This window comes from Protofrankia sp. Cr2 (assembly GCF_963555885.1).
GTDB lineage: Bacteria > Actinomycetota > Actinomycetes > Frankiales > Frankiaceae > Protofrankia.
Genome location: NZ_CAUVXG010000007.1, coordinates 59699 through 117369 on the forward strand (window position 1 = coordinate 59699; position 57671 = coordinate 117369).

Consider the following 57671-nt stretch of genomic DNA (forward strand, 5'->3'; position numbering starts at 1 on the left):
GCGCCGACCGACCAACCGGACGAATCACCGTGTTGTTCGGCAACACCGCGGCCGGCAGCGCACCGGAGTACACCGCGACCGACCGGTTTCCCTCGGCGTCGAACGCGACCGCGTCACCGTAGCTGATCGGCAACGCGGCGCCGCGTATCGACAGGTACTGCGCGCCCGTGCCGTTACGGGTGAACCGGACATTCTCGGCAGGAAAGGCGGTCAAGTCCCCGAAGTGAATGAAGTTGGCGTGCCAGCCGGCGCCCCGATCAATTCTCTTGATCTGAAGCGGGCCGCTAACGTAGTTGTCTTCGGCAATGACGATGGAGTCCGTTCCTACTTCCTGTACATAGGCCACGTGACCGCTCGAACTAGCGCCGTCTACTCCTGGATCCCACTGGGCCACCGAACCGACTGCCGGCGTCTTGTCGACCCGCACCCCGCCAGCACGAGCATTGTCGTCCCAGGCTCCAGCGTTCCCAAGCAGGTAGTCTGGCTCGGGCACACCGTTCCGCGACAACCGCCATGCGACATAGTTCGTGCAGTTGTGCGGTCCAACGAACTGCTTCCAAGCGGCCTGCCCCTGATAGCCGGTGGTATCGCAGCTGAAGTCGGTGTCGGATGCCGAGCAGATCGTCGCGCTTACAGCATTTGCGGCATTTGCAGCAGTGGTAAATACCGCAGCACCAACGGTCAGGATTCCCGCCGTAACTACGACGGCGAGCGCTGCGAGCCCCACACGTTTCTTGCTATTCATGTTCCCCCCGAAAAATTGCGGATGTTTCTGAATTTGGAACAACTGCCGTACCTTTATCCATACCTGACCGGACGAGTTCGCACGGCCATTTCTTGAGTCGAGTCTTAATCGATCAACAGGCCCACTGCACTCCGTACCGCAGTCCCTGGCGGAGACCGAAGAACTCCGCCTGGACCTCGCCGATCGAGTCGACGTCCAGCAGATCTCCGTTCGGTGTGAACTCGTCCGCTATTCTCGGATGAACACCATTCAGCCGCCACAGCTTGTCGGGCTGCCGTCCGCCATCGAACCTGACCTTGAGGCTGAAGTGATCAAAACGGCGCAGCGGGGTCAGGAGATAATACGGTCGGAGTCGCTCCCGAGGGTATGCGGTGAACTCCACCGAATACTCGTGGCGCTCGCCTAGTTTGAGCGGCCGCGGCAGGCGAATGATGAACCGAGCGTAGTCATGGCCCGGGCGGCGGGATTCGGTGATTTCACCGCCATGGACCATCTCAGCGTGGATCTCGTGTTCGGCGTCACCACGAGCTATTTCACGCCGTACACTCAGCGAAGCCGTGATCTCGTCCAACTCGTCGACGGTCGCCACGATAAGGCGCTCCTCGACCAGTTTGGGAATTTCAAGATCGAAACGGAATGTCGACTTCAACGACTCCACATACCACCCGTCGGGCACGTACTCGTTATAGGCCTCCAGTGGAAGATCGTCCGCACAGCCGAGTCGTTCAGCGAGCACCCGGAAACCCTCGTCCATCCGGCGGCGTGCTGTGCGGGGGTCACGGTCGAACTGGGCTGCGAGCCAGGCCATCCGTTCGTGGAGAAACTTCTGATCTGTCGCCTCATGTAGTGCCAACGCCGCGAGGACGGCCCGGCGAAGGTCGGAAGGTAGCCGGCTGCAGCGCTCGGTGAGACCCAGGACCAACTTCCGCCGCACAACCGACGGACGATCATCCTGGGCAATGCTGCAAGCCAGTCGGAGACGCGGCCCCACACGGGTGTGAACGTCATCGGCAAGGAGACCCCGTCCACGCCGAAGCTCACGTAGCTCCATGATCGCCTGATCAATGTCGTTCATCTCCGTATAGCCCCCCATCAGCCGCGTCGTCACGACCGTCGCAGTAAAAGAGGATTGCAGACCCAGTCGTCGTTGGCTAGGCGTATTTGCCAGATCAAGCTGACATCTTGCCCGGGAAAATGCCAAAAGAATGACACGGGACCGCTCGTCAATCGACACGCTTACCGTACCGCGTCCAAAAGACAACGATCTGACTATCGTAAAACAACTATGGAGGTCGGCGATCGGACTTCATGATCGGGTATCTGGCCGTGTTCGTGGCCCGCTCCGTCCTTACCCTTCACGGCCCACGCTGGAGTCGCGGTCACTCGGAGTCCATCGGATCTCCCCCCTTGCGATCAGGATCATCGGCGGGGATCCCGGGAGACCTGTTTGCCTCACCGGGTCCACGGCACCGCGGGTCCCGGCCGCGACTCGGGGTGCTGTGGACCAGTGAACGACCGACTGGACATGCGGGACAGGCGACGGCGAATGCCCGTACAAGTCCGCACAGCCGCGCGTGAGATCAACTAGAAGGCCAAAGGCGGCGCAATCATGGTTTTTCGTGTCGCCGGAGGCCGAGACCCCCTGGGCGCTATGGGGCTCAGCGACTCCTGCGGCACGGCAGCTGGTACGGCTTCCCCGGGATGTACTGCTGCCACTCGGCAGAAGTGATCGGATCTCCGACGGTCGAGCAGATCGAGGCGGCGACACGGTCCGGGTCGGTCGCCCACAGCCGGATGGTGTGGTCCTCGCTGCCGGCCGCCAGCATCCCGTTGGAATTGAATGCCACCGAATAGATCGCCGCTGCGGGCGAGGTCAACGTGGCCAGATGCTGCGGCCGCCCAGGGCGGGTCGTATCCCAGAGCCACACCGTCTTGTCCGAACTTCCGGCGGCGAGAGTACGGCCGTCCGGGCTGAACGCCACGGAATACACGTAGTTACTCGGCCCGGCCAGCGTGGCCAGATGCAGCGGATGCCCAGGCTCGGTCACGTTCCACAACCAGACTGTCTTATCCGCGCTACCCGCGGCGAGGGTACGCCCATCCGGACTGAAAGTGATCGAATACACGTAACTGGCCGGTCCAGTCAGCGGCAGGCCCAGAACGGCCGGGTGCTGCGGGTCGGTGACGTCCCAGAGCCGAACAGTCTGATCGACGCTGCCGGCGGCGAGGGTGCGCCCGTTCGGGCTGAACGCCACCGAGTACACGAAGTTGCCAGGCCCGGTAAGCGTGACGAGGTGCCGTGGATGCGATGGCTGACTGATGTCCCACAACCACACGGTGCTGTCATTGCCACCCGCGGCGACGATGCGTCCGTCGGGGCTGAATGCGATCGATTGAGAGGTCTGGGTGGGGCCGGTCAGCGGCGGACCGAGCAGCACCAGCTGCTGCGGATCGCTGGTATTCCACAGATGCACGGTGCCGTCACTCCCACCGACGGCTACGATGTGCCCATCCGGTGCAACCGCCAGTGACCCCGAGAACGGGCCGTGCTCAGGCGGACCCGTCACCGGCTGACCGCGTAGCAACGGCCGGACCGGGTCACTGATGTCCCACAAGCCGAGGGAGTTGGCGGCGCTGCTGCCGGCCACGGCCAAAGAGTGGCCGTCCGGGGTGAATCCCACGTTAACCACATCGGTAGGACTGATAATTACAGGACCGGGTACGGCCCACACTCGCGCCACGCCGTCCGCGGCGGCTGTCGCAATGGTGTGGTCGGTGCGGAACACGATTGCCGTCACCGGCCCCGGATGGCGCAGGACGGTTGACAGGCGCCGGGTGGCGAGATCCCAGACCTTGACCGTGTCGTCGGAACTGCCCGCGGCGAGAAATCGGCCGTCCGGGCTGAACGCCACAGCATTCACCCATCCGGTCGCGTCCGCCAGCGGCGGGCCCAGCGGCGTCGGAATACGGGGAGTCGTGATATTCCACGTCCACACTGTCCGGTCGGCGCTACCGGCCGCGAGAGTGCGCCCGTCAGGACTGAAAGCCACGGTGAACACTGTCTTCGTCGGACCGGTGAGCGGCTCGCCCAGTGGAATCGGCTGTACGGGTTTGGTGACATCCCACAGCCGTACAGTTTTATCGGCACTGCCCGCGGCGAGAGTATGCCCGTCAGGACTGAACGCCACCGATTGGACGTAGCCGCGCATTCCAGTCACTTCCGCGATGAGCGGCACCGGCTGGCCACGGTTGTCGAGGTTGCTCACGTCCCAGAGCCGGATGGTGTTGTCCGCGCTGCCCGCGGCGAGCGTGCGCCCATCCGGGCTGAACGCCACCGAGTAAACCGTGTTGGTGGGACTTCCGGTTGGCAGCGGGCCCAGCGGCCGCGGCCTGTCGGGATCGGCCACATCCCACAGGCGCAGCGTCTTGTCACCACTACCCGAGACGAGAATGCGCCCATCCGGGCTGAACGCGATGGAGTAGACGGTGTCCGTATGGCCGGTCAACGGCGCCCCGAGTGGGACCGGTCGGCCTGGCGCTGCCAGGCTCCACAAGCGTATGGTCCGGTCGGCGCCGGCTGCCGCCATCAGTGTCCCGTCACGGGCGACCGCGATCGTCTGCATCACCCCGGGAAAGCCGAGTATCCGGGTCACCGGTGGGGTGGCGGACGAGTCGAGAAGGCTGGCGCGGGCCTCTTCCGTCGGCGCGATCCGAAAGGCGGCGAGCGACAGTTGCATGGCCAGATCCGGGTCGCTGTCACGTATCCGATTCGCCTTGATCGAAACCTCGCGGGAGATGGCGAGGTCACGTTGGCTGTTGGCTTCCGCCCGCTGCTGGACGGAGTATCCGGTCAGTACACCGGCGAGGACGAGCAACACGCTCAATGCGGCAAGCAACTTGTATAACCGGTGTGTACGGCGTCGTTCGAGCCGCCGTTCCGCCATTTCTTGCCGGCTGCTCGCGTCCAGAAATTCGCGCTCCAGTGGATTGAGGTCGGCATAGTGCCGTGGATCAGCCGCCCACTCGCCGGCGACGGCCAGTCGCGTCCCGCGGTAAAGCGCGGTGGAGTCGCGGCCGAGATCATCCCAGGACTGAGCGGCAAAGGTCAACTGCCGGTGCGTCTGGAGGCCGGCCCGGTCGGAGTTCAACCAGTCGCGTAACCGCGGCCAGGCGTGCAGCAGGGCATCATGAGTGATCTCAACCGTGTCCGCGTCGACCGTGAGCAGACGCCGTTCAATAAACCCGTCGAGGACGAGCTGCACGAGCCCGGCGGTGTCACTGTCGGTTCGATCATCGAGGAGTTCAGGGGTCCGGACCCGGCGGCGAATGTCGACAGTGCTGTCATCAATATGGATAAGGCGAAGGAAGATCTTACGGGTGATGTCCTGCTGCGGTTTGTCGAAGGACGTGTAGACGTCTTCGGCCGTGTCGGCGACAGCGCCCCGGATGCCACCGATCGCCTGATAGTCCGCAATGGTCAGGGTACCCCGTGACCCACGCTGCCAGGTGGAGAGCAACGCGTGCGACAGCAGCGGGAGCGCTCCCGGATCGTGCGCGGCGGTGGCGTCACGGGATGACGTGGCCAGATCACGAAGAAGCAGTTCGACAAGGCCTTCTTCGATTTCGATCTTCGCCTTGTGGGCAGGCTCGACTATGGCACGACGAAGTTCGGTCTCCGACATCGGCCCAACGGCGAGCTGAGCGTCCTGCAACGCCGCGGTCAGGGTCGGAAAACGCATGGCATGTGGGTAGAAATCGGCGCGCATACCCAACACGACGAGCGCCGGGGCAAGCGCGCCGTGATCATCCGGAGTCCCGCTATCGGCATCACCAGGGTCGATTTCGGCGCCCGCCGCATGTAGCGCCGAAATAAATATCCGCTGCTCTGCCTCGTCCCCACATTCGATGAACATCTGCTCGAACTGGTCGACTACCACGAGCGCCCGCAGGTCCGTGGCCGGGCCGATGCCCCCGGATGTCACGGCATTCACCGCTTGGCGGAGAAGCTCCCTGGAGTGTTTCGGATCTCGCCGGATGTCGGCGATCGCCTTCTCTTCCGATATGCCGGCGATGACTGCAAGGTGCCGAGCGAAATCATCAATCGGACGCGTACCAGGAGTAAAAAGTATGCGTGTCCACTGTTCTGAACCCGCCACCAGCTCGCCAGCCTGGATGACGGGGATAAGACCGGCGCGCAGCAGCGAGGACTTCCCGGATCCCGATGGGCCCACCACCATGAGCAGCCCGGATCCGGGCCGCTCGGTGAGCCGCGCCACGAGCGTCTCGGTCAGCGTCTCCCGGCCGTAGAACCATTCCGCGTCTTCCGGCTGAAAACTTGCCAACCCACGGTACGGAACGGGAGCCCCTGCCGGCCGTCTCCCCGGCGCTCGCCGGACCCGGTTGAGGGCATTCACCCACTCCGTGACCTCAACCGGGTCGGTCACACCACAGACCCGCAGAATGTCGGACAGCAGCGTCGGTGGTTTCACACCCGGTAAATGACGCCCGCTGAAATAGCCACCAACCGTACCGACGGGAACATCGACAGCCTTGGCCACGTCCCGAACCGTCAGCCCGGCACGCTCCTTGACGGCGGAAAGCGTCCGGGCGAAGTCCTGTCGAGTCACAATCACGGTCGGGTCCGGCTTGTCGCCGTCCTCGAAAGCCTCGTTGGACACAGTCCATCCCGTCCGTTCGTGCGGAGCGTTCCCACTGGTCGGGCTGCTCAGGCGGCCATCCGGATCTGGACATCACGCGCCCGGTCGGCAATGACCTCGCTGACCGGAAGCGACTGGGACGGTCACCGGCGAGCCTGGCGCATGATCTCCTGATCGGCAATGTCCGGACCGACACCGAGGGCGTACGGGTCATCAAGGAGCTGTTCGATACGACGGCGACGGAAGAAGGCGACGATCGCGCCACGCCGCCGGCCCCACCGGGGGGATGCGGGCCGCTGTCGCAGGACCATCCCAGTCAGCCCGCGATTCCCGGTCAGCCTGCGATGCGGCGCAGCACGTTGCGATCGGTGTGCTCGACCACGCCATCCAGCCGGGCATGGGTGATCAACGTCTTCTCGCTGTAGGCGAAGACGCCGTCGGCCTGCACCGTCACCGTGACCTCGAAGCCGGTCGTGCGGGCGGCCTTCGCCAGGTAGAGGTTGGACAGGATGCCGTAGGTCTCCGACTCCACCTCCGCCCGCATGGTGAAGGTGGTCGCGTCCGGCGCCGCAGTGCCGCCGGCCAGCACACTCTGGCCGCGGGGCACGGTGAAGCACCGCATCACCTGGCCGGCAACGGCATCCCACAGCCAGTAGCCGAGCTCGGTGTGGAAGGGGTTCTCCTGCCCGGCGCGCCACGCGGCGGTGCGGTAGTCCAGGCCGTACAGCACCTGTGGGCCGTTCTCCACCGGGCCAAACGGCTTGAGCGACATGCGCTCGCGGAACGGTGTCTCGACGATGCGGCCCTCGGCGTTCGAGAAGGCCACGTCCAGACCTTCGTCGCCCTCCCACTCCCCGGCCAGCGCCGCCAACGGCCCGAACTCGGTGGCCTGCACGCTCTCCACTCGGAACCCCTCTTCACCCGGCTCGAACCTCCCGGACCGTCACAGCCCGGCAGCCAGGACGTTACCGGTCGACTCCGGTAATGCGGGCGGATCCGGCAGATTTCGGCCCGTGAGACTGGCGGCATCCGGGCGCATAGTCCCGCTACCGAACGGCTGGACGGGGAGCGATGTGGCGAGGTACGCGCCCCAGCCCCGCGGCGCCGCGTCCCTATTGCCGGTCGCTCTAAGCGCTACGGAAGCGCATACGCGCTACTATGGCGCAGTGGCGACGATTCAGATCAGGAACATCCCCGACGAGGTGTACCTGACGTACAAGCAGCGCGCGCTGCGCGCCCGACAGTCCCTGCAGGACTACCTGCTGGGCAAGCTGGTCCATGACGCCCAGCAACCGACGCTCGAGGATGTCCTGAACCACGCACAGGCCAGCGCGGCGGCGTCAGTGACCACCCATGACATCCTCACCGAACTGGACCGTGGCCGGTCCACCCGTTGATCGTCATCGACGCCAGCGCTCTCGTCAAGATCCTTATCGAGAAAAGCTCATCGGCCGAGGCGGTACGCGAACGGCTCCGTGGTGAAACCCTCAGCGCTCCGAGCCTTGTCGATGCCGAAGTCCTCTCGGTCCTGCGCGGATTGACCCTCGGCGGCAAGCTACCCGAACAGCAAGCGCGTACCGCCCTGTCGTTACTCGCCAGGATTCCCATCCAACGCGCACCATTACCCGCGCAGCTCGCGCGGGTGTGGCAACTGCGTGCCAATTACAGCGCATACGACGCTTTCTACGTCGCTCTTGCGGAGTTTCTGGACTGCGCCCTGGTCACCAGTGATGCCCGCATCTCCCGTGGCTCCGGCACCAACTGCCCCATCGAACTGTTCCCGTAGCCGCAGCAACGCGTACATCCAGGACAGCGTCCTTGCGCATGCCGTTCCAGGTTGGATGATCAGGTAGGCCGACTCGTCACAGGAGATGATCCTGACTGGTGGGGACAAACGGTGCTTCCTGCCTGGCCAGGTAGTGGAAGTTGGGCGGCGGGCCGACTGTGCGTTCCAGCGTCTTGATAACCTCGCGGGGGTTGTCATGCGGACCCGAGATATAGAACGGCTTACCGTCCTTACCGAAGGTGATGGCTGACGGCCCTTCCCACGCACCGAGGTGGTCGGCGGCCGGTGCGAAGTCGGCGTGGGGCTCGAAGCCGAGGCCGCGGGCGTACTCGACGGCGCCGAACACAATGTGCCGAGCGAGCTCGATCGGCGCGTCCTGCCATCCGTGCGGGTAGGCGACGTAGTAGTCCGGCAGGAACTGCCGCAGATCCAGTTCGTTCTTGATTTCGGGGCCACGGACGTTCTTGACACCCAGGCAGTAGGCGTCAGCCAGATAGCCACACACCGATACCTTGTCCCAACGATGCCTGCGGGCGACCAGCACACTCACCAGCCCGCCGAGGTCTTCCTGCGATGCTGCTTCCGCTTTGTCGTCCGCCCAGCCCCGTGACTGGTCAACAGAGAGTCCCGCGCTCCAACCAACGTTGATCCAGCAACCGGCGACTTCCGGTTCACCCGCTACGGCATCGCGCTCCGCAGCGACGACTCGTACCAGGGAGGCCACGACCGAGGGCGGCACGCCAAGGGCGCGGGCGATCGCCTTCGGAGGCTTCCCCTCACTGCGCAATCGACGTACCTGATCGAGTAGCTCTACATCACCCATGGGAGCGGTATTTTACCAAAGCCGCTTCGGCTGGCTCGGCTGGCTCGAACTCCAGCAGTTCGCGAGCCTGTTGGCAGACCCTGCAGAGTCTGCTCGATCGGCCCGATCGGCCCGATCGGCCCGATCGGCGGATCCTGACATCATGAGGGCCGACATCCTGGGTCGTGATCTTCTCGCGTCCCGCACCCCGTCCGAGCTCGCCACCTATCTCGGGGCGACAGGATGGCGGCGTATCGGCGAGTATGCGGGCGCGCGGGTGTGGACGATCCGGTCTGACGGCGACGAATTCGAAGCCCTGCTGCCCGTGGACGGCAGCGTCCGCGACTACGGTGCGCGGATCGCCGACCTCCTGGAGGTTCTGTCGACCGTCGAGGGACGGGCGGAGCTCGACATCTGGCGGGACCTGTCCACGGTAGACATGGACGTGCAGTACATCCGCACCTTTCCGGACACTCCGTCGGGCACCACTCCCATCGACGACGGCGTTGCCGCGTTCGAAGGCGCGCGAAACCTCCTCGCGGCGGTCGCGGTCGCCGTCGCCACGGACATGGCGCAGGCTGTCCAATCGGGCCGGAAACCCGCGGCGGTCAGCCGGTTTATGCGCGGAGTCCGGATAGGCCCGACCTCCGTCGGCAGTTTCGTCCTGTCCGTTCTGACCCCCGTCCCACCACCGCTTGTACCCGAGCAGCCCCTACTGCCAGCTGCCGAGAACAAAGACGATGCCGAGGCCGAGGCCGATGGTGCAGCCGAAGGCGACGAGCCGGCGTCAACCGTGCTGGAGTCAACCGTGCTGGAGTCAACGCAGCCCTTCGAACGTCGTGTGTCGCTCGGGTTGTATCGAGCCGTCCTGACCGCTCACGAAGCGTCGACCCGGGTGCTTGCCGGTGAAGATCTCCACGTCTTCGACGCCGGTGTTCAGCGGGGAGTGAGCGCCAACCTGTGCGAGGCGCTGGCCGGAATGGGCGGACAGGCCGGCAATCCCTTTGAGATGACTTTCGGCTGGGCGTTGGCCCGACCCGTGCGACGCACGACACCGCCGCTGGTGTTCACCCGCGACATGATTCCGGTGCTCGGCGGCGCCGCTCGCAGATTCCGCGGGAACACCGGCGGGCAGAACACCCGGATCATCGGCACCGTCGTGCGGCTACACAGAGAACAGCGGACCGGAGCCGGTCAGGTCACGATCGCCGGGCACAACGAAGCCGACCCCGCCGGCATACGACGCATCCGGATGGAGCTCGCCGCCGAGGACTACGACCGGGCACTGCACGCACACAGCCGCCAACTGCCAGCGGTGGCCGAGGGAGACCTCGTGTCCGTCGGCAACCGCTGGCGACTACGCAACGTGCGTCGCTTCGACGTCGCCGACAACCCCACCGAGACGCCCTGAAAAAATCGACGAGGCGGGGGATCGCGCGGTGACTGCGAGGTCGACCGACCACTTCGTCATGTCCGCAGTGATTCTCGCGGACGCTCACCTCCCGGCGATGGCCGCCGAGCTGGCTCAGCTCCGTATCGACCTCAAGCGACGCCCGGGCGATACTCTGCACTGGCAGAATCTCAAGGGACATTCCCCGCGTCTTCACGTCGCGCGGACGGTCGGGGCGCTCCCATGGCTCACGATCTCCACCGTCGTAGTATGCAAGAGACATCTCTCTGACGTTCTGCCAAGCGAAGAGTACGCGTACCTTTACACGCTGAGGTTCTTGCTGGAGCGACTGTCGTGGCTCGCTCAGGCGCGTGGCGCGACTCTGGACTACACGGTCGCGCATATCGTGCGGTTCGAGACCACCAAGCTGCGGCGATACGAAGCGGCGCTACAGGCGGACCCCGACTGTCGGATCGCCTGGGGGCGCTCGACAGCCACGGTGGTCGCATCGATCAACCGAGCCGCGTGGAGGGGCTCCAGCTCGCAGACATGGCCGTCCGTGCATATCCACGGTACGCGCGGGAGGCGCCGAGGTCGAGAGCCCTGCGCGAGCTCGCAGATTCCGCGGGAACACCGGCGGGCAGAACACGCGGATCATCGGCACCGTCGTGCGGCTACACAGAACGGCGGACCGGAGCGGGCCAGGTCACGATCGCCGGGCACAGCGAAGCCGACCCCGCCGACATACGACGCATCCGGATGGAGCTCGCAGCCGAGGACTACGACCGGTCGCTGCAAGCACACAGCCGCCAACTGCCAGCGGTGGCCGAGTGATGCCGCCGGATGGGTTTCGCCCGAGGTGCACGATCGCTGGCCTGACATGCCGTGGCGCTCAGCGTCAGGATTTCGCAATCTCGCCGTTCACGCCTACGTCGAGATCGAGTGGTCAATTGTCTGGAGAATAGCGACGGCGTCGCTTCCGCCGCTGCGGGACCAGCTGACGGCTCTGGTGAAGGCCGAGTTTCCACTCGTAGTGGATCAGCTCGAACGGAAGAACTGAATGCGGACGGTAACACCGCCGCACGCTGATCGGCGGGCTGTGCGCCTGTCGCTGAAGGCGACGCGCGAGTCGATTATGGATCCCGCCGTGATATCCGCGATCCGAGACGAAATCTGGTCTCAGGACGAAGGTGAGACCAGATGAAAGCTCCCGGATCAGCGCCGCACGCGCTCGAGGGTGACCTGCGATGCCATGATTCGCCGCCTCGTTGGTAGCTGGTGTGGCGCCGCCGAACCCTTGGAGCTGAAAGATCAGCTGGCCAGCCTGATCAGCAACCAGACAGCCCGGCGCACAGACCCGGAATTGGAGATCATCCCTTGGCGTGGCACTCATGCCGAGGATCTATGCCGCTACGCACAGTAATGCCTATGACGAACCGCCCATGCCGGAGCTGAACTCGGAAGCACTGGACTTCCGAGTGGCTTCCGAGTCGTTCGCCTCCATCCGCGTGCTTCGCCGCGCCAACCCGGGGACGCTACGGCTCGTCGCCCCGCATCAGAGGCGCACCGTCTCGACGGTAGGCAGCATCCTGCTGTTCGGTCATGATCGCGAACGGGACTTCCCCTCCACGCCTGCGTGCGCACCGAATCGTCAACGCGCCCACGAAACCTCGGTCGTTGCTGGCCTCCCCAGCAGACCTCCACCATGCCAGAGCAATAATAGCGCTATGAGGATGATCCCAGACGAACCATCACACACTCCCAGTCGGGCAGAGCGGGAAATCTTCAATCGGATTCGTTCGATTGAAGATGGGCGGTGGAGTGTCGCGCTGCACAGCCTCAGCCTGCCCGAACACGCGCGGAAGCGCGTCGCCGAGATCGACTTTCTCCTGGTCGGCCCGTCGGGAATCCTGGTACTCGAGGTCAAAGGCGGGGCTGTTGCCCAGCACCGTGGGGCCTGGGAGACGGTCGACCTCCGGGGGCGCTCCCACAGACTGAACGAGAGTCCCTTCCGTCAGGCCCAAACCGCGATGTTCGCACTCGAACGGCTCCTCAAAGCGAAGGTTGACAACTCGCTTGTGCGGCGGACCGTGTTTGGCTGGGCAGTTGTCCTTCCGAACTGCACTTTTGACGTCGACAGCGTCGAATGGGCTCCCCAGACGATCATCGACAGCGATCGGATCGAAGATCTTGGTGCCGCGTTCGCGGATGTCTCCACCTACTGGCAGGCAAAACCAGGCCGTCGCGATGGTCTTTCGACGGACGATGTCGACCGTTACCTCACGGCCCTTCGGCCCGAATTCGACCGCGTGCCGACGCTGCGGCAGGTCACCAGGACGGCGGAACAGGAGTTCGTCGCGTTGACAGAAAGACAGTACCGCGCCCTGGATGCCAGCACTCGCAACAACCGGATCATATACGAAGGCGGAGCTGGAACCGGTAAGACGATGCTCGCGCTGGAGATGTGTCGTCGCCACGCGGCGGCAGGCCAACGAGTCCTCTTCACCTGCCGAAGCGAGATACTCGCCGGTTTTGTCCGGAACCAGCTTACGGAGATCGAAGCGGTGGCGAGGTCGTCAGCACGGATTCCCGACGAAGATAACGCCTTCGATGTCGTGGTGGTTGACGAGGCGCAGGATCTGATCAGCTTCCGGGATCTCGACAGACTGGACAGGATTCTCATCGGCGGCCTGAGCGACGGTCGATGGGCGATGTTCCTCGACTCCAACAACCAGCGTGGTCTTGTCGGGACCTACGACGAAGCGGCTATGTCGCGCCTTCGCGGGTACCGTCCGGCTGACTTTACGTTAATGGACAACTGCCGTAACACCAACGAGATCATCAATGCGACCCGAGATCGTACGGGTGCCGACATCGGTGTGACCACGGCGGGGAAGGGGCCAGAGGTTGAACTGGCGCGCTCCGATGAGGTGCGAGCCCCCTCGCTGGTGGCCGACCGTCTTGATCGTCTGGCGACCGAAGGCATCTCACCGCACGAGATCGTCCTGTTGTCCCCGTCGGACATCGACAGCTCGGTCTTCGGGCGCATCCCACGCCGATGGCTCAATCGAGTCGATGTACTCGATCTCGAACGGCTGCGCGCGGCTCCGCCGGGCCGGATGCTGTTCGCAAGGATCAGCGACTTCAAGGGACTGGAGAGTCCCTTCGTCCTTCTTGAGATGCCAGAAGGGGCTGGTCGCCCCGCAGGAGCGAGCAACCTGTACGTCGGCATGACCCGGGCCCGTGTCAGTCTTTGGATCATCACGGTGACTCCCGCCACCACGGAGTCGATTCCCGCTGGGAGCGAACGTTGAAGAGTCCAGCCGTCCCCGCCGGTGACCGGTCCACGCTTCTCGACTACCTCCGGACACAGCTCATCGGGCCCGTCGGAGGCGAGCGCGAAGTGCTGTCCGAGGTCCCGCAGTTCCGGTACACGAGTGGCATCCTCTTTCCGATCAGAAACGACGGCGATGAGTCGGACGTCGATCCCCACGAGATCGTCGACGAGGTGCCGGGCAACATCGGTGAAGAGCGGGACGACGATCCCATCGCCCTGGCCAGTCAGGTCAAGCCGAGCTCCATGGGCATGAGCTTCATGACGCCTGGGTCCACCTCAGCCGTCGACGTCGAGGTGAGCGCGGCGAAGTACGAGGACACCGACGGGGCTGGCAAGCGTTGGCAGAGGGCCCAGCAGCACGAGAAGGTGCGCGTGTCACGTCCTGAAGCTGGCAACGATTCCGACCAGACTGCCGTCTTCGGCGGCTCGGCGACGTTGAATGTGCGCTGGTACGAGCGGGACGAGCACGTCATCGTCACGGTGACCCTCGTCAACCGGCGAGAGGTGACGGGGCTGGCGAGGGTACGAACACCTGACTGTCTTTTCCAGGCGTACATGCGATGCAGTCCCGTTGGCACCGAGATAGTCGCCTACCCGAGCCGCCCGCGCATCTACGTCGACGAGGAGGAAGCGGAACTCGACATCCTGTTCCGCAACATACCGACCTACGGCATCGGGCACGGCGTGTCCGTCATGTGGACCGAGGGTAGTCCGCATCCACCGTTCCTCGAGACGTCCTTCCTGCCGGTCAAAAAAGTGCCAGGAGTACGCTTCGACGTCGCTGGGGACAGCGACGTCCTGGGCCTCGACTTCCTCCTGAATGTGGTGGACCAGCCTGTCCTGGTTGTCGCCGCTCTCAATGGTTTCGTCGAGTCCTACGAGCTGTGGGCCTCCGAGTTGCGTTCGAACGGTGGCCCGGTCCCGCAGCACCTGGAGAACGCCAGGCAGCGACTCCTGGGAAAGATCGACAAGACATGTCGCCGGATGCGGCGCGGCGTACAGGCCATCGACGCCGATCCGTTTGTTCGTCGTGCGTTCGCGCTCGCGAACGAGGCGATGCTGATGCAGATGGTGCACAGCCGTTCGGTCGATCTGGCGGGCGGGTCCCACCCGGTGGGTTCCGCACGCGTGATGCCGAACGACTACCAGGGCCGTCGACATCGCTGGAGGCCCTTCCAGCTCGCCTTCCTTCTGCTCAGCCTGGAGGGAACTGCGACCAGGACTGCGGATACGGACGTGGTGGACCTGATCTGGTTCCCGACCGGTGGCGGAAAGACCGAGGCCTATCTCGCCCTCGCAGCGTTCGCTATCTTCCATCGCAGACTTCAGTTAGGCGACGAGGGTGCCGGGACGACGGTGATAACCCGGTACACGCTGCGGCTTCTCACCGCGCAACAGTTCCAGCGTGCCTCCACGCTGATCTGCGCGTGCGAGATGCTGCGGCGACGATTCCGTGAAGATCTCGGGTCGATTCCGATCAGCATCGGGATCTGGACCGGAGGGAACAACAGCCCGAACTCCTTCACTCAGGCAAGAGAACTGGCAGCCGATCTGCGGGCGGGAGTCCAAACCACGAAGAGCTTCCAGATCGCGCGATGCCCCTGGTGCGGAACGCGGATCGAGGCGGGAGACGACAAGGACGAGGAGACCTGGGGGTACTACGTCGACAATTCCTCCTTCCGAGTCAACTGCCTGAATTCGAACTGCTCTTTTCACCGGAGTGGCCTCCCGGTCTCGTCGGTCGACGACGATCTTTACGTGCGTCCCCCGACGCTCCTGATCGGGACGGTCGACAAGTTCGCCCAAGCCGCTTGGAACGAACGGATCGGAGTCTTCTTCGGTTCAGGTGAGACCCCCGGACCCTCATTGATCATTCAGGACGAGTTCCACCTGATCTCCGGTCCACTGGGCACCGTAGTCGGCCTCTACGAGGCCGCGTTCGACGTCTTGCTCGCGCACAACAGGTGCCGGCCGAAGATCGTGGCGTCGACCGCGACGATCCGGCACTCCACCGAACAGACACGCGGCGTCTTCGGTCGGGAGGTCGCACTCTTCCCCCCTTCGGGGCTCGACACGTCGGACTCCTACTTCGTCCGTACCGACTACTCCGCACCGGGCCGGATCTACGCGGGCTTCATGCCACAGGGGCACACGCCGTTGACCGCCCTCGTACACGTCGCGGCCGCGCTGCTGCAGGCTCCGCTCGATGTCGATCTCTCCCTGCTGGGGAAGGACGCGTTCTGGACCCTCGTCGCATACCACAACAGCCTGCGGGAACTCGGGAAAACGATCACTCTGGCACGCGACGACGTCGAGGCGAGATTGAAGATCATAGCTGAGGTGGAAGACCGCCGCCGGGACCTCGGTGACGACAACATCGTGGAGCTCACCAGCAATGTCACTCCTGCCCAGATAGAACGGGTGCTGGAACGGCTCGGCCGCCCGTGGGACGCGCCCGACGCGATCTCGCTGGCAGCCAGCACCAACATGATGTCGGTGGGCGTCGACATTGACAGGCTCGGCATCATGCTCGTCCTCGGCCAGCCCAAGACGACAGCGGAGTACATCCAGGCGAGCAGCCGCGTGGGGAGAAGCGACGATCGACCTGGCGTCGTGTTGACGCTCTACTCGCCGTCCAAGCCGCGGGATCGCTCCCACTACGAGTCGTTCGTCTCCTACCACTCGATGCTCTACCGGGCGGTCGAGCCGACGTCGGTCACCCCGTTCTCGGTGCCCGCGCGCGCCCGTGCTCTGCACGCGGACCTCGTCGTTCTCGCGCGCCTCGCGCGCCACTGGGGTGCCGACGACGACGCTGCCTCCTTCGCGGCCGACGATCCCGGGTTCGTGACTCTGGTCGAAGCACTGATCGAGCGGGCACGACGCGCCGATCCGGAAGAGGCTGACGCCGTGCGTGATCATCTGAACAGGCTGCTGGACGAGTGGACTGCGCGCGCGAGCGCTGCTGAGGACGTCGGCCTGCGGTACCGCAGCTACAGGGAACGTCCTGGCCTTCTCCGTCGCTTCGGGGACCGGACCCTTGGATGGCCAACACTCGACTCGATGCGAAGCGTCGACGTCGAGGTCTCGATCTCGGTGCGAGGAGAGCCGCGGTGAGCTCGCGCAAGGTACGACGGGCCCAGATCGTCAGCCCGTTCGGCGTCGGCGCCATCATCGACCTGGAGGGCGAGTCCTTCGTCGCGGAGGACGCGAGCCGATGGCACGTCGGGTACACCGAGTCCATCTCGCCCCCGCCTGGGCTCACAAGCGCACTGAACGTCGTGGATCTACGGACACCGGGCGAAGCGAAGAAGGGCACGCTGCCGTACTACCGGTTCCCCCGGTGGCTCTTCTGCCACCGCTGCCGGCGTATGAAGAACTGGCTTATCTCCGACGAACGGACGATGCCCGTACCGAGATGCACCTCGTGTGGGGGAACACCCAAGCTGGTACCGATGCGATTCGTCGCGGCATGCGGTAACGGCCATCTTGAGGACGTCCCGTGGGACCGGTGGGCACACTCGGCCAGCGAAACGCGGAACCAGAAGCAGTGCGGACACGGAGAGCTCAGGTTCGAGAGCGAAGCACACCAGGGCAGCGGCCTTGAGTCGCTGTCCGTCGTCTGCAGGGACTGCCGCGCCCGACGCTCGCTTGAGGACATCACGCAGAAGGACGCCCTCCGCAGGATCGGATGCAGGTGCCGCGGTCGCCAGCCGTGGCAGTCGAGCGAGAACATGCAGGCCTGCGACGAAAGCCTGCGGGTTCTGCAACGAGGCGCGTCGAACGTCTACTTTCCGAACGTCGTGTCAGCGCTCGACATCCCACCCCATTCCGACTGGCGGGAACTGAATCGTCCTGCCGTCGTTCTGGCCATCAACAAGTACTTCCAGGCCCTGGTCGAGGAGCCGGACTCTCGGCTACGTGAGTCGGTGATCGGTCTCCTCGTCGACCAGTATTCCTTCACCCGTGACCAGGTGGAGTCCGCCCTTACCGAGGTCGGAGGGCATCGAGTGGCCCCGGCAGGCTCCCGGTCCGTTGACGACCTCCGGCTGGACGAGTGGACAGTGCTGTGTGCACCCCCGGGTGAGTCCGACCCGCGAGACCGCTTTGTCGCTCGCGCGACTTCCTTTCCAGGTCCGTCACAGAACGGGACACCTCATCCGGCCGGCGCGCCGCTCGCCCGACGGATCTCAGCGGTGACACTGGTCGATCGCCTGCGCGAAGTACGGGTGTTGGACGGTTTCACCAGGAACACGGCCAAGAAGGCAGTGAAGGCGAACCTGGCACCTCGTCCGGCGTTCCTGCCCGCCGTGGAAGTTTTCGGAGAAGGGGTCTTCCTCCGTTTCGACGAGGACGCCGTCCGCACGTGGGAAGCGCTTCCTCGCGTTCGGCAGCGGGCTGAGCGGCTCGCCGAACGAGCGCGAGCCGCCGAACTGAGATGGCTTCCGACGCCCACACCGAGGTTTCTGCTGCTGCACACGCTCGCACATCTCCTGCTTCGGCAGACGGCGTTCGATGCTGGTTACTCGACATCGTCGCTGCGGGAACGCCTGTATGTCGCTGGTCAGAGCAGTCCCCTGCCCATGGCCGGAGTCCTGCTGTACACGGCGGCCGGCGACACCGAGGGAACTCTTGGTGGCCTCGTCCGACTCGGGCAGGCAGAACGGCTGGTGCCGCTGCTCACTGCCGCGATCCTCTCCGCATCCTGGTGCTCCTTCGACCCGGTGTGTCGCAGTGCCTCGGGCCAGGGCCCGCGAGGTCTGTCGCTCGCCGCCTGCCACGCCTGCGCCCTTGTCCCGGAGACCAGCTGTGAGAAGAGCAACAGACTGCTCGACAGAGACCTGCTGGTTAACGACGAGTACGGGTTCTTCCGCGAGGTCGTGGCAGTGGAGGGGGCCGCGCCCGGCGGCGGATCCTGGTGACGGCGCATGACCGCGGCACCGCCGCATCCCATCGCCCTGCCGAACCACAAGACTCCAGATCATGGTCGAAATCCGTGATTATTCTGGGTCCGCCCGGGTCCGACAAGGCACGTGCTGCCGCGCAGTGCGCAGCAGACCACGACGCCACCCATACAGACACCACAATCATTGTTTCTGGAAATGTACTCAAGCACTATCTCGCATCCATTGCGCCACATCTGGGTCGCGACGCGGTGGTTACTTTTCACGAATTCCTGTCGTCGCTGTGGAAGAAACTCTACGGCCGAATCCCGCCAGAACAGGAAAAATGGCGCTTCGATCTGGATTCCTGTGTAGACCACGTCCTACGCGAAAGGCCACACAGATCATGGACGCGGCGGCCGATCGTACTGGAGGGTGAGCGATATCCGGCCGCATTCTATTCCCTACTCCGAATGCTTGACATCCCGGCGACGGTGTTCGCGGACGAGAACTATCCGATCAGGGAGGACGGCTCCACGGCACCGGAGATCCGATCCGCGCTGGGCGCGACGGAGCCAGCAGTCCTCAGAAGAAACACACGAACCACACGACCCATAGCCGCGTTCTCGAACCACTTCTACTCGGGCTCCCGCTCCGGGAAATGCGTCCTGTCGGAACGGACAGGCCCGCAGCCGGCCCTGCTGTCAACGCCGACGTTCGCGGACCTGGTCGACTGGCTTGTCGACTTCGAGCGTGTTCGACCCCGACAGTCGATCGGTATTCTGGTTCGGGCAGCGGATCTGGTGAGGCAGCTCGAGGTCGCCCTGTCCGGGCGGACCCTGAACAGGACACGTTGCTACGAGAGCTCACGGTCCTCGCTCGCGAACTCACTCGAGTTCGGGAAACCCGGGACAACGATCCTGACCTGGCAGAGCGGGACGGCTGTCGAGTTCGATGCCGTCGTCCTGGCCGAGCTGCAGGAGATGCACGATCCAAGGTTCGCCCTGTCGAGCCGAATGAATCTGCACGTCCTGTCAGCGCGCGCACGCACCGAGCTTGTGCTTGCGTACTCCGGCAGCGGAGAACCCTCGTTCGTCGATGCACTACCGATGGACCTCGTTGACGACCTGCGAGGATCGTCGACTGTCCTGGCTCCTCCCGAGAAGCCCTCACCCGACGGGTATCGGGGCGAAACCAACGATTCGGTCGGCTTCACGACGATCGCGCCAGTGAACCCGGCAGGAAGGGAGCGCTGGGCTCGCCAAGTCCATGCCGGGCTCCGGCTGGTCGACGGAGAGCACCATCGCCGGCGCGCGCGGCGGCGGGTGCTCACGGCGGACGAGGAAGTCGGTCTGGCGGTGGTCATGCGCGCTGACGGCACATCCCTGAGCGACGAGCTTCCCCCCGGATACCGGGCCACGCTCCAGAACAGCGATCAACGGGCGGTCGCGTTTGACCTCCTGTTGCTCCACAACATCCGTCTGGTGCGCTCGATCGCACGAACTTACACCGTATCCGGCCTGGATGTGGAGGATCTCACGCAGGGTGGTGTGTTCGGTCTGGTGCGAGCGATCGAGAAGTTCAACGCGTCGCTCGGGCACAAGTTCTCGACGTACGCGAGTCAATGGATCCGTCAGTCCATCGGTCGGACCATCGACAATGATTCCAGGCTGATCCGGCTTCCGGTACACATGTGCGAGAGGATCCGCGGGGTCCAATCGGCATATGCGACCGTTTCCGTCGCCGGAACCGTCATCGACCTAGCGGAAGTAGGCCGTCGAACTGAACTGACGTCGGCGCAGGTCGTGGAGGCGCTAAGGCTCGCACGCGGAATCGTCTCGCTCGACCGGCCAGTCGGTGAAAACGAGGACGCCACGCTCGGGGAGGTTCTTGACGGAGTCGCGGACGTCGGCTCCGACCCCGCGGTCGTCGTCGACCGTCAAGCTGGCGCCGAACTTGTCGCGCGTGCGCTCGACCGGATGAACCCGCGGGAAGCGCGCATCCTCCGGCTGAGGAACGGCTTCGAAGACGACACGCCGTGGACCCTGGAGATGGTAGGCGGGGAGCTGGGCGTGACTCGGGAGCGCGTCAGACAGATCGAAGTGAAGGCCAAGCAGAACTTCAGGAATCTCCTTACCTCGCCTGAGACACAGGTTCGGGCCCGTAGTCGACGGCCGGCCGCGGCGACGCCCTCCGGGACCGGCCCGAACCGATCTCGTCCCGCGGCCTCCGGGTACAGGACGGCCGGCGCCGTTCTTCCGCCGCAGGGACAAGCGGCCGAGGCTCGACCATGGCGGACCGTCGCTCAGGGAATCGAGCTCCCGGCCGCGCTGCGGCGAGATCATCGGCCTGCGACGCTCGAGGACCTTGTCTACGAAGGTGTCGAGTACGCGGTCAGTGCCGGTGGGACTTATATCAGCATCGGCTTCGACCTGACAACGCCTGCCCCGTGGATCGCCCTGCGAGTCGACAGTGCGATGTCTCCCGAGTCGGATATCCGCACGGCGGTTCTGATGGCCGACGCACTTTCGCCACGGAATCTTCCGGGCGCGATGAGGCTGACGAGTCTGATCCTCAGCATCGCCGACCAGATGGCAGTCACCACGCGCGACGCTTCAGGGCGCTCGACCTGCCTCTCGCTGACATTCGCGCGGATGACCGGGCACTGGTGGCTTCGTCTGACGGATGAGGACGTCCTCAGGGCGGCGGAGCGCCCATCGCGCCCCGCCGCCACTCAGGCAACCATCGAGATACGTGGGCTTCGCCAGACATGGCTTGGCATCGACGCCCCGCTCCCTGTAGTCGCGGCGATAGGTACGTGGCGCGCGAGGATCGGTCTGGTCTACGGCGCGATGATTGCGACGGGAAATCTCACGATCGAGATTGCGGACGAGAAGGTCGCCGCAAGGGATCCGTTCGCGACTGGAAACCCCGCCACTCAGGATCTCGGCACCGAGTGCGTCCGCCACGACGGCCAGAGCGTGGAGGTCACCCCGTACGTGATCCCGCACCCCGACCGCCTTTCCGGAAAGGAGAACGACGATCTTGGAGGCCTCGCAGAGATGCGGCGGAGCCAGGGATTCTACGTCCGGTGCGCGGGACATCTGATCGTGACCGGGAGCTGGTTGGGGCTTTCCGGCCTCGGCGATGCCGAGGAGACGGCCTTGGCCCGGGTGCTGATCGAGATCGACCCGACAGAGCATTCATCCTGGTGGAAGGAAGCTACTGGCATCGCGCGGCCGCCGGATGCGCTGCGCGCCCGGCTCATCGATCTCGCTATGGTTGCCCGACAGCGATCTACGGAGGTGTTCCGGCACCGGCGAGACTCGCGCGCCGTGACTGGGAGAGGCAGCGATGACTGAGCGAACTGCGTCCGACTACGAAGCAGAGATCGAACGCCAGGTCACCGAACGCACCTCTGACACCCCCGGACTCATGCGGCGGGACGCGTTCGTCGCGGTCGCGACCGAGTACCTGACGGGCGACGGCACTCTAGACGACATCTCGGTCTGCTTCCTCAAGACCGCGTTCGGGAACCGTCAGGCCGAGGTCAACGGATACGACATCGCCAACGATGGAACCTCGCTGAACCTCGTCGTGGCCGAGTACGGCGTGGCTGGTCAGACTGTGCGGCGTGACCGGGTCGACCGCGCTGTCCGACGAGCGTCGGCATTCGCCGAGTTCGTTCGGCGAGGGCTGCACACACAGCTCGAGAGGTCGAGCCCCGCGTTCGACATGGCCGAACGAATTCACGCCAGCTGGCCGGAACTGGAACGGGTACGGATAGCCGTCGTCACGGATGGCGTAGTGGGACTGACCTCCACGCTCAGCGGTGAGGCGGCCGGGCTACCCGCTATCGTGGATGTATGGGACGTCGTCCGGCTCGGACGGCTCGCTCTCTCGGGCCGTGAGCAGGAGCAGATCGTCATCGATCTCGTGCAGCGTGGCCATCTGGTTCCGTGCGTGAAGTCCCAGACGCAGGCAGGCGCCTACCGCTGTGTCCTCGCAGTAATACCAGGTATCCTGCTGGCGCAGCTCTACGAAGAGTTCCACGGTCGCCTTTTACAGCGGAACGTGCGGGCCTTTCTTCAGGTGCGCGGAAAGATCAACAAGAGTATCTTCGAGACCATCAGGAACCAGCCAGGAAACTTTCTCGCCTACAACAACGGAATATCGGCAACGGCGACCGGAGTCGATATTGTTCCAGGACCGGAGGGACAGCCGATCATCCGTCGTATACGGGACCTCCAGATCGTCAACGGCGGTCAGACTACGGCATCGCTGCACTATGCAGCCGGCAAGGGCGCTGATCTGGCGAACATTCATGTGCCGGCGAAGATCACCGTTGTCGCACTGGAACAACTCGACAGCCTCGTACCGTCGATCTCACGATACGCCAACTCCCAGAACGCCGTGAACCTGGCCGACTTCGAGGGCAGTAGCTCCTTCCACATCGGGCTCGAGAGCCTGTCGCGGAGTACCTGGGCTCCCGCTCCACCGGGATCGACGGTTCAGACTCGCTGGTACTACGAGCGTGTTCGCGGCCAGTACGAGGTAGACCGCTCCAACGTCGGAACGGTGGCCCGGCGGAAGGTGTTCGACCGGGAGAACCCGCGGCGGCAGCGATTCACGAAGACGGACGTCGCGAAGTTCGAGTTCGCGTTCCAGAGCAGACCGAGCATCGTCTGTCTGGGGGAGCAGAAATGTTTTCAGCAGTGGACCGTGCAGAACGAGACAATCAACCGGGAACGGCCTCAGCCAACGTACTTCAGACGGCTCGTCGGGAAAGCCCTGCTCTTCAACGACGTCGATCGTGTTGTTCGTTCGCGACGCTCCGGTGGCTACTACTCGCAGACCACCGCGTACACCGTAGCGATCATTGCCGGTTCGCTGGGCGACGCCTTTGATCCGGAGACGGTCTGGCGTACCCAGGACCTGCCTTCCGTATTGCTGGCCGAGCTGGACGCACTGGCCGAGCGGGTTCGTGAGGCGCTGGTGAGCCCTCCTGCCGCGGCGAACATCACCGAGTGGTGCAAGAAGGAAGCCTGTTGGGAGGACGTTCGCCGGCGCGTGCGCTGGACTCCGCTGCCGAGTGTGTTCGCGGCACTTCGCTCTTGATCACCGCAAAGTTGTCGCACCCAGGTGGTGTGCTTCACAAGTGACGGCATTGCGATTGACATGGTTCAGGTACGTCCCGCACCGAGGTATGGTTTGATACGCAGGCAAAGGTGGGTCGAGAACAGAAGGGAGGGTTGGCGTGGCGACATATGGCGTGAAGCTGCAACGCAGTGACCGTTTGCGTCTGTCACGACATCCCGATGCTCCGACAGCGGACGGCTTTGTCGAATGGTGCCACGCAGAGATAGCCGCCGGCAGGCCGCTGGCTGTCGATCTGTTCAGTGGTGCGGGAGGCCTGAGCCTCGGGCTCGAGTCAGCCGGCTGGGCTGTTGCCGCCGCTGTCGACAACGATCCGTCGTCGGTCGAGACGCACGCTCACAATTTTCCTGGCCAGGCCCTGCTTCTCGATCTCAGCAAGCAATCCGAGCGTGAAAAACTCCTTACAGTGCTTTCCGACGTGGCGATCGATCTGGTTGCCGGTGGACCGCCGTGTCAGCCGTTCAGCAGAGCAGGCGCCAGCAAGATTCGTAGTCTTGTCGACAACGGGACGCGCGCAAGCGACGATCCGCGGCGATTCCTTTGGTCCGCATTTGTCGATATCACCCTTGCGCTCAAGCCCAGAGCGGTACTGATGGAAAACGTTCCTGACATGGCTTTCAGTGACGACTTTCGGACCGTCCGCGCGATTGTGGAAAAGTTCGAGGCTGCCGGCTACGCTACTCAAATCAGTATTATCAACACCTGGGACCACGGCGTGCCACAGCATCGGCGCCGCCTGCTCGTTCAGGCGCGATGCGACGGATTTCCGTTCAATCAGTTGAAGAAGTACTCTTCCGTGAATCTGGGTGATGCGATCCAGGACCTCCCGCCGCTTTCCGGCGGAACCGGTGCTCGGGAGATGACATACGTTTCCTCAGGCTCTCCCGGCAACTTCGTGACCGCGATGCGGCACGGCGCGCCCGAGGGTACTATACATGATCACATGACTCGGCCAGTCCGCGAGGACGACCGGGAGATATTCGAGTACATGACCTCGGACATGCTGTACACGGCTGTACCCGAGCACCTCCGTCGTTACAGCACGCATACTTTCGATGATAAATACAAGCGACTCGACTACGGACAGTTGAGCCGCACGATCACGGCGCATATTGCCAAGGACGGTTACTGGTACATCCATCCGGTCGAGGCCCGCACCCTGACCGTGCGAGAGGCCGCCCGTGTTCAGACCTTCCCCGACCGCTTCCGCTTTGCCGGCCACCGCAGCGACGCATTCCGTCAGATTGGCAACGCGGTGCCGCCTTTCGCGGGTGAGGCCGCCGCGAATGCGCTCCGGCCAGATTTTGTCGCCGAGAAGGGGAATACGGAAGACTCGGACTGGTCGGTTGTTCACTCCGCCCTCGACCGGTGGGCGGCTACCCTGCCGTGGTCCCTGCGGCCTGGTATGGGGGAGGTTCCCGCCGCTGTCGCTGCGGTTCTGTCGACCGCTCGCGCCAAGCCGGATCGGACGGCTTCGGTCATGGACCTGGTGCAGGAAGCAACTTGCCTAGACCGCTCGATGCTCGATGATGCCATCTGTTCCATCGGAACGGAAGGTGGCCGACGCGCGCTGCGCAGACTGGACCCGCTGGTCGACGCACCCAGTGTTGGAAACGTCCCCGCGATGGTCGGCATGAAGCCGGCGGAGGCCGCGCTCTTCTCGTTGTTCACCGGCGCCGATGTGCTCCTTGCCACGACGCCGACGATCCGTGTCGCGTCCCGTTTTCGCGGCACTGGATCCTTGCACACCAATATGCGCACGGAAGGGCGGATCGACCTCGCTTGTCTGGTCGGAGCGGCGCCAGATGCGCCCCTGCGCATGACGGCAATCAGGCACCTTGGACTGACTATCTGCGGTCCTGCGGACAGCCCGAACTGTTCGGCTTGTCCGCTACGCGAGTGGTGCGCCTACCGCTCCTCACAGGACGGAATCGACGAGGGAGCCGGGATGCTTCCGTTCGAAGACGCCCTGTCGGTCGATTCTGTACAGGCGTGATCGCGTACCAGACGAGCGGCGCTCTCGACATTGCGGCGTATGTCGCATTCCCAGATGCGCATGACACGCCAACCCGTCTCGACCAGGCTTGCGTTATTGCGACGGTCGCGCTCAAGATTCGCTTTGAACTTTTCCTTCCAGAGCTGGGCGTTCGGCCCCTCGAAGCATTTCATTCCGTGTTCGGGACAGCCGTGCCAGAAACAGCCGTCGACAAAAACTGCCAGTCGCCAACGGGGTAGTACGAAGTCAGGCGTGCAGCGCGGAGTGACGCGCTTGTGCACACGGAATCGCAGGCCGAGCCGGTGCACCTCACGTCGCAGCCGCAGTTCCGGTGTGGTGTCTCGGGACCGCCGATGTGACAGATGCGAGCCAGCCGACGTCGAGACCCAGGTCTGGCGTCTCGATCCGTCGTAGCGGGTGTCACTCATCACCTCGTCTCCGTTTCCACCTCGCGTCGTCAACGTGACTGTGGATCTTTGTGGATCGACTGTGATCCCACAGAAACCGTCGGTGTTATCTCGGGATCGTCGTCCATCCTCCCACATACGACGGAGATGGAGCCCGCTCCGAGCGTAGAGCCAGCTGCGGTTGTTGCATCGGGTTTTCGACCGCCAGTCTTGGCGACTCTCGGTCATGGTTCGGTTGCCGATGCCCGACCGGCTATGCGGTACCGCCCGTCCAGGCGGTGGCCGTTCTTATGGCTGCGGTCGTTGCGTTGGGCTTGCGACCGCCAGCCGAGGCGGCTGTACGTTTGGCGCCCTACTTGTACGTAACGATCTTCTGTTGTACGTTGAAAACATGGCCACATCGCCCGAGCTGAGCGTGTCGGAGGCTCGAGAGCAGCTTGCCGCGATCATCGATCAGGTCCGCGCCGACCACAAGCCGGTCTACCTCGCCCGTCGCGGCCGGCGAGTCGCGGCGATCATCGATGCCGATGACCTGGATCGCATCCTCGCGCTGGCCGAAGACATGGCCGACATACGCGAAGCCGAACGAGCGCGCGAGCAGATGATGACGACCGGGCAGACGCCCATCCCCTGGGATGAGGTCAAAGCCGAACTCGGCCTGACATGAGATACACGGTCAGTGTCGCACCGCATGCGCTCCGCCAGTTACGCAGGCTCGGCCCCACGGCCCGACGCCGGGTGCAGGCTGTCATTGATCTCCTCGCCGAGGATCCCCGTCCACCGGCCGCTCGACAGCTTGTGGGCGGTGCGGGCGAATGGCGCGTACGCACCGGCGACTACCGGATCGTGTACGACATCCAGGACAAAGGACTGATCGTCCTGGTCGTCCTGGTCGTTCTGGATGTCGCTGTTGGTCACCGCCGAGACGTCTATCGCTGACCTTGAACCCCGCCCCGGACGTCGAATCACACGCCGCCACCCACGACACGACTCGGATCATCAGGAGAGCCCGAGCGTGAGGCTCGTCGAGGTGGGGCGTGGGCGTGGGCGTCGCGGGTTGACGGTCGGCTCGGCGGCGGTCCGTAGAGTGACCGACGACGATCCTCGGCCCGAGGTCGTGGAGGGTGGTGAGCGTGGTGGCGCGCCGGTTCAACACGGCGGGGCCGTGTCGCCCCACGTACGACTACATGATTCCGGCGCTTCGGCGGCTCCCGGAAGGGCCTGGGCTGGTGGAGCGGATGGGCTACTTCGTGGTCCATGCTCCCCGCCAGACCGGGAAGACGACGGCGCTGCGCGCGCTGGCGCAGGAGCTGGCAGCCGGCGGTCGGTACGCGGCGCTGCATTTCTCGTGCGAGCTCGGCGAGGCAGTAGGTGACGACTACGGCACGGCCCAGCGCAGCATCCTGCAGGAGGTCCGGAGCCAAGCCGAGATCGCCCTGCCGCCGGAACTGCGCCCGCCGCCGTGGCCGGACACGGTGGACGCCAACCTCCTCAAGGAGTCGCTCGCGGCCTGGGCACTGGTGTGTCCTCGGCCGTTGGTGTTGTTCTTCGACGAGATCGACGCGTTGCGCGGGCAGAGCCTGGTCAGTGTGCTGCGTCAGCTCCGGGCCGGGTTCAACCAACGTCCGCGGCGGTTCCCGGCGTCGGTGGTGCTGTGCGGGCTGCGCGACGTCCGCGACTACAAAACCGCCTCGGGGGGCGACCCGTCCCGGCTGGGTACCGCCAGCCCGTTCAACGTCACGATCAAGTCTTTGCGGCTTGGTGACTTCCTGCCCGAGGAGGTCCGCGAACTCTACGCCCAGCATACCGCCGAGACAGGGCAGGAGTTCACCCCGGACGCGACCGCTCGGGCGATCGAGCTGACCGCCGGGCAGCCCTGGCTGGTGAACGCGCTGGCCCTCGAAATCGTCGAGGAGATCGGGGTGCCAGTCTGCGAACCGATCACTGTCGACCATGTGGACCAGGCCAAGGAGCGGTTGATCCTGGCTCGCGCCACTCACCTGGACTCGCTGGCCGCGAAACTCGCCGAGCCCCGGGTCCGGCGCATCCTCGAACCCGTCCTCGCCGGGAACCTGCTCGCGCTCGATCCCTACGACGACGACCTGACCTACGTCCGCGACCTCGGGTTGGTCACCCCTCGCAACCCGGTCCAGGTCGCGAACCCGATCTACCGCGAGGTCATCGCCCGTGTCCTGACCACCGGCGTCGAAGTGAACGTGCTCGCCGACCCCCGGACGTTCGTGCTCCCGGACGGACGGCTCGATTTCCCCCGGCTGCTGCGGGAGTTCGCCGAGTTCTGGTGCGAGCACGGCGAGATCCTCACCAGCACCCAGCACTACCACGAGGCGGCTCCCCAGCTCGTCCTCATGGGATTTCTTCAGCGGGTCGTCAATGGCGGGGGCTACGTCGAGAGGGAGTACGGGGTCGGTCGGGGGCGTATCGATATCCTCGTCCGCTGGCCCTGGACGACAGCCGACGGCAAGCGCGCCTGGCAACGCGAGGCGCTCGAGCTCAAAGTCCGGCGAGCTGGGGAACCAGACCCGCTGGGACGCGGGCTGACCCAACTCGACGGCTACCTCGACCGCCTCGGCCTCGACCGCGGCACCCTGGTCGTCTTCGACCGCCGACCCGACGCCGCCCCGATCGCCGAACGCACCACCATCACCGAGGTCGCCAGCCCCAGCGGTCGCACGATCACGCTGCTGCGCGCCTGACCCCGGCCCGGCGATGGCCTGGGTTTTCCTGATCGACAAGGGCGTCCTGTGCCCACGAAACAATTGCCGGGCGCTCTAACAGCGGTGAACGTACGCGCGGCAACGCCGGTCGTGGCCGTAATCTCCTATCGGTGACCGACGGCGGCCCGTACCGGCCGGGACCCGTGCTGGCGGTCACTCAGCCACGCGTGCCCTGCTACAAACTTGCCGTCAGGTTCGGTGACCGCAGCCTCCCGCGCCGCTTCGCCGCCGCCGGCAGACCCGGGGCATACGTGCGGGTTCTCCAAGAGGGCGAGTTGGCGGCCGGCGACCGCCTTCACGTGCTGTCCAGCCCCGACCAGGCTGTCACCGTGGGCCTGGTGGCAACGGCCTACCACTCCCATGACGCGCAGCTGGCCGGCGCCGTCCTGCGAGCACCCAGCCTGCCGTCGTCCTGGTATGACTGGGCCCGCGCCCGCGACCACACCTGACGCTCCCCCGCCCTGGACACCCCACTCGTCGTCGATCCGGCTGTCGCCCCGTCGACCGCCGACTGGTACACCCTGGCCGACGAGGCGCTGCGCCGGTTCGCAGCCAGGTTGGACACCTGGACCTCGTCGATCTGCCGCTTGTTGAGGCCCGGCCGCACGGCCATTTCGGTCCACAGGCCAAGCTGCGCGTCCCACGGCGGACTGTAGAGCATGAAGTAACAGAAAAATACCATCCGCCCCCAAAGAGGGCCGTTACCGAATGTAGTAGGTGCGGCCGGCGACGTCATGTCCGGATGTCCGGCCGTCGAGGACGGCTTCCGGTTGGTGCCCCTGCGGCCTAGCGTGACATCCCATAGTTGATCTCGGACTGAGAGTGGTATATGGCGGCACATAGCGGTACATGGCGATGTCGCGCAGCGCCCCCGACATCTGCCTGGGTACCTTCCGAGCCGACCAGAACGCCACGGCCGATCAGGAACCGGACGACCCGTATGGTCGGCGACCACTCCCACGGGCTACTGGACACGAACATAATGATCTTGCGTAGGTGGGTGGACCCCGACGACTTCACGGGACTGGACGGCCTCCTCACTGTCGTCCCCGTCACCCGGCCGGCAGTGCTCCACAGCCGGTGAGCGCAGGCCGCTCGCAACCGATTCCTGGGAGCCTGAGGCGGTCAAGCAAGCGAACCCGCGGCGACCAATTTTCTGGTACGCCGAGGATCACCTGGGAACTGACTGGTACCGTTTTCCCTATGGAAGCGACCGTCGATTCGGTGGGACGCATCGTCATCCCCAAGCCACTACGTGACGCTCTGGGCCTCGTGCCCGGTGCGTCCGTCGATGTGAGCCTCTACGGTGCCGGTCTGCAACTCGTACCCGCCGGACGGACGGCGCGGCTCCGAGAGGTCGACGGCTCCCTGGTAGCCGATTCGGACACCGTCGTGACCGATGAGACCGTGTTCGCCTTGATCGACTCCGGGCGCCGGTGACCGACCTCGCGCTCGACACGAGCGTCGCCGTCGCCTATCTCCTGCGGTCTCACGTCGCCCATGCTGCGGTCCGACACCACGTCGGCACCCGGGTTCCCACGCTGACCGGACACTCGCTGGCCGAAACGTATTCGGTGCTCACGAGGCTCCCCGGCGATGCGCGAGTGACCCCCGCCGATGCCGTCACGCTCATCAAGGCCAACTTCGGCGAGCCGGCACTCCTCGATCCGGGTACCGCTGCATCCATCCCCTCCGTCCTCGCTTCGGTCGGCGTCGCGGGCGGCGCCGTATACGACGCTCTTGTCGCTCTCGCCGCCCGCATCGCCAACCTGCCGCTGGCCACCCGCGACCAGCGGGCAGCGTCGACATATGCGATCCTCCACGTCCAGATCGAGCTGGTCGTCATCTGACCGGAAACCGGCTTAGAGCGACCGGCAATAGGGGGCGCGGCGTCGCGCCGAGTGCGCCACCGTGTGTCCGGCAAATCGGGTACCGCCCAGTAGCGCCCATCCGGCCGCCGAGGACACCGGCGGTAGGTCATTGCGGTCACCGGAGCGGCACTTTCCACCTACGGCCGGCCGCCGAGGACACCGGCGGTAGGTCGCTGCGGTCACCGGAGCACCACTTTCCACCTACGGCCGGCCGCCGAGGACACGGGCGGTAGGTCATTTCGGTCACGGGGACGACAGTTTCCACCTACGGCCGACGGCCGTCATACCCAGGGGCTCCAAGACCCGGCTGGGATCCCCCGCTACGCCGCTGGTCCCGAACGGTCAGTCCCGAATCTGGGCGTCGGAGGCGTCGAGTCGCCCACAAAACCTGTAACGCCGGGAACTTGGGCACGTGTTCGGCACGATCAGCCGCCGGAGGTCGGTGATGGCCGGGCACGGCCGCGCTGAGAGAGCGGCGACGGCACTTTGACCGGTTCGCCCAGGCTAGGGAGCCCTCAACCATGATCTTGATGTGGTGCCCCCAACGGGATTCGAACCCGTGCTACCGCCTTGAAAGGGCGATGTCCTAGGCCGCTAGACGATGGGGGCGGGCGACGACGACCAGGCTTGATCTACAACTTACCCAGAACGTCTACCGTTGGGACCGCTGCAAGCATAGAGGTGATGGGCCGCCTGCGACAAACGGGTTCCAGATCGCTTGGGTACCTCCCTCACGTGGCCCGGCGGCCCTCAGGCGTCGGCCAGCGCTGGCAGCGGGTTCGCCCAGCGGTAACGGGAGAGGAAAAAGGCCCGCACCGGACGTCCACCGATGGCCACGTTGTGTGCGATCGGGACCGGTCCGGTCGGGTACGCCACGTCGAACGACAGCGTCACGTCGTCGGCTCGCTCCAACGGCGTGTTCGGATCGTAGACCCGGAGCGTGACCGCGGTTCGTCGCTGTTCGTAGGCGTATGCCAGGAGCTGATGGCTGGACCCAAGCTGGAACGGATCGTAGGAGCGCAGCGTGATGACGCCGAGCGGGGCCAGGACGCCGCGGTCGAGGTCGAGCCGAACCCGCGGCCACTCGTTCACGACCGTGATGCGCCCGGCACCGCGCAGGGTCAGCGAGGACCGCGTGGTGTCCGCATCCGGCGTGGCCATGAGCTGGTAGTAGCGTGCGACGCCACGCGGGATGTCGAAGCTGTCGAACAGCCGGCGGACGATGTAGCGGTACAGCGGTGAGTCCGGCGCAGGTGGTTCCTTCAACACCGGTGGGGTCAGCTTCGCCTCGAAAAGATCACGCGTCGTGTAGATCATGCCACCGCACAAACCGCGACTGGCGTCACCGATCGGTACCGGCCCGACACCTGGAAAATTAATCTTCAGCACGGGCTGCCTTGGAAAATCGTTGGTGAAGGGCAGCCCGTTACTGCTCGGGCGGAACCCCTCCACCGCGGCATGGGCGTCGACCATCACGGTCTCCCTTCCCACAGAAACGTGTTGCCCTGGAATGATGCCCCCCAGGCTCCCATCCGCACATCCGGGTGCGGTGGTCGGCAGATCAGGTGGCAACTACCAGTGCCCATTATGACGCATAAATGATGATGTTGCATTACATACTGTGCCTCCTGTACCAACAGCATTTTCGGCAAGTCATGTTTGGCGGTTGCGGGGCAGGAGAGCAACCAGTGCATGACCGTCCGACGCATCGGTGACACGCACAGGCAGGCATTGGCGCCAACTGCCGGTGCCACCGCCGAGCAGCCGCCCGCGCGCATGACTCGGGGTGAATTCTGATGATAACAAGCCTCCCGATTGCCGCGTCACTGGACATTCCCCTGACCATGCCGGTGGCCGTTCCGTTTGACGTTCCATGTGACGTTCCGCTGGACGTCCCGGCGCGGCCGGCCGGCACAGCGACCGATCGGACGCCGGTGGGAGGTCCGTACACCCCCGCGAGGGTAGGTGCGGTATTCGCAGCGCTCATCGCGTCCGGACGGCTTGATCTTCCGCTACCCGCGGCGGGTGCCACTGCTGCGCGTTGGCGTGCGCTTGCCGATCTCGCCGCCTTCGACGTCACGCTGGCTCGACTCGCACAGGCGCACACCAGCGCAGCGGCGATCCTGATGAAGTCGGCCGGGCCGGCGCCCGAACATGATCAGCGATGGGGGTTGTGGGCGACGGAAGATCCGATCGGTTCGCTGGTCGCCCGTCGAGGCCGTGGCGGCTGGACGATACATGGCGCCAGGGCGTCCTGCCCGGGTGCGCACGTGCTCACCCACGCGCTGGTCGCGGCCAGAGTCATCGCGGACGGCAGCGAAGACGCGCGCAATGACACGCGAAATGACACGCGCGAAGGCACGATCGGGCTGTTCGCCGTCCGCCTCAATGAGCGCAACGTTGCCGTGGCAACAGCGGGATCGCACGGACCAGACCGATCAGACGCATCGGACGCATCGGCGTTCCAGGCGATGACCGGCGCGGACACCGCGACCGTCCTGTTCGACGGGGCACCCGCCATCCCGGTGGGTGAGCCTGGCTGGTCGACCGGGTCGACCGGGTCGACCGGCGGGTCCGCTCCGGACGCGGCATACCTCGACCAGCCGATCTTCTGGCATACCAGGGTGGATATCGCGGCATGCTGGTTCGGCGGCGCGACAGGTATCGCCCGAACGCTGTTCGCCGCCGGCCACACCGATCACGAAGGAGAGGCAGGTCATCTCGCCGGCCGAACCGAGCGAACCGAGCGACGCCTCGACATCCACGCGCTGGAACACCTGGGTCGCGTGGATGCGGTGCTGATGGCGATGCGCTGCGTCCTGGAGACAGCAGCCCGCGAGATGGACGCCGATCCCGACGATGTCGGCCGGTCCGCACGCAGGCGCGCCCTTCGGGTACGGGCGAACATCGAGGCAGGCGCGACCGAGGTCCTCGACCGGGTGGGGCGCGCGCTCGGCCCCGGCCCGTTGTGCGCCGACCGCGGGTACGCCCAGCGCGTCGCTGACCTCGGTGCGTATCTGCGTCAGAACCGCGCGGAACGCGACCTCACCGACCTCGCCGCCGTCGTCTTGGAGGATCTGGATCCGCTCTGGTGGTGACGGGCAGGTGACCACCCCCGCCTGAGTGGGTATGCCAGTCGGTATGAAGCACCGTCCCGAAGGCATCCCGGCGGCCCAACTGTCGGACGAGGATCTCGTCCGCGAGGTGGACCAGCTGCACGCGACCCGCCACGATGCATTCCTGCACGGCACCAGGGATGCGTTCGACACACACACCGCGCGGATGCTGAGCCTCGAGTACGAGTATCTGCGCCGGTTCGCGGCGATCATCGGACCCGACCCGCTGCGGACCCGCGCCGGTAGTCGCCAAGCCGCCGCAGCGGGCCGCGTCAGCTCGTGAGGGACGTCAGCTCGTGAGGGACATCAGCTCGTGAGGGACATCATGGGACGGCTCTCAGCTTGTGATGTCCCGGGTTCCGAAGACGATCCGGGCAAGGATGACCATCGCCGCGCCGTAGGAGCCCTCGAGGGCCAGCCCACGTCTGATGTTCACCCAGCTCACCGGATCGCGGAACAGGTCGATGAACCCCATCCAGTAGTGGGTCGGCAGGTACGGCTGGATGGCCGCGGCGGCCGGGAGCTGGTCGAGCACTCCCGCGGTGACCAGGACGCCGAGTGCGCCGAGCGTGGCGGCGAGCGGCGTCGAGGTGACCACCGACAGGAACAGTCCCACGCCGGCGATGCCGAGCATGGATGCGGCCACGAACAACGCTGACAGCGCGATCCGGATGGCCGCCCCCGACAGGGACAGGGGCGGGCCGGTGCCGGACAGCGGCTTGATGGGCGCCAACCCGAACAACCCCCAGCCGACCACGAAGGCGGTCGTGGTCACGGCGGTCACTGCGATGACGAGATAGACGATGATCCCGACCAGCTTCGCGGCCAGCAACCGGCCCCGGCCGACCGGACGGATAAGCAGGTAGCGCAGCGTACCCGCGGCGGCCTCGCCCGCGATCGCCTCACCTGCCAGCAGCAGTACCGCCACCGGTAGGAACAACGGTAGGACGAGGGCGAGAGCCGCGATCGGCAGCCACGTTCCGTTATGTATGACCTCCGTGAGGAAGGCCGGGCTCCCTGCCCCCGACCCAACTCCGCTGACCTTCAAAAAGAGCGCGACGATCACTGGAAGTGTCGCGAGCATCAGCACCGACACCCAGGTCCGTCGCCGCATCAGCAGAATCTGGACCTCAACGCGGATCATCGGTCATCCAGGACGGATTGCAGGGCACCGTCGTGATCGTTACCGGTCAACTCCAGAAAGACATCCTCGAGTGATCGTCGTTCCACCACCAGTTCGGAGACGCGCACGCCGGCCGAGACCAGCGCGGCGTTGAGCGCCATCGGGTTCTGCGTCCGGGCGACCAGGGACTGCCCGTCGCGGCCTTCGAGTACCCGTTCGAGCAGGTGCGCCGCGAGGTCGGAGTCCGGGGTGCGCAGGGTGACCCGACCGGTCGGCCCGCACAGCGCATCAAGGGAGTCGTGGGCGACCAGCTGGCCGTCACAGATGATCGCTGTCTCGGTGCAGAGCATTTCGACCTCCGAGAGCAGGTGCGACGACAGGAAGACCGTCGTTCCCTCGGCGTTCAGCTCGAGCAGCAGATCGCGGATCTCCCGAATGCTCTGCGGATCAAGCCCGTTCGTCGGCTCGTCCAGGATCAGCAGACGAGGCCGGCGCAACAGGGCCGCGGCCAGACCGAGGCGCTGCTTCATCCCGAGCGAGAATCTGCTGATCGGTCGGTCGTCGATGTCACCGAGCCCGACCCGGTCCAGGGCGTCCTCGATCCGTCGCCGGCGGGAACGCCGAGCACCGCCCCGGCCGGCGGCGTCGAGCGCGGTCAGCTCGACCCGGGCGGACAGAAAGGTGTGGAACGCGGGCGCCTCGACGAGAGCGCCGATCTTGGGTAGTACCTGCCGGGAATGACGCGGCATGCTCCGGCCGAGAATCTTGACGGTGCCGGCGCTCGGGCGCACCAGGCCGAGCAGCATCCGGACGGTCGTGGACTTACCCGATCCGTTCGGGCCGAGGAAACCGAACCGGTCACCGGTCGCCACCTGGAGGTCGAGGCAGTCCACCACGGTCCGGTGCCGGTAGCGTTTGGTCAGGCCGTCCGCGTGGATCGCGAACGTCATCCCGGTTCTCGCGTGATGTCGGCAGGCTCGAGCCGTCGGATGATGGCGCTTTGTCGAACGATGGTGCTTTGTCGGACGATGGTGACAGCGCCGGGCACGGGGCAACCACGCGTCGCGATCGGTGGGTCGACCGGACCAACCGCCAGCGCGTCCAGCGGACGCCGGCCCGACGCGTGGCGGCAGGATGATCGGGAGGTAGGCACTGTGCCTACCAGTAAAGCGGGGTCGTCCCATGGCATCGACAGTCGGGTCGGACGTGACCCGCGTGTCGCGCCAGACCGATCAAGGCATGCCGGACGGAGCCACCTACATACCCTGCGGTCGCCAGGTCATTCACCTGTCACCTGTCACCTGTCGCCTGTCGCCTGTCGCATCGCGCATCTGTCGCATCCTGGCATCGTGGCAGGTCGGTTCGACAGGTACGATCAGGATCCGCGGGCCGTTAGCTCAATAGGTAGAGCAGCAGACTTTTAATCTGCGGGTTCAGGGTTCGAGCCCCTGGCGGCCCACATTTGATCACCCTGTCTCGCAGGGGATGTGGTCAAGATCGTGGACCTTGACCACCCCTACAAGATCAATGACCCCCGTGGATGACCCCAACGTCAATCATCATCCGAGAACAGATGATCCAGCCGGTCAACGGCACCCCGCTGGACTTTTCCGGCCACCTCGATATAGATCGTTTTGGTGATGACGGGCGAGCTACGCCCAAGAATGTCTTGGATGTTGTCGATGCTGACGCCCTGGTTGACGCAGCACCGCGGCCTCGTGCCGTAACACGAGTAACTCGATGTCCATGGACGCCGACGAACGACCGAGCAGAACCAGCCAGCTGCACACCCGAACAAAGATCAGATACAGCGGGCGCATCGACATAGCTGACCAGCATGCCGACAACCATGGCGGCACAGCGCCCCAGCTCACAGACCCAAGCCGACTTCTGGCACCCCACAGGCACCAACGAACCCGCCGAACAGCTGGTCAGCGTCATCAGCCTTACACCGTCGGTCGGGTAGTCCCGACAGATCTGGAGCCAAATGGTCGGCAGATCTGGAGGTCGACCTGTGGCAGATTTGGAGGTCAACTATCGTCAAGCCGTGAGCACGCCACTGCAGGGACTGCTCAAACGGCGCTTGCTCCCCATCATCGAGAGCCGGATGGCCGAGGAACCCGTCATCCTCGTGCAGGGTCCCCGGTCGGTGGGCAAGTCCACTCTGCTCCGCGGCCTGGCCTTCCACCACGGGCACCGACACCCGCAACTGACAGATCTGTGTGACGTCGACGGCGTTACCGACCGTAGGCACTGCTGCGGTGGTCGAACCGGAAGATGACGATCACAAAATGGTCTTCATCGATTCGTAACGGACACGGTATTCGGCGCCGTAGTGGGCGGCGTGCTGGCCAGCGAACGGTGGACCAAGCGGGTAGCCGATGCGCCGAGGGTCGGTCGTCAGCCGACCCGTCGTGAAATCGATGATCCCAGCGTGAACGCGGGGCGGTAGCCTACTGAGGCTACGCCACGCAGCAGGGGTGATGCGTGCCTGGTAGGGCTCAGCAAGTGCCATCGAGAGGGGGCAGCCCGTAACGGGCGCGTGCCTCCTGTCCGGTGGTGAACTCGCCACGAGCGTACTCGGCGCGCGCTTCAGCGATCTCACGCTGGGCGTCGAGGTCGCCGGTCAGTTCCTCGGCCTCCCGATAGGACATCCATGTCCGGTACACGGCCACGTCGGCAGCCGGCACGAGCATGACATCCTGGTGGCCGTCGCGGACAAGCACGACCGGCTCGCCGGTGGTCTCAACCTCGTCGGCGAGCCTCGGCAGCCGAGCGCTGGCCAGCTGTTCGGTACGCACCCTTCAAGTGTGCCTCACGAGAGCGCCGTACGTGTCGAGGAGGGCGGATTCGAGGACAAGACGGGTCGCGCGAGATGCGTCTGTCGTGCTCCGTCCCGTCGAGGCCGGGATCTCCGGCCACGGCTACGGCTACGGTTGCATCGACACCACACGCTCCATACTGCGGCCGGGAACGAGGGGAAACGACCGCCCTCAGACCATCCACCCGATAGAGATCAACAGGTGGGTGCCGCGCCGGAGCGAAATAGGACAAGTCGAATTAACCAGCAGGCTCTAAAGCATGCCCAAAACGCGCTCACCATCGGCCGATTCAAGCGACACCCTGCCTCGTAGACGGGATTACGCAGCATTCCCCAGGCGTGTACTTCCGGGGAGTCGACCCCATGACGGCCCTTCCTTTCAGACAGTGAACTTCAGGTCCGCTGTCCACAGAAACGGGATCGCTCCACCCGGCCCGATAGGTCAAGATCTGACTCCTGGCGCCATTCTGGGGTCAATCACGTCCGGCGGGAACCGGCCTTGTTCACCTCGATGGCACGTTGCACGTCGTCCAGCAGGAGCCGGGAGCCGTCTTCGAAGGTGTCCTCGTGCTGCAGCTCGGTCAGGTAGGCGTCGATCTTCGGGTCGCGGACGTGGGACGGTCCGCGGGCCGGGCGCGTCCGCCGCGCCTCGTCGACGGTGAGCCGGCCCAGCGTGAGCAGCTGGTAGGAGGCGTACATCCGGCGCGCCTGCTCGGGGGTGAGCCCGGCGCGCTCGAGCACGTCGAGCTGCGCGGCGACCAGGCGGCGGGCCTTCGGCAGGAAGCCGCCGTGCAGCAGCAGGGTCGCCACCCCCGGGTAGCGCGCCGCCACGCGCCGGTAATCGGTCATAGCCTCCATGATCATGGCTCGCCAGTCGCGCTGCGGATCCCGCCCCGGATCTGGCAACGCCACCTGTCCGACGACCTCGTCGGCGACCAGCTTGATGAGCAGGTCCTTGGTGTCGACCCAGCGGTACAGGGCCATGGGCGTCACGCCGAGCCGGTCGGCGACCACGCGCATGCTGACCGCATCGATGCCGAACTCCCGGGTGACGTCGAGCGCGGCGCGCACGACGAGGTCCGTGTCGAGCGGTTGCGCCGCGCGTGCCTGCTTGGCCGTGGTCATGCGCCGGCACTGACCGGGTACGCGGGGTCGCCCGTCGGCCGCTGGGTGAGATTGCCGAAGACCGCGCGACGGGTGGTGTGGGGATCCACGGCGTCACTCACTCGGCGACCGTGGCCCGGTCGCCGATCCGCCGCCGCGGGTCGCGGCGCTCGAAGCGGTCGGCGGAGCGGAGGCCCGTGGCGTAGTTCCGACGGACGTCACCGGCCGGCTGCCCGCAGTGGCCCGCGACGCGGTAGGTTTCGACGGCGGTGACCTCGCCCTGCTGGTCGACGAGCACGCCGGTCAGGTGGTGCATCGGTCCACGACCCGCATGCGCAACAGCATCGCAGCGAACAGACGCCCGCCGTTGCCCTCGTCGCGCAGCTCGACGCGGACGGCGACACTACGGCCGGCGGCGCCGATGAAGACGGGGTCAGCGACGAAGGGTCCGACCCGACCGGGGCGCACGATCGTCAGTCCGAGGTGCTCGACCGTGAGGGTGTCGGTACCCACGTGCTCCGCGGCGGCCTGCAGGGCGGCGGCCTCGCAGACGACGAGCATCGGCCCGTGGTGCAGGCGGTCGGTGCCGATCTCGGGCGCGAGGCTGGGGATCTCGAGGCGGCCGTCGTCGCGGCGGCGGCCTGTGTATGCCTCGTAGAGCGCCGGGACGACGTCGAGTCCCTCGATGCCGGTGCCGGGCTCGGGATAGGTGAAGCCCTCGGGCGTCGGCACGATCACCGACCAGTTGGCGGTGCCGAACCCGATGGCGCGCTGCGGGTCGGCGGCATCGTGCATCCGTACCTCGGTGAAGATCTGCGACCGGGTCTCGCACGTCACGTGCCCGACGAGGTGCACCTCCTCGACGTCGGACGACGGGTCGAGGACCTCCACGTCGATCTGGGTGAGCGCCAGGATGTTGATCGGGTCGACGTTGATGCCGGCGACGTCGAGCATCGCGATGGCGAGCGGCGCCGCGAGGGCGCCGCCCGGGTGGCGCAGGTCGGGGCGCAGCGCGATCCAGCCCTGCGCGTGGTCCCGGTCGATCGCCTTCGGCCGCGACGCGAGGTACCGGTAGCTCATGAGCACCCCGCGGGTGCCCGCCCACTCGCCGTAGGGATCGGCCAGCTCGCGCCGGACGCTCCTGCTCTCAGTCACGGTTTCTCCCTCCGCTGCCGCGGTGACGGCCGTTTGCTTGCTCTCTCTGCGCGATCGAGTATATGGTGTATACGTCGGCTGGAGAGTGAAGGAGCCGCCGATGGCGAGCGGCGAATCGGGCGCGGCGCTCGCGCATTCCCGTCTGGTCGACCTTCTGCGGGTGGTCTCCACCGACGACGAGTACCTCCGATATCGGCTCCGCTCCGCCTTCCGACTCGCCCGGCACCTACAGCGCTACGACGAGATCGGGGAGTGGGCGCGAGCCGAGGACGTTGCTGCCGTCGCGCGACTTCTGGCCACCCAACCACCTTCGTGGGACGCGGGTGAGACCGCCCTGGAGGCATTCGTTCGTACAGATGGCGGCGAGCACGACCGTGAACTGCTGCATCTCTTCCACGAACGTTTCCTGCGCGGAAAAGCATTGCTCGGGCCGCCCGGTTCCGCCATGGCACACCATCACGTCGTCCCCGCCCTGCGCCATACCCGCGATCACCCGACGATCTCCCCTTCATTGCCGCCGGATACGGCAAGCCGCCCGCTCCCGCAATCTCGTGGGGTGCGAGGTAGACCATGACCGGAACATTGTGGATTCACGGTATCGTCAAGTTACGACCGATGGGATGACCGCGGACATGATTCTCAAGAAGCCGTCTCCGACGGAAGCAGCCGACATCGTTGCGATTCAGCAGCTCGCGGTGTCCTACGCCGAGGCGGTCAGCCGTGGTGAGGTCGGCGAAGCCGTACTCGCCTACGCACCCGACGGGGTGCTGGAGACACCCACCACGGCGCCCGCGGTCGGCCGCGACGCCATCGAAAAGACAATTTCGGCGGCGGTGGCGAGCCTCGAGTTCGTTTTCCAGACGGTGCATCTCGGCCTTGTGAACGTCCACGACGAGGGCCATGCCTCAGCCCGTTTCCAGATCACCGAGTGGGCCCGACGCCGCGCGGACGGCGCCGGGATGCTGTTCCTCGGCTACTACGACGACGAGGTCGTCCAGCTTGCCGACGGATGGCGGTTCAGCCGTCGCCACCTCGTGCCGCGTACCCTCGGCCGGCCACCGTTCCTGACCGGCGCCGTACACGACCTCTCCGCGCTGCGAACGGAACTGTAGAACATCGGCGGGCGGACCACGGACGTCGACGCTGAACGTGCTTTCCAGCCGGGCGTCCTGCTGCCGTATACGGGTGTCGGTAGCGAGGCGGACGTCGGCAGCGACGAACGCGGTGAGGTCCGGCCGGGGGACGTCCCCGCCAGGCCGACGACTCCCCGGCCGTCAGGGTCACCAACTGCAGGAAGTCGGTTACCCGCGGGTCTAGTGAAGGGCCCACAGCGCGGTTCCCAGCGTCCGACTAGACGACGGCCTCAACGACCAAGGAGCTACGACGTAAGCGGGCAACCACCTCCGATTTTCAGCCCGGAACGGGCGCCCCGCAGGGGAATAGGGACTAGATATAGATTGGCGTCGCGTAGCGGTGAGCTTGGCCGGCGTCGCGGTCCTGTTGTCGGCCAACGTTTACGGGGAGGCAGCTCCCCGCCACTTTGAAGGGATTGTAACCGTGACCGATGCGGGCGCCGACCCAGAGGCCAGCCGGGCGGAGGTGCGGGACGGGTTCTGCCGGTGGATGCACGATCATGTCGACGACCTGGCGCCTTTCCGCCGGGAAAGGCCGGTGTCCCTGGAGGAGCAGCTCGCGGAGCAGCGGCCGTTGCAGCGGCTGTTGTTTGACGCGGGCTGGACCCGTTTGGGCTGGCCGGTGGCTCATGGTGGGCTCGGAGGGTCGCGGCTGGCCCGGGCCGTCGTGATCGACGAACTGGCGGCGGCCGGCTATGCCGTGCCGGAGCTGCTCGGAAACACCGACATCGTCGGGTCGATGCTCGTCCGCTTCGCGCCGGAGATCGCGACCGAGCATCTGGGTCCGGCGATCGCGGGGGATGAGGTCTGGTGTCAGGGGTTCTCCGAGCCGGATGCGGGCAGCGATCTGGCGTCGCTGCGGACGCGGGCCGTCGAGGACGGCGACCATTTCCGGATCACGGGTCAGAAGACGTGGAGTTCCGACGGGCATCTCGCCACCGGGTGTGTGCTGCTCGCTCGGACCGGCCCGGTCGACAGCGGCCACCGGGGCCTGACGATGTTCTGGCTCGACATGAGCACGCCTGGGGTGACGACTCGGCCGATCGCCTGTGTCGACGGCCGGGCCGAGGTGGCCGAGATCTGGCTGGATGGCGCGGTGGTCGGAAGGGACCGGGTGGTGGGGGATGTCGGCGGCGGCTGGCGGGCGGTGATGTACCTGATGCAGTTCGAGCGGGGCGCCTACGCGTGGCAACGTCAGGCGGATCTGCGTGCCCGTCTGGAGGAACTGCTGGCCCAGCGGGCTCCCACGCCGTCACCGGCGGCGCCCGGAATCCTCGGCGACGCGTTCCTGCGGTACTACGCCCTGCGGGCGAAGTGCCGCGGGACGCTGGCCGCGTTGGACGCCGGCTGCGAGTTGGGCCCGGAGATCTCGGTCGACAAGGTCATGCTGGGCTTGGCCGAACAATCGGTGGCCGACGCTGCGCGCAGCCTGATGTGGCCCCCGTTCGTCACCGACGACGGCGACGACGCCGCTCTGGCGCGGCGGCGGTGGGCGTACAGCCGGATCACGACCATCTACGGCGGGAGCGCCGAGGTGCAACGGGATCTCATCGCCGAGCGGCTGCTCGGCCTGCCGCGGGGGCGATGATGAACGTCGGCGAACTCGACCTGGTCCGGACCTCGCTGCGCGAGGTGTTGAGGGGGACGGATGCCGCGGCGCTGCCCCGGGCGCTGCTGGAGTCGGGGTGGTCCGAGCTCGTCGACGCGCCCGGCGATCAGACGTCTCCGCCGGATGCCGACGCCTCCTCCGGGTCGGACGCCGCGGCCGTGCTCGCCCTCCTTGCGCAGGAGAGCGGCCGGGTCCTCGCGAATGGGCCGGTGCTGGACCTGGCGGTGGTGCATGCCGTCGGCCTGCCCGCCGACGATGTGACCGCGGTCGTCCTGCCGCCCGTCCCGGCCCGGGGGGCGGTGGCGGCCTGCCGGTCCGGCCCGGAGCTTGAGATCGACGGGTTGGCGTTCGCGGGCGTCGGGCGCGCGAAACGTCTCCTGCTGGTGACAGCTGACGACGCGGTGGCGGTCGACCCGGCGGCGGTGACGGTGTCGCCGGTGGGCGGCCTCGATCCGGACCTCGGCTTACTCTCGGTGCGCGGCACGGTGGCGGCCAGCGAGTCGACGCCGCTGGCCGACCGTGCGGGGGCGATCGCGGCAACCGCGTCGGCCCGCCGTTTCCTGGCTGGTCAACTCGCCGCGATCGCCGCGGTAATGCTGGATAAGACGGTGACGTATGTGGGTCAGCGCCACCAGTACGGCCGCGCGATCGGCTCGTTCCAGGCGGTGAAGCACCGCCTGGCCGACGTTCAGGTCGCATGCTCCGCCGCCGACGACGCGGTCGCGATCGCGTGGGAGGACGGTGGGTACTTCACCGCTCTGGCGGCCAAGGCGCTCGCCGGCCGCGCCTTCCTCACCGCCGCCACGCACTGCCAGCAGGTCCACGGCGCGATCGCGTTCACCGCCGAGCACGACCTGCACCGCTACGTGCGCCGCGGGTATGTCCTGGACGCGCTGCTCGGCAGCGCCGACGACCTGGCCTGGGAGCTCGGCGAACGCCTCTACGCCAGCCGATCCGTCCCCCGGCTCCCACGCCTGTAACCCGGACCCATCAACCGGCGGCCCGTGAGGGGCAAACCGATCGAGACCGTGACGCCACATCCGCCGCTGGTGAAGACGGGGCGAGAGCCGACGAGAGACACCGCGTGGATCTCTGGCCGACCGAGCCCGGGCTAATCCGACGGGTGGGCGACAGCCTGCCCACGTTCCGGTCGATTTTCGGATCAGCTGGTTTAGAGCGACCGGCAATAGGGGACGCGGCGTCACGGGGCTCGGGCACGCACCTCGCCTCGTTGTCGTCGGTCGACACCCAACACCAGGGTGCCGTACCCCAGTCCCGCTCCTTGATCCACACCCCTATTGCCGGGCGCTCTTACTGGGCGCGGTCGGCCTGCCGCTGCAGGAACCGGTGGACGATGGCCTGGTGTTCGGGAGTGTCGAAGGACTGGAACTCCTCGGCGAGGGCGAATTCGAGGATGCCGGTGATCGCCCGGCTGAGGTGCAGGTTCAGCGCCCGTTTCGTGGACTGGATGGCTTGCGGCGGCTGGGCGGCGAACCGCTGCGCGAGGGCGATCGCCTCGTCGAGCAGCCTGTCTCCTGGCACGACCCGGTTGGCCAGTCCGATCGATACGGCGACGGCGGCGGGGATGCGGTCGCCGGTGAACAGATATTCCTTCGCCCGTAGCAAGCTCATGAGCAGCGGCCAGGTGGGGGCTCCGCCGTCGGCCGCGGTGAGTCCGACCGACACGTGCGGGTCGGAGAGGTAGGCGTCCTCGGCGATGAGGACCACGTCGCTGAGCACGGCGAGGTTGCATCCCAGCCCGACCGCGGGGCCGTTGACGGCGGCGACGAGTGGTAGCGGGAACGCCACCATCTCGTGGACCAGCGCCGCCGCGTGCTCAATCTCGCCGCGCCGCGCCGCGCGGTCGTTGTGCAGCTCGACGAAGTGCGGCATGTCGCCGCCGGCGCTGAATGCCCGGCCGGCGCCGGTGAGGACGACGGCGCGCGCCCCGTCGTCGGCGGCGATGTGCCGCCAGACCTTGATGATTGCGTTGTGGAGGCGTTCGTTGGTGCTGTTGAGCGCTTCCGGACGGTTCAGGGTCACCAGCCGAACGGGCCCGCGGGATTCCAGCAGCAGCTCGGGCGCGAACGAGTTGTCCATGTGGTGTCCCTGTCTCTCGGGCCGTGGCTGGCCGGCCGCACGGAGGGTGGGTGCCGCCGAGCAGCTGCCTCGGCGCCTGGCCCGATGCTACTATGCGCTGCATAGCGCACAACCTCGTGCAGCCACTTCGGAGCACTGAGCTTCCGCGGGTGACCGAAGGATGACCGTGCAAGGAGGCCCGAGTATGGGTGATTTGCTGGTCCGTGGTGGAACGGTGGTCGACGGCACGGGAGCGCCCGGCCGGCGCGGCGACGTGCGGGTGCGCGGCGGCAGCATCGTCGAGGTCGGGGAGGGCCTGCGGCCGGACGGCGAGCAGGTCGTGGACGCGGCCGGTGCCTGCGTGGCTCCCGGGTTCATCGACAACCACACGCACTACGACCCGACGCTGTGGTGGGATCCGGCGTGCGACCCGATGCCGCAGCACGGGGTCACCTCGGTGCTGACCGGCAACTGCTCGCTGTCGCTGGCACCGATGCGACCCGGCCACCGGGACGGCGTCGTCGCCGTGTTCAGTTTCATCGAGGACATTCCGGCCGCCGCGTTCGCCGCGTCGGTGCCGTGGAGCTGGGAGTCCTATCCCGAGTACGCCAAGGCGCTCGGCGAGCGCACCTTCGGCCTCAACGTGGCGCAACTGGTCGGCCACTCACCGCTGCGGCTGTTCGTGATGGGCGACGAGGCGTGGGACCGGCCGGCGACCGAGGCCGAACGCGGCGAACTGGCCGCAGTCCTACACAGCTGCCTGGCGGCCGGGGCGTTCGGTCTGTCGACGTCGTTCTTCGACGAGGACGCCACCGGCCGCCCGGTCCCCAGCCAGCTCGCCGACGACGCCGAGCACGGCGCCCTGTTCGACGTGCTGGCCGAGCACGGCCGGTTCGTCGAGTTCATCCCCGGTCTCAACGGCCGGCACCCGTTGCGGGACGTGGACCGGCTCGCCGCGCTGTCCGGGCCCCGCGGGGTGGTCGCCACCTTCAACGGGGTGTTCCACTCGAGTGTCGCGCCAGACCGGGCGCGGCGGTGGCTTGATCACTGCGCCGAGTTGCAGGCCGCCGGCACCCCGATGTACGCGCAGGTGAGTCCCCGCACCCTGGACATGCGGATCAGCTGGGACAACAGCCTGCTGATGATGGCGTTGAAGGATTCCTGGTCGGAGGTGCTGCGGGCCCGCGGGGAGGAGATGCGGCGGCTGTTGGAGGACCCGGCCTGGCGGGCGCGGGCGCGCCACGACTGGGACACCAACCTCCCCCCGATCAGCCCGCTGCGGCGGCTCGACGCGCTGCGGTTCATCGAGGTGAGCAAGCCCGAGAACGAGGTGTGGCTCGGCCGCACGCTGGCGGAGCTGATCGCCGCCCGCGGCGGGCACGTCTCCGACGTCCTGGCCGACTGGGTCCTCGACAACGACCTGGCACCCGGCATCGTGGCGGCCGGGGTCGCCAACGAGGACCCGGCCGGTGTCGCGGGCACCCTGGTGCATCCAGGTGCGGTGGTGGGGAACTCCGACGCCGGCGCCCACGTGCAGATGATGTGCGCGAGCGGCGACACGACGCTGCTGCTCACCCGCCATGTCCGCGACCGGGGTGACCTCACCGTCGAGCGGGCCGTCCACGAGCTGACCGGGCGGCAGGCCGAGCTGTTCGGCTTCCGGCGGCGCGGCGTGATCGAACCGGGCCGGGCCGGTGACCTGGTCGTCTTCGCCCTCGACGAGCTGCACTGGGACCCCGACGTGTTCGTCGCCGACCTCCCCGACGGCAGCAGCCGGCTACGACGACCGGAGGGCGGCTACCGGTACACCGTCGTCGACGGCACCGTCACCCAGGAGGGTGGCACCCTCACCGGCGCGCAGCCCGGCCGCCTCCTCACTGACGGCTGACGGCCGCCTTGACGATGTGCCGACGGCCCGCGCCGGGCGCCGCCTACGGAACCCCCATGCACCGGTGCCCCATCGGCTGGAGCAGACGATGACGACCTGTGCCGAGGGCGACCGCGCGATGGAATCGATCAAGGTCCAGCTCGGGGACGGCTGATGACGGCACCCGCACCGAGTGAGCAGGCAGGCCAGGGTGTGGTCAGGTCCGCGGCGGCGAGACCGGCGGGAGCCCTCAGCGAACGACGGATCGTCGACGCCGCGATTCGCGTCGCGCGCCGGGACGGCCTCGACCGGGTCACCATGCGAGGCCTTGCCCGCGATTTCGGCGTCACCACGATGGCGATCCACTATCACGTCCCGACCAGGAAGGCGCTGCTGCGGCTGGTCGTCGACCGCGTGCTGGACAAGGTCGAGGCGCCGCCGCCCGAAGGCTCCTGGGAGGACCGCTTCCGGGTCCTTCACCGCATGGTGAGTGTGGTTATCCGTGACTGCCCCGGTGTCGCCGACTACCTGGTTCACAACGTCACCCCAAGTGGCGTGCGCCTCGCCGACATCACTACCGGCATCCTCCTCGACGGGGGGTTCGACGAGGCGACCGCGGTGCTGGCCCAACGCACGGTCCAGTCGTACTGGATCGGCTACATGAAGCTGGTAACCGGCTTCGAGGGCCGGCCCTGCACGGTTCCGGAACGTCGGCCGGACTCGCGCCTCGACGGGTTCCCAGCGCTGGAACGGGTAGCGCCGGTACGGGCCGGGCTTGAACTGGACGCGTACCTGGAGTTCGCGCTCGAGCTCATCATCGCGGGCATCCGCGAACGGAGCACACAGCGGTCACCTACCCATCCCGCAACCCCTCGGCAGGAGCAGCAATGAGCACCTATGCGGTGGACGCCCTCGCGGGCAGGACGGCGTTAGTGACCGGGGGGAGCCGCGGCATCGGTGAGGCGTCCGCCCGGGCGTTGGACGCGGCCGGCGCCCGGGTGATCCTCTCGGGACGTGACGAGGCCCGCCTCGAGGCGATCGCGAAGGAACTGAACGATCCCGTGGTGTTGCCGTCGGATCTCGCGGTCCCCGGCGCCGGCGGCGAGCTGGCCCGCCGGGCGCTCGACGCCGGCGGGCAGGTGGACGTCCTGGTGAACTGCGCGGGCGTGGCGCGGCCCGCCGCGAAGCTCGGTGAGGAGGAGAACCTCGACGCGCTGCTCGCCGTCAACCTCCGCGGCCCCTTCATGGTCGCCGGGATCCTCGCGAAGGCCATGGCCAAGCGCGGGCAGGGCAGCATCGTCAGCCTGTCGTCGGTGGCAAGCTCGCGTGGGATATCCCCCTCGGTCGACTACGCGGCGACCAAGGGTGCGATCGACGCTATGACCAGGACCCTCGCCTTCCGGTACGGGCCGCGGGGAGTCCGGGTGAACGCCGTCGCCCCCGGATACGTCGACACCGAGTTCTCGGGCGGGGCCGGGCAGATACCCGGCTTCGAGGCCGCCGTGGCCGGTGAGACCGCCCTCGGCAGGGTCGGTCACGCCGACGACATCGCCGACGTCGTCGTCTTCCTCGCCTCCGACGCCGCCCGCTACGTCACCGGCCAGGTGATCGACGTCGACGGCGGATTCACCATGACCAAGGCCGTCGTGCGGATGGGTTCCTGACGATGACCGTACTGAGCGCCGGCCGGGACGTCGCCGTCACCGTCACCGTCACCGTCGGAAACGATCATGTGGCGACGGTCGAGCTGTGCCGGCCGCCGAACAATACCCTCGACGTCGCGCTGGTCACCGCCGTCGCCGACGCGCTGGAGTCGCTCGACGCCGACGAGACCTGCCGGGCGGTCGTGCTGTGTGCTCAGGGCCGGCACTTCTGCGCCGGCGCCCAGCTCGGCGCGTCCGCTCCCGGCGGCGGCCCGATCCCGATGGGGTACAGCAACCCGTTGTACGACCAGGCCCGGCGCCTGTTCGCCACGGCCGTCCCGATCGTGGCCGCGGTGCAGGGCGGCGCGATCGGCGGCGGCCTCGGCCTGGCGCTCGTCGCGGACTTCCGGATGACGTGCACCGAGGCCCGGTTTTCGGCGAACTTCGCCAAGCTGGGATTCCATCCCGGATTCGGGCTGAGCGTGACGTTGCCGGCGCTGGTCGGCCAGCAGCAGGCGGCGGATCTTCTTTACACGGGCCGGCGGGTCGGCGGCGAGGAGGCGGTCCGGCTCGGCCTGTGCGACCGGCTGGTGGACGCCGCCGACCTGCGGGCCGCGGCGCACGGCTGGGCGGCGGAGATCGCCACCTCCGCGCCGCTGGCGGTCCGCGCCGTCCGCCGGACGCTGCGGGGCGACCTGGCCGCGCGGGCAGCCGCCGCGATGCAGCGGGAACACCAGGCGCAGAAGGCGCTGCGGGGCACCGGGGACTACACCGAAGGCGTCGCCGCGTACGCCGAGCGGCGCCCGCCGCACTTCACCGGCCACTGACGCCGGACGTCGGCTGGCTATCCGCCGGCGATGAGGGGGTAGAGGCCGTCGGCTCCGGCGGCGTCGATCAACGGGCCGAGCCGTACGGTCCAGTAGCGGTCGTCGCCGTATTCCTTGCGCCATGACCACAGGCGCCGGCTGAGCTGGTGCAGCGGGTATTCCTGCGTCATCCCGATCGCGCCGTGCGCCTGGTGGGCCGCACGGGTGGCGGTGTGCGCGGCCTGGTTCGCCAGCAGCTTGGCCGCGGCGACCTCGAAGGCGCCGTCACGGCCACTGCTACTGCTCCCACCGCCGCCACCTGCACGCTCGTCCGCGCGTGCCGTCGCCGTCGCGGCGACCGTCGCGGCCATGGTGACGACGGCGGCTTCCTGCGCCACGACGACCAGGTGCTGCTGGACGGCCTGGAAGGTGGCGACGGGCCGGCCGAACTGCCGGCGCTGGTGGGCGTAGGCGAGAGTCAGTTCGCTCATCGCCTCCAACGCCCCGGCCATCGTCATGACGCGCGCCAGTGCGCCCCGGCGCACCAGGGCATCCGGGTCGACGCCGGCGGCGGCGGGAGCGAGGACCGCAGGCTCGACGCCGTCCAGGTGGACCGTGTCGCGAGGCTCGCCAGCAAGGTTGACGTCGGGTTCGACGCGTACACCGACGTCGGCTGTCGGTACGGCGACGACCTGCCAGCCGTCGTCGGAACCGACGAGCGCCACGATCCGCGCCGCCGCACGCGCCCACGGGACTCGGTGAGCAGTCCCGGTCAGGCGGGCGTCGGGGCCAGGTCCACCGTCGAGCCGCAGGGTGTCGCCGTCCCGGCCGGGGACGACGGTCAGCGGGCTGGCCGGGTCGACGGAGAGGCCGGCGCCCGCCAGCAGCCAGCCGGCCAGTACACCCGTCTCCGCCAGCGGGATCGGCGCGCCATGCCGGCCGGCGACCCGCAGGACGGCGAGCGCCTCGGGCAGTCCGCCGCCGCTACCGCCGCGGTCCTCCGGCACAGAGATCCACGGCAGCCCCATCTCCGCGGCGCGTTCCCACAGGTCCTTCGCCCAGCCTGCCTCCTCTGCGGCGAGCAGCTGGCGGTTGTCGCAGCAGGCGGCGAACAGCCGGTCGGCGGTCTCAAGCAGGACGGGGTCGACCCCCGGATAGTCGATCACTACGTCCTCCCGATTCGCGGCCCGGCGGCGACCCGGACCCCACCCGCGGGGACCCCACCGCGGCTCATGGCCGGAGCCCCTTGGCAGTGACCGAGCGCAGGATCTCCAGCGTGCCGCCGCGGATGGTGAACGACGGCCCGGTCAGCACGGCCTCGGCGAGCAACCGCTCGAACAGCGACGCCGAGCGGGGCGACGGCTCGAGGTCGACCAGCCGCTCCACGGCCGCGATGACGTCCTGCTCGAAGCGGGTGGCCATCTCCTTGACCAGCGCCGACTCCACCGACGGGGCGCCGCCGGTGTCGATCGAGCGGGCCACCGACAGCGACAGCTGGCGCAGCGCCCACCACCGCGACACCGCCGAGGCCAGCAGGTCGCGGGCCCGTTCGCCGGTCGGGGTGCCGGTGAACTCCCGCAGGAACTGCTCGACGAGGAGATAGGTGGACAGCCAGCGGTCCGGGCCGCCACGTTCGTAGGCCAGCTCCGAGGTGGTCTGCGCCCAGCCCTGGCCGATCTCGCCGAGGACGTCGTCGTCGGCGACGAAGACGTCGGTCAGTACCACTTCATTGAAGTGGGTGCTGCCGTCGAGGAACGGGATCGGGTGGACGGCGACCCCGTCGGCGTGCAGGTCGACCAGCAGCTGACTCAGCCCGGCGTGCCGCTCGGCGGAGTCGCCGGTCCGGCACAACGTGATGATCCAGTCGTTGTGGTGGGCGCCGGTCGTCCAGATCTTCGTCCCGGACAGCCGCCAGCCGCCGTCGACCCGCACCGCCCGCGCCTTGATCGCCGCGAGGTCGCTGCCGGCGTCCGGTTCGCTCATGCCGATGGAAAAACCCAACCGACCGGCGCAGATGCCGGGCAGGAACCGTCGCTTCTGCACTTCGGTACCGAACCGGTTGATCACGGGGCCGCTCTGCCTGTCGGCGACCCAGTGGTAGGCCACCGGGGCGCCCCAGCGCAGCAGCTCCTCGGTGACAATGAACCGTTCGACGGCGCTGCGGTCACCGCCGCCGTAGCGGGCCGGTAGCGCCATCCCGAGCCAGCCCCGTTCGCCCAGCTTCCGGGAGAACGCCGGGTCGGCCGAGCTGTTCATACCGAGGCCAGGTCGGAACGTCCCGCGGGGCAGCTCGGCGGCCAGAAACTCGCGCACCTGGTCACGCAGCGCCAGCTCAACGTCCGTGAGTTTGGTGGGTCGGAATGCTGGACCGGCGGCGGGACGACTCACAGCAGCCTCGTGGCGATCGACTTCTTCTCGCAGAAAGCGTCGAGCCCCTCCGGCCCGTACTCGCGGCCGATCCCCGACCCCTTGAAGCCGCCGAACGGCGCCTCGACCGGCTGCGCAGCGCCGTTGACGCTGAACGTGCCGGTGCGGATTCGCCGGGCCACCGCCATCCCGGCGGCGACGTCGCCGGTCCACACCGAGCCGGCCAGCCCGTACGGTGAGTCGTCCGCGATGGCCACCGCCTGCTCGACGTCGTCGTACGGGATCATCACCGCGACGGGCCCGAAGATCTCTTCCCGGGCGACCCGCATCCCGTTGTCGACCCCGATGAGCACCGTGGGTTCGACGTACCAGCCGACGTCGAGCCCGGCGGGCCGGCCGCCACCGACCGCGACCCGCGCACCCTCGGCGGCGGCCGTCTCCAGGTAGCCGGTGACCCGCTCGTACTGGGCTTTCGACACCAGCGGGCCGACGTCGGTGGCCGGGTCGAACGGGTCGCCGACCCGCTGGGCGGCGAACGCGGCGACGAGGACCTCGACCAGCTCGTCGTGGCGGGCCCGCGACACCAGGATCCGGGTCTGGGCGGTGCACGCCTGCCCGTTGTTCCCGACCACCAGCGGGGTGAGCCGGCGCACGGTGACGTCCAGGTCGGCGTCGTCGAGCACGATCGCCGCCGACTTGCCGCCCAGCTCCAAGCCGACCCGGGTGAGATTCTCCGCGCACGCCGCCATGATCCGCCGGCCGGCGGCGGTGCTGCCGGTGAACGCGACCTTGTCCACGCCCGGATGCCGGACGAGGTGCTCACCGGTCTCCCGGCCGGCGGGCACGATGCTGACCAGCCCCGGCGGCAGGTCGGCTTCGGCCAGCACCTCCGCCAGCACGAACGCGTTCAGCGGGGTCTCCGGCGCCGGCTTGACCACGACGGAGCAGCCGGCGACCAGCGCCGGCGCGAGCTTGTTCATGATCGAACGGAGGGGGGCGTTCCACGGCACGATCGCCGCCACCACCCCGACCGGCTCCCGCACCACCGTCGCGCCGCGCAACCCGCCCCGGGTCTCCTCGAACGGGAACGTGGCGGCCAGGCCGAGGTAGTACTCCAACGTCCGGATCGGTTGCGCGACCCCGATCGCCGAACACGACGAGATCGGCACCCCAACCTCACCGACGAGCAGCCTCACCAGCTCGTCGTGCCGCTTGCGCAGCCCGGCCAGCACCGGCTGCAGGCGGGCGGCGCGTTCGGTCGGGGAAACCCACCGCCACGGCCCGGCGTCGAAGGCCTCACGGGCCGCGGCCACGGCCCGGTCCACGTCAACCGGCGTACCCGCCGGCACGGTGCCGACGACCTTCTCAGTCGACGGCGAGACCACGTCGAAGGTGTCGTCGCCGGCCGGGGAGGTCCATCGCCCGCCCAGGTAGAGCCGATCGCGCATGATCGCCGCCGGCTGCTCGGCGAAGCTTCCATCCCGGCCCGGAGCTGTCTGGGCGGCCAGTTGCTCGGTCATCGGGCGGCCGCCTCGGTAGGCATGGCGGCGGGGGGCTCGAAAGTAGCGGACAGGGCGAGGTCGCGGCACGCCTCCAGCTCCGTCCGCACCGACGCGAGCTTGCGTTCGACGGCGGCTACACCGTCCTTCCCGAGGACCAGCCGCAGCGGAGGTCGCTCGGAGTCGACGAGGTCGACGACGGCCGCCGCGGCCTTGACCGGATCGCCCGGTTGGACGCCGTCCGACCCCGCGAGCCCACGGCGTACCTTCAACGCCAACGCGTAGTCGGCTATGAGTGCCGTACCCTGCACGAGGCTGCGGCCCGCCCATTCGGTCCGGAACGCCCCCGGCTCCACGATCGTGACCGCGATCCCGAGCGGAGCCAGCTCCGCCCGCAGCCCCTCGGACAGCCCTTCGAGGGCGAACTTCGAAGCGTTGTAGAGGCCGCATCCCGCGGAGCCGGTGAACCCGGCGACGGAGCTGACGTTGACGATGTGGCCGCCGTGCCGCGACCGCAGGTGAGGGAGCACCGCGCGGATGACCTTCAGCGGTCCGAAGAAATTGGTCTCCAGCTGGTGCCGGGCCTCGGCGTCGCTGATCTCCTCGACGGCGCCGATCAGCCCGTACCCGGCGTTGTTGACGACGATGTCGAGATGCCCGGCACGTTCGATGGCCGAGCGGACGACGGCGGCCACTGCGTCCTCGCTGCTGGTCACGTCGAGGATCTCGGCGAGGGCGTTGCCAGGGTGGAGCTTCTCGAACTCGTCGCGCTGGGTGTCGCGCCGGACGGTGCCGACGACTGTGTCGCCCCGCGCCAGGGCAGCCTGCGCGAGACAGCGCCCCAGCCCGGTGGACACCCCCGTAATCAACCAGCGTTTCGCTGCCATGCCGACCCCTGTCTGCAGGTTGTCTGTCCTCGCCGGCCGTTCGCGTCAGGCCGTCGCCGCGGCCGCGGCCGCGCCCGCGACCGGTGTCCACCGCATCGCGGCCGCGACGACCGGGGGGAATCGGCCGGTCACCAGACCGCCGACGAGGCCGGCGTCGACGTTCAGGCTCGCCCCGGTGATGAAGCTGGCCCGTTCGCTGTTCAGGAACACCAGCGGCCACGCCTGCTCCACCGGCCGGGCGAGCCGGCCCATCAGCCGCGGGTAGTTCTTCAACAGCTCCTCGCCGAGCGCCTTGGCCTTCACCGCCTTCGTGAACTCCGGTGTCGCCGCGGTCCGCGTGCTGCCCGGGTTGACGCAGTTGATGCGCACCTTCGCGTCGGCGAGGAAGTCGACGTTCCGGAACGCCGTGTAGGCGTTGACCGCTTCTTTGGAGAAGTCGTATACGTAGCCGAGCCGATCGACGTTCGCCTCGCACCAGCGGCGGGCCTCGTCGAACCCGGCGGTCGCCAGCAGCTCGGCGGACAGCTCGAGCCGTTGCAGCCAGCCGGCCGCCGACGTCGAGCCGACGCAGCACACCGCCGCCCCCGCCGGCATGGACGCGACGACGGACTCGGTCAGATGCCGCAGCCCGCAGAAGTTGACCAGCAGGACCGTCTGCGGCGGGGCTGTGCCAGGCACGCCGGCGCAGTTGAACAGGGCGTCGAGGCCACCGCCCAGGCCCTCGACCAGGGTGTCGATGGAACCGGCGTCGGCGAGGTCGACCCGGTAGGTCTTGCCTACCCCGTCGACGGTGACCGGGTTGAGATCGGCGGCGTGCACCTGCGCGCCGAGTGAGACGAGCAGCTCGGCGGTGGCCGCGCCGATGCCCGAGGCGGCTCCGGTGACAAGGACCCGCCGGCCCTCGTATCCCAACACGTCATCCACGATCGACCGCATCCTCTCGGGGTGCTGGTGTACCGGTGTGCCGGGCTTCCCAACTATGCCATGCATAGTGCGACGGGCGCGAGGAAGCAGCGGCCGCGCCCCCGGCGGCCAGGCTGGCTGGCGCGTCACTCTTCGTCGTTGACCCAGCAGACGAACCTGTGCAGGGGAGGGCCTCGGGTAAATACCTACTATGCGGCGCAGAGTGACTTTGCTCTGTCGCGCGTAGGGGTGGTTCGCAAGAGCGTCGTTCCGCCGCTTGTGCCGAGTCGCCTGGGGCTTTCGCGGTCGGTCGGCCAGTGCGCGCCGTCGGGCGCGGGCCAGCGGGGTGACAATAGAGGGGTGACGTCCGGGAAGGCTGTCGGCCTCGAGGAGGGTCTGCTGGTGGCTGAGCGAGCGGTGCCGACGGCCGCGGGGGTGACGTCGACAGCCCCGCAGGCGGTCACGGTGATGGGCGAGCCCGGATCCGCTCCCGTATCGCCGGGTCGGGCGGCGGCGCCCCTGAGCGAGCGCCGGATCGTCGATGCGGCGCTGGAGGTTGCGCGCCGCGAGGGTCTCGACCGGGTGACGATGCGCGGGCTGGCACGTGATTTCGGTGTCACCACGATGGCGATCCACTACCACGTCCCGACCCGCGAGGCCCTGCTGAGACTCGTCGTCGAACGGGTGCTCGGCCAGGTTGAGGCGCCGCCGGACGGGCCGTGGGAGGACCGGCTGCGCGCGGTCCACCGACGGCTCAGCGTCACGGTGAACGACTGCCCGGGAGTGGCGGACTGGCTCGTGGAGACGAGCGTGACCCGCAACGGCACCCGGCTCGCCGACCTCGCGACCGCCATCCTGCTCGACGCGGGTTTCGACGAGCGGACCTCGGTGCTGGCGCAGGCAACGACGCAGGCCTACTGGGTCGGCTACCTCAAGCTGGCGGCCGGCTTCGCCCGGCGCGGCGGCCCACCAGGTCGTCATCGGCTGGCCGACGATCCGCAGACCTACCCCGCGCTCGAGCGGGTGGCGTCGGCTGGCGCCACGCTGGACGCGGAGGCATACCTGGAGTTCGCCCTCGACGTCATCATCGCGGGACTCCGGGTGCGTGCCGCAGAGGGAGCCGGCTAGTCGCCGGGTGCCGCGTCTGCCGCGTCGGCCTGGGTAGGCACGTAGGGCTCGACGACTGACGGGAAGCACGCTCCGGTTCCGGCCTGTCTTGCACTATGCGCCGCATAGTGTCAGTGTCGGCGGGGTGCGGGCCGAGGGCAAGGCAACAGGCGAGGTCGTCGCCGACACCCACGGAGGCCCGCGTCGGCCCGAACTGTCGAACTGGGGTCGGTTCGGGGCGGACGACGAACTCGGCACGCTCAACCTGATCACACCGGCCGCGGTGCTGCGGGGCGCCGGGTGCATCCGGACGGGGACGACCTTCCCGCTCAACCTGCCGCTGGACCAGCCCCGCCACCGCCAGATCGGACGGCCGGCGCTGGAGAAGGTCGCGCTCCGCCGCAACCACGTCTACAAGGGCATGGTTCTCAACGACGACTGCGTCGTGCTGCCCACGCAGGGTTCGACGCAGTGGGACGCGTTGTCCCACTGCGGACTCGTCGAGGACGGGGTCGACGGCGTCTTCTACAACGGCGCCGGGCTCGACAGCGTGGACGAGCGGGGCTACGCCCACCGCAACAGCATCGACGCCCTCGCCCAGCGCGGCATCACCGGACGTGGCGTCCTCCTTGACGTCGCCCGGCACGTCGCCGGGGGAGCTGACCGGCCCCTGCCACCGGACCACGTCATCGACGAACCCGAGCTGCTCGCGACCGCCGCCGCGCAGGGTGTCCGGATCGAGCCGGGCGACGTGGTGTGCGTGCGTACCGGCTGGACGGAGGCATACCTCGCCGCGGCGTCCGACGCGGTGCGGGAGGCGATGGTCCTGGCGACGGACGCGAGAGTGCCCGGGATCAGCCCGGATCTCGCGCCACTCGCGCACCGCCAGGGATGGGGAGCCGTCGCCACGGACAACATCGCGGTGGAGGCCGGACCGTTGCCCACCGATTCGAGCCGGTCCGCCCACATCCGGATGATGCGTAACCTCGGGCTGCCTTTCGGCGAGCTGTTCTGGTTCGCGGATCTTGCTGCTGCTGCCGCCGCCGACGAGCGCTGGACGTTCCTCTTCGTCGCCGTGCCGCTGCGCATCCCGGGCGGCATCGGCTCACCGGCCAACGCGATCGCCGTCCGTTGACACCGACACCGACACCGACACCGATGCGGGCCTTCGGGCGCCTCGAGCCGGCCGCCGTCGCCAGGTCGGGGGCTGGGCGACCCTTTCGCCATACATACAGAAGGGATGTCAGGTGACCGCTCATATATGCGCGTTGGCGACCTACCTGCCGGCGTGGGGCACCGCGCAGGCCCGCGTCGCCGGTCCGGACGAGGACGCCGTCACGATGGCGGTCGCGGCGGGTCGGGCCGCGCTGGCGGCCGCCGGACGGATTGAGATCCAGCATGTGGTTCTGGTGACCAGGGATTCGGCGCTGATCGAGGGCGGCAGCGCCGCGATGGTGCTCGCGGGCCTCGATCTGCCGGATGGCACCCGTGCGACCGAGGTGCTGGGCGGCGCCCCGGCCGTGCTGGACGCGCTCACCGACGCCCGGCCCGGCACACTGGTGATCGGAGCGGATACCGCCGGACCGGCGGGTGCCGGAGCGGCGGTGATCGCGGCCGAGGGTTCCGCGATCCGCCCGCTGGCCCGGCTGGACCGCAGTTTGCCGGTCCACGTCCGCGACGCCTACGGAC

50 protein-coding genes and 2 tRNA genes (1 of these 52 cut by a window edge) are annotated in these 57671 nt (G+C 67.2%); 31 read left to right on the forward strand and 21 right to left on the reverse strand.

Going from position 1 to position 57671, the window contains the following annotated elements:
• From U9978_RS05900 to U9978_RS05920, 5 genes are all read right to left on the reverse strand, one after another.
• Positions 1 to 787, reverse strand: a 787-nt coding sequence (locus U9978_RS05900; protein WP_322760025.1) for a CHAP domain-containing protein, incomplete at its 3' end; no start/stop codon positions are given.
• Positions 788 to 857: 70 nt separating this feature from the next.
• Positions 858 to 1679, reverse strand: coding sequence for a hypothetical protein (locus U9978_RS05905; RefSeq protein ID WP_322760026.1), 822 nt, complete (start codon positions 1677 to 1679; stop codon positions 858 to 860).
• 724 nt (positions 1680 to 2403) lie between these two features.
• On the reverse strand, positions 2404 to 6423 hold the full coding sequence (locus U9978_RS05910) for a helix-turn-helix domain-containing protein (protein WP_322760027.1): 4020 nt from the start codon (positions 6421 to 6423) through the stop codon (positions 2404 to 2406).
• 122 nt (positions 6424 to 6545) lie between these two features.
• Positions 6546 to 6713, reverse strand: a complete 168-nt coding sequence (locus U9978_RS05915; RefSeq protein ID WP_322760028.1) for a hypothetical protein — start codon at positions 6711 to 6713, stop codon at positions 6546 to 6548.
• A gap of 23 nt (positions 6714 to 6736) precedes the next feature.
• On the reverse strand, positions 6737 to 7306 hold the full coding sequence (locus tag U9978_RS05920) for a heme-binding beta-barrel domain-containing protein (protein WP_322760029.1): 570 nt from the start codon (positions 7304 to 7306) through the stop codon (positions 6737 to 6739).
• A 262-nt stretch (positions 7307 to 7568) separates the two neighbouring features.
• Between U9978_RS05920 and U9978_RS05925 the strand changes: the two genes are divergently transcribed.
• Both U9978_RS05925 and U9978_RS05930 read left to right on the forward strand, forming a co-directional pair.
• Positions 7569 to 7799, forward strand: a complete 231-nt coding sequence (locus U9978_RS05925; protein ID WP_322760030.1) for a FitA-like ribbon-helix-helix domain-containing protein — start codon at positions 7569 to 7571, stop codon at positions 7797 to 7799.
• Complete coding sequence (locus tag U9978_RS05930) at positions 7796 to 8188, forward strand: type II toxin-antitoxin system VapC family toxin (RefSeq protein ID WP_322760031.1); 393 nt, start codon at positions 7796 to 7798, stop codon at positions 8186 to 8188. Before U9978_RS05925 ends, U9978_RS05930 begins: the two co-directional genes overlap by 4 nt.
• 76 nt (positions 8189 to 8264) lie before the next feature.
• On the opposite strand, the gene U9978_RS05935 is transcribed toward U9978_RS05930, so the two are convergent.
• Positions 8265 to 9011 (reverse strand): helix-turn-helix domain-containing protein, encoded by a 747-nt coding sequence (locus U9978_RS05935; protein WP_322760032.1) that lies wholly within the window; start codon positions 9009 to 9011, stop codon positions 8265 to 8267.
• A 142-nt stretch (positions 9012 to 9153) separates the two neighbouring features.
• Here U9978_RS05935 and U9978_RS05940 point away from each other — a divergent pair, with 142 nt between their 5' ends.
• The 9 genes from U9978_RS05940 (at position 9154) to U9978_RS05980 (ending at position 25750) form a co-directional block, all read left to right on the forward strand.
• Entirely contained in the window at positions 9154 to 10401 is a 1248-nt protein-coding gene (locus U9978_RS05940) for a hypothetical protein (RefSeq protein WP_322760033.1), read from the forward strand.
• 504 nt (positions 10402 to 10905) lie between these two features.
• Complete coding sequence (locus tag U9978_RS05945) at positions 10906 to 11214, forward strand: hypothetical protein (protein WP_322760034.1); 309 nt, start codon at positions 10906 to 10908, stop codon at positions 11212 to 11214.
• Positions 11215 to 11239: 25 nt separating this feature from the next.
• Complete coding sequence (locus U9978_RS05950; RefSeq protein WP_322760035.1) at positions 11240 to 11440, forward strand: DUF86 domain-containing protein; 201 nt, start codon at positions 11240 to 11242, stop codon at positions 11438 to 11440.
• 667 nt (positions 11441 to 12107) lie between these two features.
• Positions 12108 to 13694: a nuclease-related domain-containing DEAD/DEAH box helicase gene (locus U9978_RS05955; protein ID WP_322760036.1), complete on the forward strand. Its 1587-nt coding sequence runs from the start codon at positions 12108 to 12110 to the stop codon at positions 13692 to 13694.
• The gene (locus tag U9978_RS05960; RefSeq protein WP_322760037.1) at positions 13691 to 16831 is read left to right on the forward strand and encodes a helicase-related protein; all 3141 of its coding nucleotides are present in this window, start codon (positions 13691 to 13693) and stop codon (positions 16829 to 16831) included. Before U9978_RS05955 ends, U9978_RS05960 begins: the two co-directional genes overlap by 4 nt.
• Positions 16828 to 18636, forward strand: coding sequence for a DrmB family protein (drmB, locus tag U9978_RS05965; protein WP_322760038.1), 1809 nt, complete (start codon positions 16828 to 16830; stop codon positions 18634 to 18636). The genes U9978_RS05960 and drmB overlap by 4 nt, the downstream gene beginning before the upstream one ends.
• Positions 18637 to 18710: 74 nt before the next feature.
• Entirely contained in the window at positions 18711 to 21959 is a 3249-nt protein-coding gene (locus U9978_RS05970; protein ID WP_322760039.1) for a sigma-70 family RNA polymerase sigma factor, read from the forward strand.
• The gene (locus U9978_RS05975; protein WP_322760040.1) at positions 21952 to 23715 is read left to right on the forward strand and encodes an AIPR family protein; all 1764 of its coding nucleotides are present in this window, start codon (positions 21952 to 21954) and stop codon (positions 23713 to 23715) included. Before U9978_RS05970 ends, U9978_RS05975 begins: the two co-directional genes overlap by 8 nt.
• Before the next feature lie 139 nt (positions 23716 to 23854).
• Positions 23855 to 25750 (forward strand): DNA cytosine methyltransferase, encoded by a 1896-nt coding sequence (locus tag U9978_RS05980; protein ID WP_322760041.1) that lies wholly within the window; start codon positions 23855 to 23857, stop codon positions 25748 to 25750.
• On the opposite strand, the gene U9978_RS05985 is transcribed toward U9978_RS05980, so the two are convergent.
• Positions 25663 to 26385 carry a very short patch repair endonuclease gene (locus U9978_RS05985; protein ID WP_322760042.1) on the reverse strand — a complete coding sequence of 241 codons (723 nt, stop codon included), beginning with the start codon at positions 26383 to 26385 and terminating at the stop codon, positions 25663 to 25665. The two genes, U9978_RS05980 and U9978_RS05985, sit on opposite strands and share 88 nt — an antisense overlap.
• A gap of 163 nt (positions 26386 to 26548) precedes the next feature.
• Here U9978_RS05985 and U9978_RS05990 point away from each other — a divergent pair, with 163 nt between their 5' ends.
• The 6 genes from U9978_RS05990 to U9978_RS06015 all read left to right on the forward strand — a co-directional run bounded on the left by U9978_RS05990 (position 26549) and on the right by U9978_RS06015 (position 30742).
• On the forward strand, positions 26549 to 26824 hold the full coding sequence (locus tag U9978_RS05990) for a type II toxin-antitoxin system Phd/YefM family antitoxin (RefSeq protein WP_322760043.1): 276 nt from the start codon (positions 26549 to 26551) through the stop codon (positions 26822 to 26824).
• Positions 26821 to 27096 (forward strand): type II toxin-antitoxin system RelE/ParE family toxin, encoded by a 276-nt coding sequence (locus U9978_RS05995; RefSeq protein WP_322760044.1) that lies wholly within the window; start codon positions 26821 to 26823, stop codon positions 27094 to 27096. The genes U9978_RS05990 and U9978_RS05995 overlap by 4 nt, the downstream gene beginning before the upstream one ends.
• Before the next feature lie 197 nt (positions 27097 to 27293).
• Complete coding sequence (locus U9978_RS06000) at positions 27294 to 28871, forward strand: AAA family ATPase (RefSeq protein ID WP_416210866.1); 1578 nt, start codon at positions 27294 to 27296, stop codon at positions 28869 to 28871.
• 131 nt (positions 28872 to 29002) lie between these two features.
• Positions 29003 to 29341 carry an MOSC domain-containing protein gene (locus U9978_RS06005; protein WP_322760046.1) on the forward strand — a complete coding sequence of 113 codons (339 nt, stop codon included), beginning with the start codon at positions 29003 to 29005 and terminating at the stop codon, positions 29339 to 29341.
• 754 nt (positions 29342 to 30095) lie between these two features.
• A complete protein-coding gene (locus U9978_RS06010) occupies positions 30096 to 30332 on the forward strand; it encodes an AbrB/MazE/SpoVT family DNA-binding domain-containing protein (RefSeq protein ID WP_322760047.1) in 237 nt (78 codons plus the stop codon).
• Entirely contained in the window at positions 30329 to 30742 is a 414-nt protein-coding gene (locus U9978_RS06015; RefSeq protein WP_322760048.1) for a PIN domain-containing protein, read from the forward strand. Before U9978_RS06010 ends, U9978_RS06015 begins: the two co-directional genes overlap by 4 nt.
• A gap of 554 nt (positions 30743 to 31296) precedes the next feature.
• Here the strand turns inward: U9978_RS06015 and U9978_RS06020 are convergent.
• A tRNA-Glu gene (locus U9978_RS06020) sits at positions 31297 to 31372 on the reverse strand.
• 141 nt (positions 31373 to 31513) lie between these two features.
• Positions 31514 to 32236 carry a hypothetical protein gene (locus U9978_RS06025; RefSeq protein ID WP_322760049.1) on the reverse strand — a complete coding sequence of 241 codons (723 nt, stop codon included), beginning with the start codon at positions 32234 to 32236 and terminating at the stop codon, positions 31514 to 31516.
• A 323-nt stretch (positions 32237 to 32559) separates the two neighbouring features.
• Here U9978_RS06025 and U9978_RS06030 point away from each other — a divergent pair, with 323 nt between their 5' ends.
• Both U9978_RS06030 and U9978_RS06035 read left to right on the forward strand, forming a co-directional pair.
• Entirely contained in the window at positions 32560 to 33861 is a 1302-nt protein-coding gene (locus U9978_RS06030) for an acyl-CoA dehydrogenase (RefSeq protein WP_322760050.1), read from the forward strand.
• Between the two features lie 43 nt (positions 33862 to 33904).
• Positions 33905 to 34162 carry a DUF6158 family protein gene (locus tag U9978_RS06035; RefSeq protein ID WP_322760094.1) on the forward strand — a complete coding sequence of 86 codons (258 nt, stop codon included), beginning with the start codon at positions 33905 to 33907 and terminating at the stop codon, positions 34160 to 34162.
• A 54-nt stretch (positions 34163 to 34216) separates the two neighbouring features.
• On the opposite strand, the gene U9978_RS06040 is transcribed toward U9978_RS06035, so the two are convergent.
• On the reverse strand, positions 34217 to 35023 hold the full coding sequence (locus tag U9978_RS06040; RefSeq protein ID WP_322760051.1) for a DUF2705 family protein: 807 nt from the start codon (positions 35021 to 35023) through the stop codon (positions 34217 to 34219).
• Positions 35020 to 35952 carry an ABC transporter ATP-binding protein gene (locus U9978_RS06045; protein ID WP_322756373.1) on the reverse strand — a complete coding sequence of 311 codons (933 nt, stop codon included), beginning with the start codon at positions 35950 to 35952 and terminating at the stop codon, positions 35020 to 35022. The genes U9978_RS06040 and U9978_RS06045 overlap by 4 nt, the downstream gene beginning before the upstream one ends.
• A 436-nt stretch (positions 35953 to 36388) precedes the next feature.
• Between U9978_RS06045 and U9978_RS06050 the strand changes: the two genes are divergently transcribed.
• A tRNA-Lys gene (locus tag U9978_RS06050) sits at positions 36389 to 36461 on the forward strand.
• A gap of 1042 nt (positions 36462 to 37503) precedes the next feature.
• Here the strand turns inward: U9978_RS06050 and U9978_RS06055 are convergent.
• From U9978_RS06055 to U9978_RS06070, 4 genes are all read right to left on the reverse strand, one after another.
• On the reverse strand, positions 37504 to 37803 hold the full coding sequence (locus U9978_RS06055; protein ID WP_322760052.1) for a hypothetical protein: 300 nt from the start codon (positions 37801 to 37803) through the stop codon (positions 37504 to 37506).
• A gap of 497 nt (positions 37804 to 38300) precedes the next feature.
• A complete protein-coding gene (locus tag U9978_RS06060; protein WP_322760053.1) occupies positions 38301 to 38948 on the reverse strand; it encodes a TetR/AcrR family transcriptional regulator in 648 nt (215 codons plus the stop codon).
• Between the two features lie 97 nt (positions 38949 to 39045).
• Complete coding sequence (locus tag U9978_RS06065) at positions 39046 to 39243, reverse strand: hypothetical protein (protein ID WP_322760054.1); 198 nt, start codon at positions 39241 to 39243, stop codon at positions 39046 to 39048.
• On the reverse strand, positions 39231 to 40082 hold the full coding sequence (locus U9978_RS06070; protein ID WP_322760055.1) for a hotdog domain-containing protein: 852 nt from the start codon (positions 40080 to 40082) through the stop codon (positions 39231 to 39233). The genes U9978_RS06065 and U9978_RS06070 overlap by 13 nt, the downstream gene beginning before the upstream one ends.
• Positions 40083 to 40182: 100 nt before the next feature.
• Here U9978_RS06070 and U9978_RS06075 point away from each other — a divergent pair, with 100 nt between their 5' ends.
• The 4 genes from U9978_RS06075 to U9978_RS06090 all read left to right on the forward strand — a co-directional run bounded on the left by U9978_RS06075 (position 40183) and on the right by U9978_RS06090 (position 43804).
• Positions 40183 to 40656, forward strand: a complete 474-nt coding sequence (locus tag U9978_RS06075; RefSeq protein ID WP_322760056.1) for a hypothetical protein — start codon at positions 40183 to 40185, stop codon at positions 40654 to 40656.
• Positions 40657 to 40702: 46 nt separating this feature from the next.
• The gene (locus U9978_RS06080) at positions 40703 to 41194 is read left to right on the forward strand and encodes a nuclear transport factor 2 family protein (protein WP_322760057.1); all 492 of its coding nucleotides are present in this window, start codon (positions 40703 to 40705) and stop codon (positions 41192 to 41194) included.
• Between the two features lie 445 nt (positions 41195 to 41639).
• A complete protein-coding gene (locus U9978_RS06085) occupies positions 41640 to 42803 on the forward strand; it encodes an acyl-CoA dehydrogenase family protein (RefSeq protein ID WP_322760058.1) in 1164 nt (387 codons plus the stop codon).
• The gene (locus U9978_RS06090; protein ID WP_322760059.1) at positions 42803 to 43804 is read left to right on the forward strand and encodes an acyl-CoA dehydrogenase family protein; all 1002 of its coding nucleotides are present in this window, start codon (positions 42803 to 42805) and stop codon (positions 43802 to 43804) included. Before U9978_RS06085 ends, U9978_RS06090 begins: the two co-directional genes overlap by 1 nt.
• Positions 43805 to 44135: 331 nt before the next feature.
• Here the strand turns inward: U9978_RS06090 and U9978_RS06095 are convergent, their stop codons facing one another.
• Positions 44136 to 44924 (reverse strand): enoyl-CoA hydratase/isomerase family protein, encoded by a 789-nt coding sequence (locus U9978_RS06095; RefSeq protein WP_322756766.1) that lies wholly within the window; start codon positions 44922 to 44924, stop codon positions 44136 to 44138.
• Positions 44925 to 45108: 184 nt separating this feature from the next.
• Between U9978_RS06095 and U9978_RS06100 the strand changes: the two genes are divergently transcribed.
• From U9978_RS06100 to U9978_RS06115, 4 genes are all read left to right on the forward strand, one after another.
• Positions 45109 to 46791 carry an N-acyl-D-amino-acid deacylase family protein gene (locus tag U9978_RS06100; protein ID WP_322760060.1) on the forward strand — a complete coding sequence of 561 codons (1683 nt, stop codon included), beginning with the start codon at positions 45109 to 45111 and terminating at the stop codon, positions 46789 to 46791.
• Between the two features lie 153 nt (positions 46792 to 46944).
• A complete protein-coding gene (locus U9978_RS06105; RefSeq protein WP_322760061.1) occupies positions 46945 to 47661 on the forward strand; it encodes a TetR/AcrR family transcriptional regulator in 717 nt (238 codons plus the stop codon).
• A complete protein-coding gene (locus tag U9978_RS06110) occupies positions 47658 to 48434 on the forward strand; it encodes an SDR family oxidoreductase (protein WP_322760062.1) in 777 nt (258 codons plus the stop codon). The genes U9978_RS06105 and U9978_RS06110 overlap by 4 nt, the downstream gene beginning before the upstream one ends.
• A 2-nt stretch (positions 48435 to 48436) precedes the next feature.
• Complete coding sequence (locus U9978_RS06115) at positions 48437 to 49240, forward strand: enoyl-CoA hydratase/isomerase family protein (RefSeq protein WP_322760063.1); 804 nt, start codon at positions 48437 to 48439, stop codon at positions 49238 to 49240.
• A gap of 17 nt (positions 49241 to 49257) precedes the next feature.
• On the opposite strand, the gene U9978_RS06120 is transcribed toward U9978_RS06115, so the two are convergent.
• From U9978_RS06120 to U9978_RS06140, 5 genes are all read right to left on the reverse strand, one after another.
• Entirely contained in the window at positions 49258 to 50385 is a 1128-nt protein-coding gene (locus U9978_RS06120) for an acyl-CoA dehydrogenase family protein (RefSeq protein ID WP_322760064.1), read from the reverse strand.
• A 64-nt stretch (positions 50386 to 50449) separates the two neighbouring features.
• Complete coding sequence (locus U9978_RS06125; RefSeq protein ID WP_322760065.1) at positions 50450 to 51607, reverse strand: acyl-CoA dehydrogenase family protein; 1158 nt, start codon at positions 51605 to 51607, stop codon at positions 50450 to 50452.
• Entirely contained in the window at positions 51604 to 53106 is a 1503-nt protein-coding gene (locus U9978_RS06130; protein WP_322760066.1) for an aldehyde dehydrogenase, read from the reverse strand. The genes U9978_RS06125 and U9978_RS06130 overlap by 4 nt, the downstream gene beginning before the upstream one ends.
• A complete protein-coding gene (locus U9978_RS06135; protein WP_322760067.1) occupies positions 53103 to 53972 on the reverse strand; it encodes an oxidoreductase in 870 nt (289 codons plus the stop codon). Before U9978_RS06135 ends, U9978_RS06130 begins: the two co-directional genes overlap by 4 nt.
• 45 nt (positions 53973 to 54017) lie before the next feature.
• Entirely contained in the window at positions 54018 to 54896 is an 879-nt protein-coding gene (locus tag U9978_RS06140) for a coniferyl-alcohol dehydrogenase (RefSeq protein WP_322760068.1), read from the reverse strand.
• Positions 54897 to 55235: 339 nt separating this feature from the next.
• On the opposite strand from U9978_RS06140, the gene U9978_RS06145 reads away from it, so the two are divergent.
• The 3 genes from U9978_RS06145 to U9978_RS06155 form a co-directional block, all read left to right on the forward strand.
• On the forward strand, positions 55236 to 56003 hold the full coding sequence (locus U9978_RS06145; RefSeq protein WP_322760069.1) for a TetR/AcrR family transcriptional regulator: 768 nt from the start codon (positions 55236 to 55238) through the stop codon (positions 56001 to 56003).
• A gap of 88 nt (positions 56004 to 56091) precedes the next feature.
• Positions 56092 to 57117, forward strand: coding sequence for a cyclase family protein (locus U9978_RS06150; RefSeq protein WP_322760070.1), 1026 nt, complete (start codon positions 56092 to 56094; stop codon positions 57115 to 57117).
• A gap of 112 nt (positions 57118 to 57229) precedes the next feature.
• A protein-coding gene (locus U9978_RS06155; protein WP_322760071.1) for a Zn-ribbon domain-containing OB-fold protein crosses the window boundary here: on the forward strand, positions 57230 to 57671 show its 5' end (the start). 821 nt of this gene lie beyond the right edge of the window; 442 of the gene's 1263 nt are visible here — the first part of the coding sequence; the start codon lies at positions 57230 to 57232; the stop codon falls past the right edge of the window.

What these genes read in the sequence shown, in the direction of transcription:
- U9978_RS06045 (WP_322756373.1), bottom strand. Translation starts at nt 35,952, where the DNA reads ATGACGTTCGCGATCCACGCGGACGGCCTGACCAAACGCTACCGGCAC.
- U9978_RS05955 (WP_322760036.1), top strand. Translation starts at nt 12,108, where the DNA reads ATGAGGATGATCCCAGACGAACCATCACACACTCCCAGTCGGGCAGAG.
- U9978_RS06075 (WP_322760056.1), top strand. Translation starts at nt 40,183, where the DNA reads ATGGCGAGCGGCGAATCGGGCGCGGCGCTCGCGCATTCCCGTCTGGTC.
- U9978_RS06110 (WP_322760062.1), top strand. Translation starts at nt 47,658, where the DNA reads ATGAGCACCTATGCGGTGGACGCCCTCGCGGGCAGGACGGCGTTAGTG.
- U9978_RS05995 (WP_322760044.1), top strand. Translation starts at nt 26,821, where the DNA reads ATGAGATACACGGTCAGTGTCGCACCGCATGCGCTCCGCCAGTTACGC.
- U9978_RS06060 (WP_322760053.1), bottom strand. Translation starts at nt 38,948, where the DNA reads ATGACCACGGCCAAGCAGGCACGCGCGGCGCAACCGCTCGACACGGAC.
- U9978_RS05915 (WP_322760028.1), bottom strand. Translation starts at nt 6,713, where the DNA reads ATGGTCCTGCGACAGCGGCCCGCATCCCCCCGGTGGGGCCGGCGGCGT.
- U9978_RS05940 (WP_322760033.1), top strand. Translation starts at nt 9,154, where the DNA reads ATGAGGGCCGACATCCTGGGTCGTGATCTTCTCGCGTCCCGCACCCCG.
- U9978_RS06030 (WP_322760050.1), top strand. Translation starts at nt 32,560, where the DNA reads ATGATAACAAGCCTCCCGATTGCCGCGTCACTGGACATTCCCCTGACC.
- U9978_RS05935 (WP_322760032.1), bottom strand. Translation starts at nt 9,011, where the DNA reads ATGGGTGATGTAGAGCTACTCGATCAGGTACGTCGATTGCGCAGTGAG.
- U9978_RS06130 (WP_322760066.1), bottom strand. Translation starts at nt 53,106, where the DNA reads ATGACCGAGCAACTGGCCGCCCAGACAGCTCCGGGCCGGGATGGAAGC.
- U9978_RS06040 (WP_322760051.1), bottom strand. Translation starts at nt 35,023, where the DNA reads ATGATCCGCGTTGAGGTCCAGATTCTGCTGATGCGGCGACGGACCTGG.
- U9978_RS06035 (WP_322760094.1), top strand. Translation starts at nt 33,905, where the DNA reads ATGAAGCACCGTCCCGAAGGCATCCCGGCGGCCCAACTGTCGGACGAG.
- U9978_RS06100 (WP_322760060.1), top strand. Translation starts at nt 45,109, where the DNA reads ATGGGTGATTTGCTGGTCCGTGGTGGAACGGTGGTCGACGGCACGGGA.
- U9978_RS06010 (WP_322760047.1), top strand. Translation starts at nt 30,096, where the DNA reads ATGGAAGCGACCGTCGATTCGGTGGGACGCATCGTCATCCCCAAGCCA.
- U9978_RS05985 (WP_322760042.1), bottom strand. Translation starts at nt 26,385, where the DNA reads ATGACCGAGAGTCGCCAAGACTGGCGGTCGAAAACCCGATGCAACAAC.
- U9978_RS06065 (WP_322760054.1), bottom strand. Translation starts at nt 39,243, where the DNA reads ATGCACCACCTGACCGGCGTGCTCGTCGACCAGCAGGGCGAGGTCACC.
- U9978_RS06115 (WP_322760063.1), top strand. Translation starts at nt 48,437, where the DNA reads ATGACCGTACTGAGCGCCGGCCGGGACGTCGCCGTCACCGTCACCGTC.
- U9978_RS05990 (WP_322760043.1), top strand. Translation starts at nt 26,549, where the DNA reads ATGGCCACATCGCCCGAGCTGAGCGTGTCGGAGGCTCGAGAGCAGCTT.
- U9978_RS06080 (WP_322760057.1), top strand. Translation starts at nt 40,703, where the DNA reads ATGACCGCGGACATGATTCTCAAGAAGCCGTCTCCGACGGAAGCAGCC.
- U9978_RS06095 (WP_322756766.1), bottom strand. Translation starts at nt 44,924, where the DNA reads ATGGACAACTCGTTCGCGCCCGAGCTGCTGCTGGAATCCCGCGGGCCC.
- U9978_RS06090 (WP_322760059.1), top strand. Translation starts at nt 42,803, where the DNA reads ATGAACGTCGGCGAACTCGACCTGGTCCGGACCTCGCTGCGCGAGGTG.
- U9978_RS05975 (WP_322760040.1), top strand. Translation starts at nt 21,952, where the DNA reads ATGACTGAGCGAACTGCGTCCGACTACGAAGCAGAGATCGAACGCCAG.
- U9978_RS06135 (WP_322760067.1), bottom strand. Translation starts at nt 53,972, where the DNA reads ATGGCAGCGAAACGCTGGTTGATTACGGGGGTGTCCACCGGGCTGGGG.
- U9978_RS06105 (WP_322760061.1), top strand. Translation starts at nt 46,945, where the DNA reads ATGACGGCACCCGCACCGAGTGAGCAGGCAGGCCAGGGTGTGGTCAGG.
- U9978_RS06025 (WP_322760049.1), bottom strand. Translation starts at nt 32,236, where the DNA reads ATGGTCGACGCCCATGCCGCGGTGGAGGGGTTCCGCCCGAGCAGTAAC.